General features: G+C 70.9%; 55 protein-coding genes, 1 pseudogene and 1 riboswitch (2 of these 57 running past the window's edge). Of the genes and pseudogenes, 41 read left to right on the top strand and 15 right to left on the bottom strand.

Translation table 11 applies throughout. The features are described 5' to 3' along the window. Both ffh and ftsH read left to right on the top strand, forming a co-directional pair. Nucleotides 1–1,302: the 3' portion of a signal recognition particle protein gene (gene ffh / locus ACIQU4_RS00505; protein ID WP_403723982.1), read on the top strand. The gene continues 270 nt to the left of window position 1, outside the view; only the last 1,302 of its 1,572 coding nucleotides appear in the window; the start codon falls outside the window, past its left edge; the stop codon is at nt 1,300–1,302. 136 nt (nt 1,303–1,438) lie between these two features. Continuing rightward, on the top strand, nt 1,439–3,364 hold the full coding sequence (ftsH, locus tag ACIQU4_RS00500; RefSeq protein WP_403723979.1) for an ATP-dependent zinc metalloprotease FtsH: 1,926 nt from the start codon (nt 1,439–1,441) through the stop codon (nt 3,362–3,364). A 13-nt stretch (nt 3,365–3,377) separates the two neighbouring features. Here the strand turns inward: ftsH and ACIQU4_RS00495 are convergent, their stop codons facing one another. Next, entirely contained in the window at nt 3,378–4,055 is a 678-nt protein-coding gene (locus ACIQU4_RS00495; protein WP_403723976.1) for a methyltransferase type 11, read from the bottom strand. 131 nt (nt 4,056–4,186) lie between these two features. On the opposite strand from ACIQU4_RS00495, the gene proS reads away from it, so the two are divergent. The 18 genes and pseudogenes from proS to ACIQU4_RS00405 all read left to right on the top strand — a co-directional run bounded on the left by proS (nt 4,187) and on the right by ACIQU4_RS00405 (nt 18,768). Next, nucleotides 4,187–5,599, top strand: coding sequence for a proline--tRNA ligase (gene proS / locus ACIQU4_RS00490; protein WP_403723973.1), 1,413 nt, complete (start codon nt 4,187–4,189; stop codon nt 5,597–5,599). Nucleotides 5,600–5,810: 211 nt separating this feature from the next. Then, nucleotides 5,811–6,410 (top strand): hypothetical protein, encoded by a 600-nt coding sequence (locus ACIQU4_RS00485; RefSeq protein WP_403723971.1) that lies wholly within the window; start codon nt 5,811–5,813, stop codon nt 6,408–6,410. A 179-nt stretch (nt 6,411–6,589) separates the two neighbouring features. After that, a complete protein-coding gene (gene rpsP / locus ACIQU4_RS00480) occupies nt 6,590–7,030 on the top strand; it encodes a 30S ribosomal protein S16 (protein ID WP_030162461.1) in 441 nt (146 codons plus the stop codon). 2 nt (nt 7,031–7,032) lie between these two features. Next, nucleotides 7,033–7,272: an RNA-binding protein gene (locus tag ACIQU4_RS00475; RefSeq protein WP_030011889.1), complete on the top strand. Its 240-nt coding sequence runs from the start codon at nt 7,033–7,035 to the stop codon at nt 7,270–7,272. Between the two features lie 93 nt (nt 7,273–7,365). Beyond that, nucleotides 7,366–7,929, top strand: coding sequence for a ribosome maturation factor RimM (gene rimM, locus ACIQU4_RS00470; protein WP_403723968.1), 564 nt, complete (start codon nt 7,366–7,368; stop codon nt 7,927–7,929). Continuing rightward, on the top strand, nt 7,929–8,750 hold the full coding sequence (trmD, locus tag ACIQU4_RS00465) for a tRNA (guanosine(37)-N1)-methyltransferase TrmD (RefSeq protein ID WP_385589285.1): 822 nt from the start codon (nt 7,929–7,931) through the stop codon (nt 8,748–8,750). Before rimM ends, trmD begins: the two co-directional genes overlap by 1 nt. Nucleotides 8,751–8,883: 133 nt before the next feature. Beyond that, a complete protein-coding gene (rplS, locus tag ACIQU4_RS00460) occupies nt 8,884–9,234 on the top strand; it encodes a 50S ribosomal protein L19 (RefSeq protein WP_008737520.1) in 351 nt (116 codons plus the stop codon). Nucleotides 9,235–9,278: 44 nt separating this feature from the next. Then, the gene (gene lepB / locus ACIQU4_RS00455; protein ID WP_403723966.1) at nt 9,279–10,094 is read left to right on the top strand and encodes a signal peptidase I; all 816 of its coding nucleotides are present in this window, start codon (nt 9,279–9,281) and stop codon (nt 10,092–10,094) included. Then, nucleotides 10,087–11,094 (top strand): annotated as a pseudogene (lepB, locus tag ACIQU4_RS00450) (signal peptidase I); the annotation flags it as partial. The gene lepB (ACIQU4_RS00455) and the pseudogene lepB (ACIQU4_RS00450), both read left to right, overlap by 8 nt. Then, a complete protein-coding gene (lepB, locus tag ACIQU4_RS00445; RefSeq protein ID WP_398906436.1) occupies nt 11,066–11,959 on the top strand; it encodes a signal peptidase I in 894 nt (297 codons plus the stop codon). The pseudogene lepB (ACIQU4_RS00450) and the gene lepB (ACIQU4_RS00445), both read left to right, overlap by 29 nt. A 44-nt stretch (nt 11,960–12,003) precedes the next feature. Further along, on the top strand, nt 12,004–12,825 hold the full coding sequence (gene lepB, locus ACIQU4_RS00440; protein ID WP_403723963.1) for a signal peptidase I: 822 nt from the start codon (nt 12,004–12,006) through the stop codon (nt 12,823–12,825). Then, complete coding sequence (locus tag ACIQU4_RS00435) at nt 12,815–13,321, top strand: NUDIX hydrolase (protein ID WP_403723962.1); 507 nt, start codon at nt 12,815–12,817, stop codon at nt 13,319–13,321. Before lepB (ACIQU4_RS00440) ends, ACIQU4_RS00435 begins: the two co-directional genes overlap by 11 nt. A gap of 55 nt (nt 13,322–13,376) precedes the next feature. Continuing rightward, complete coding sequence (locus ACIQU4_RS00430; protein ID WP_006139554.1) at nt 13,377–13,685, top strand: DUF2469 domain-containing protein; 309 nt, start codon at nt 13,377–13,379, stop codon at nt 13,683–13,685. Nucleotides 13,686–13,847: 162 nt separating this feature from the next. Next, entirely contained in the window at nt 13,848–14,219 is a 372-nt protein-coding gene (locus ACIQU4_RS00425) for a YraN family protein (protein WP_403723959.1), read from the top strand. Continuing rightward, entirely contained in the window at nt 14,219–15,862 is a 1,644-nt protein-coding gene (locus ACIQU4_RS00420; protein ID WP_403723957.1) for a YifB family Mg chelatase-like AAA ATPase, read from the top strand. Before ACIQU4_RS00425 ends, ACIQU4_RS00420 begins: the two co-directional genes overlap by 1 nt. After that, complete coding sequence (dprA, locus tag ACIQU4_RS00415) at nt 15,859–17,112, top strand: DNA-processing protein DprA (RefSeq protein WP_403723955.1); 1,254 nt, start codon at nt 15,859–15,861, stop codon at nt 17,110–17,112. Before ACIQU4_RS00420 ends, dprA begins: the two co-directional genes overlap by 4 nt. A gap of 209 nt (nt 17,113–17,321) precedes the next feature. Beyond that, nucleotides 17,322–18,158, top strand: a complete 837-nt coding sequence (gene whiG, locus ACIQU4_RS00410; RefSeq protein WP_365956817.1) for an RNA polymerase sigma factor WhiG — start codon at nt 17,322–17,324, stop codon at nt 18,156–18,158. 52 nt (nt 18,159–18,210) lie between these two features. Further along, nucleotides 18,211–18,768, top strand: a complete 558-nt coding sequence (locus tag ACIQU4_RS00405) for a TetR/AcrR family transcriptional regulator (RefSeq protein ID WP_385589361.1) — start codon at nt 18,211–18,213, stop codon at nt 18,766–18,768. On the opposite strand, the gene ACIQU4_RS00400 is transcribed toward ACIQU4_RS00405, so the two are convergent. Continuing rightward, entirely contained in the window at nt 18,759–19,214 is a 456-nt protein-coding gene (locus tag ACIQU4_RS00400) for a M23 family metallopeptidase (RefSeq protein WP_403723952.1), read from the bottom strand. The two genes, ACIQU4_RS00405 and ACIQU4_RS00400, sit on opposite strands and share 10 nt — an antisense overlap. Before the next feature lie 251 nt (nt 19,215–19,465). On the opposite strand from ACIQU4_RS00400, the gene rpsB reads away from it, so the two are divergent. From rpsB to ACIQU4_RS00355, 9 genes are all read left to right on the top strand, one after another. Next, complete coding sequence (gene rpsB / locus ACIQU4_RS00395) at nt 19,466–20,407, top strand: 30S ribosomal protein S2 (protein WP_403723949.1); 942 nt, start codon at nt 19,466–19,468, stop codon at nt 20,405–20,407. A gap of 135 nt (nt 20,408–20,542) precedes the next feature. After that, nucleotides 20,543–21,379 carry a translation elongation factor Ts gene (gene tsf / locus ACIQU4_RS00390; protein ID WP_385589305.1) on the top strand — a complete coding sequence of 279 codons (837 nt, stop codon included), beginning with the start codon at nt 20,543–20,545 and terminating at the stop codon, nt 21,377–21,379. 163 nt (nt 21,380–21,542) lie between these two features. Next, complete coding sequence (pyrH, locus tag ACIQU4_RS00385; RefSeq protein WP_403723946.1) at nt 21,543–22,322, top strand: UMP kinase; 780 nt, start codon at nt 21,543–21,545, stop codon at nt 22,320–22,322. Nucleotides 22,323–22,407: 85 nt separating this feature from the next. After that, the gene (gene frr, locus ACIQU4_RS00380; RefSeq protein WP_403723943.1) at nt 22,408–22,965 is read left to right on the top strand and encodes a ribosome recycling factor; all 558 of its coding nucleotides are present in this window, start codon (nt 22,408–22,410) and stop codon (nt 22,963–22,965) included. Further along, nucleotides 22,965–24,041, top strand: coding sequence for a phosphatidate cytidylyltransferase (locus tag ACIQU4_RS00375; protein ID WP_403723940.1), 1,077 nt, complete (start codon nt 22,965–22,967; stop codon nt 24,039–24,041). The genes frr and ACIQU4_RS00375 overlap by 1 nt, the downstream gene beginning before the upstream one ends. 160 nt (nt 24,042–24,201) lie before the next feature. After that, complete coding sequence (gene rlmN, locus ACIQU4_RS00370) at nt 24,202–25,314, top strand: 23S rRNA (adenine(2503)-C(2))-methyltransferase RlmN (protein ID WP_403723938.1); 1,113 nt, start codon at nt 24,202–24,204, stop codon at nt 25,312–25,314. A 26-nt stretch (nt 25,315–25,340) separates the two neighbouring features. Further along, nucleotides 25,341–25,447, top strand: a riboswitch (TPP riboswitch). Between the two features lie 88 nt (nt 25,448–25,535). Continuing rightward, nucleotides 25,536–26,639, top strand: coding sequence for a thiamine ABC transporter substrate binding subunit (locus ACIQU4_RS00365; RefSeq protein ID WP_403723935.1), 1,104 nt, complete (start codon nt 25,536–25,538; stop codon nt 26,637–26,639). 59 nt (nt 26,640–26,698) lie between these two features. After that, a complete protein-coding gene (locus tag ACIQU4_RS00360; protein WP_403723933.1) occupies nt 26,699–28,315 on the top strand; it encodes an ABC transporter permease in 1,617 nt (538 codons plus the stop codon). Next, on the top strand, nt 28,315–29,337 hold the full coding sequence (locus ACIQU4_RS00355; RefSeq protein ID WP_403723930.1) for an ABC transporter ATP-binding protein: 1,023 nt from the start codon (nt 28,315–28,317) through the stop codon (nt 29,335–29,337). Before ACIQU4_RS00360 ends, ACIQU4_RS00355 begins: the two co-directional genes overlap by 1 nt. A gap of 28 nt (nt 29,338–29,365) precedes the next feature. Here ACIQU4_RS00355 and ACIQU4_RS00350 read toward each other — a convergent pair whose 3' ends face one another. The 6 genes from ACIQU4_RS00350 to ACIQU4_RS00325 form a co-directional block, all read right to left on the bottom strand. After that, the gene (locus tag ACIQU4_RS00350; protein ID WP_403723928.1) at nt 29,366–30,277 is read right to left on the bottom strand and encodes a hypothetical protein; all 912 of its coding nucleotides are present in this window, start codon (nt 30,275–30,277) and stop codon (nt 29,366–29,368) included. Nucleotides 30,278–30,381: 104 nt separating this feature from the next. Further along, entirely contained in the window at nt 30,382–31,482 is a 1,101-nt protein-coding gene (locus ACIQU4_RS00345) for an LOG family protein (protein ID WP_403723925.1), read from the bottom strand. Between the two features lie 26 nt (nt 31,483–31,508). Continuing rightward, nucleotides 31,509–32,582 (bottom strand): hypothetical protein, encoded by a 1,074-nt coding sequence (locus tag ACIQU4_RS00340; RefSeq protein ID WP_403723922.1) that lies wholly within the window; start codon nt 32,580–32,582, stop codon nt 31,509–31,511. Beyond that, complete coding sequence (locus ACIQU4_RS00335; RefSeq protein ID WP_403723920.1) at nt 32,564–33,361, bottom strand: ABC transporter ATP-binding protein; 798 nt, start codon at nt 33,359–33,361, stop codon at nt 32,564–32,566. The genes ACIQU4_RS00340 and ACIQU4_RS00335 overlap by 19 nt, the downstream gene beginning before the upstream one ends. Nucleotides 33,362–33,543: 182 nt before the next feature. Then, nucleotides 33,544–34,905, bottom strand: a complete 1,362-nt coding sequence (locus tag ACIQU4_RS00330; RefSeq protein WP_403723917.1) for an aspartate aminotransferase family protein — start codon at nt 34,903–34,905, stop codon at nt 33,544–33,546. Nucleotides 34,906–34,908: 3 nt separating this feature from the next. After that, nucleotides 34,909–35,412 carry an Lrp/AsnC family transcriptional regulator gene (locus ACIQU4_RS00325; protein WP_030298396.1) on the bottom strand — a complete coding sequence of 168 codons (504 nt, stop codon included), beginning with the start codon at nt 35,410–35,412 and terminating at the stop codon, nt 34,909–34,911. Nucleotides 35,413–35,581: 169 nt separating this feature from the next. Here ACIQU4_RS00325 and ACIQU4_RS00320 point away from each other — a divergent pair, with 169 nt between their 5' ends. From ACIQU4_RS00320 to ACIQU4_RS00310, 3 genes are all read left to right on the top strand, one after another. Next, the gene (locus ACIQU4_RS00320; protein ID WP_403723915.1) at nt 35,582–37,021 is read left to right on the top strand and encodes a gamma-aminobutyraldehyde dehydrogenase; all 1,440 of its coding nucleotides are present in this window, start codon (nt 35,582–35,584) and stop codon (nt 37,019–37,021) included. A gap of 104 nt (nt 37,022–37,125) precedes the next feature. Continuing rightward, a complete protein-coding gene (locus ACIQU4_RS00315; RefSeq protein WP_403723912.1) occupies nt 37,126–38,304 on the top strand; it encodes a PotD/PotF family extracellular solute-binding protein in 1,179 nt (392 codons plus the stop codon). A 99-nt stretch (nt 38,305–38,403) separates the two neighbouring features. Further along, nucleotides 38,404–38,868 (top strand): hypothetical protein, encoded by a 465-nt coding sequence (locus ACIQU4_RS00310; protein WP_403723910.1) that lies wholly within the window; start codon nt 38,404–38,406, stop codon nt 38,866–38,868. 3 nt (nt 38,869–38,871) lie between these two features. Here ACIQU4_RS00310 and ACIQU4_RS00305 read toward each other — a convergent pair whose 3' ends face one another. The 5 genes from ACIQU4_RS00305 to ACIQU4_RS00285 all read right to left on the bottom strand — a co-directional run bounded on the left by ACIQU4_RS00305 (nt 38,872) and on the right by ACIQU4_RS00285 (nt 43,904). Then, a complete protein-coding gene (locus ACIQU4_RS00305; protein ID WP_403723908.1) occupies nt 38,872–40,089 on the bottom strand; it encodes a serine hydrolase domain-containing protein in 1,218 nt (405 codons plus the stop codon). Nucleotides 40,090–40,234: 145 nt separating this feature from the next. After that, a complete protein-coding gene (locus tag ACIQU4_RS00300) occupies nt 40,235–40,963 on the bottom strand; it encodes a response regulator (RefSeq protein WP_403723905.1) in 729 nt (242 codons plus the stop codon). Next, the gene (locus tag ACIQU4_RS00295; protein WP_403725879.1) at nt 40,960–42,159 is read right to left on the bottom strand and encodes a sensor histidine kinase; all 1,200 of its coding nucleotides are present in this window, start codon (nt 42,157–42,159) and stop codon (nt 40,960–40,962) included. Before ACIQU4_RS00295 ends, ACIQU4_RS00300 begins: the two co-directional genes overlap by 4 nt. Further along, nucleotides 42,159–42,866 (bottom strand): glycerophosphodiester phosphodiesterase, encoded by a 708-nt coding sequence (locus ACIQU4_RS00290; protein WP_403723904.1) that lies wholly within the window; start codon nt 42,864–42,866, stop codon nt 42,159–42,161. The genes ACIQU4_RS00295 and ACIQU4_RS00290 overlap by 1 nt, the downstream gene beginning before the upstream one ends. A 12-nt stretch (nt 42,867–42,878) precedes the next feature. Further along, nucleotides 42,879–43,904, bottom strand: coding sequence for an adenosine deaminase (locus tag ACIQU4_RS00285; RefSeq protein ID WP_403723901.1), 1,026 nt, complete (start codon nt 43,902–43,904; stop codon nt 42,879–42,881). 109 nt (nt 43,905–44,013) lie between these two features. On the opposite strand from ACIQU4_RS00285, the gene ACIQU4_RS00280 reads away from it, so the two are divergent. Beyond that, entirely contained in the window at nt 44,014–44,691 is a 678-nt protein-coding gene (locus ACIQU4_RS00280) for a DUF4190 domain-containing protein (RefSeq protein ID WP_403723899.1), read from the top strand. A 79-nt stretch (nt 44,692–44,770) separates the two neighbouring features. Here the strand turns inward: ACIQU4_RS00280 and ACIQU4_RS00275 are convergent, their stop codons facing one another. Together ACIQU4_RS00275 and ACIQU4_RS00270 are read right to left on the bottom strand one after the other, a co-directional pair. Beyond that, a complete protein-coding gene (locus ACIQU4_RS00275; protein WP_403723896.1) occupies nt 44,771–46,357 on the bottom strand; it encodes a TROVE domain-containing protein in 1,587 nt (528 codons plus the stop codon). A gap of 493 nt (nt 46,358–46,850) precedes the next feature. Next, on the bottom strand, nt 46,851–47,405 hold the full coding sequence (locus ACIQU4_RS00270; RefSeq protein ID WP_403723895.1) for an NADAR family protein: 555 nt from the start codon (nt 47,403–47,405) through the stop codon (nt 46,851–46,853). 182 nt (nt 47,406–47,587) lie between these two features. On the opposite strand from ACIQU4_RS00270, the gene ACIQU4_RS00265 reads away from it, so the two are divergent. From ACIQU4_RS00265 to ACIQU4_RS00230, 8 genes are all read left to right on the top strand, one after another. After that, complete coding sequence (locus tag ACIQU4_RS00265) at nt 47,588–49,105, top strand: gamma-aminobutyraldehyde dehydrogenase (RefSeq protein WP_403723892.1); 1,518 nt, start codon at nt 47,588–47,590, stop codon at nt 49,103–49,105. A gap of 72 nt (nt 49,106–49,177) precedes the next feature. After that, on the top strand, nt 49,178–50,428 hold the full coding sequence (locus ACIQU4_RS00260) for a spermidine/putrescine ABC transporter substrate-binding protein (RefSeq protein ID WP_403723890.1): 1,251 nt from the start codon (nt 49,178–49,180) through the stop codon (nt 50,426–50,428). Between the two features lie 76 nt (nt 50,429–50,504). Then, nucleotides 50,505–51,656 (top strand): ABC transporter ATP-binding protein, encoded by a 1,152-nt coding sequence (locus tag ACIQU4_RS00255; protein WP_403723887.1) that lies wholly within the window; start codon nt 50,505–50,507, stop codon nt 51,654–51,656. Further along, nucleotides 51,653–52,582 carry an ABC transporter permease gene (locus ACIQU4_RS00250; protein WP_403723884.1) on the top strand — a complete coding sequence of 310 codons (930 nt, stop codon included), beginning with the start codon at nt 51,653–51,655 and terminating at the stop codon, nt 52,580–52,582. The genes ACIQU4_RS00255 and ACIQU4_RS00250 overlap by 4 nt, the downstream gene beginning before the upstream one ends. Beyond that, on the top strand, nt 52,582–53,376 hold the full coding sequence (locus ACIQU4_RS00245) for an ABC transporter permease (RefSeq protein WP_403723881.1): 795 nt from the start codon (nt 52,582–52,584) through the stop codon (nt 53,374–53,376). The genes ACIQU4_RS00250 and ACIQU4_RS00245 overlap by 1 nt, the downstream gene beginning before the upstream one ends. 32 nt (nt 53,377–53,408) lie before the next feature. Further along, nucleotides 53,409–54,827, top strand: a complete 1,419-nt coding sequence (locus ACIQU4_RS00240; RefSeq protein WP_403723879.1) for an NAD(P)/FAD-dependent oxidoreductase — start codon at nt 53,409–53,411, stop codon at nt 54,825–54,827. A 182-nt stretch (nt 54,828–55,009) separates the two neighbouring features. Beyond that, on the top strand, nt 55,010–55,498 hold the full coding sequence (locus ACIQU4_RS00235; protein ID WP_403723876.1) for a hypothetical protein: 489 nt from the start codon (nt 55,010–55,012) through the stop codon (nt 55,496–55,498). 97 nt (nt 55,499–55,595) lie between these two features. Further along, a protein-coding gene (locus tag ACIQU4_RS00230; protein WP_403723873.1) for a chitinase crosses the window boundary here: on the top strand, nt 55,596–56,181 show its start. 1,217 nt of this gene lie beyond the right edge of the window; only the first 586 of its 1,803 coding nucleotides appear in the window; its start codon is at nt 55,596–55,598; the stop codon falls past the right edge of the window.

Raw genomic sequence — 56,181 nt, 5'->3', positions numbered from 1 at the left:
CGGCGGCTGCGCTTCGCCAAGACCGCGCCCACCGTGATCATGCTCGCCGGCCTCCAGGGTGCCGGTAAGACCACCCTCGCCGGAAAGCTCGGCCTCTGGCTCAAGGGCCAGGGCCACTCCCCGCTGCTCGTCGCCTGCGACCTCCAGCGCCCCAACGCCGTCAACCAGCTCAGCGTCGTCGCCGAGCGCGCCGGCGTCGCGGTCTACGCGCCCGCCCCCGGCAACGGCATCGGCGACCCGGTGCAGGTGGCCAAGGACTCCATCGAGTACGCCCGCACCAAGCAGTACGACATCGTCATCGTCGACACCGCCGGCCGCCTCGGCATCGACTCCGAGCTGATGCAGCAGGCCGCGGACATCCGCGACGCCGTCAGCCCCGACGAGATCCTCTTCGTCGTCGACGCCATGATCGGCCAGGACGCGGTCAACACCGCCGAGGCCTTCCGCGACGGCGTCGGCTTCGACGGCGTCGTGCTCTCCAAGCTCGACGGCGACGCCCGCGGCGGTGCCGCGCTCTCCATCGCGCACGTCACCGGCAAGCAGATCATGTTCGCCTCGAACGGCGAGAAGCTCGACGAGTTCGACGCGTTCCACCCCGACCGCATGGCGGGCCGGATCCTCGACATGGGTGACATGCTCACCCTCATCGAGCAGGCCGAGAAGACCTTCAGCCAGGCCGAAGCCGAGAAGATGGCGGCCAAGCTGGCCAAGGGCCCCAAGGAGTTCACGCTCGACGACTTCCTGGCCCAGATGGAGCAGGTCCGGAAGATGGGCTCCATCTCCAAGCTGCTCGGCATGCTCCCCGGCATGGGGCAGATCAAGGACCAGATCAACAACATCGACGAGCGCGACGTCGACCGCATGGCCGCGATCATCAAGTCGATGACCCCGGCCGAGCGCCAGGACCCGCACCTCATCAACGGCTCGCGCCGCGCCCGTATCGCCAAGGGCTCCGGTGCCGAGGTCAGTGCCGTCAAGAACCTCGTCGAGCGCTTCTTCGAGGCCCGCAAGATGATGTCCCGCATGGCGCAGGGCGGCGGGATGCCGGGGATGCCGGGCATCCCCGGGATGGGCGGCGGCCCCGGCCGGCAGAAGAAGCAGATCAAGCAGGCCAAGGGCAAGCGCAAGAGCGGCAACCCGATGAAGCGCAAGGAGGACGAGGCGGCGGCAGCCGCCCGCCGCGAGCAGGGCCCGCAGAGCGCCCCGCCCGCGACCGGCAGCCCGTTCGGCCTTCCCGCCGGCGGCGGCCAGTCCGGCCAGGACTTCGACCTTCCGGACGAGTTCAAGAAGTTCATGAAGTAAGCCGCAGCCGTACGACGGCGTACGGAAAGGGCCCTGGCGGGATCATCCCGCCAGGGCCTTCCTCGTAGGTCCTGCGGGCGCAATGGTGCGTTATATCCCTTATGGTCGGCCACGAGGACGGCAGTAAGGAGGCCACGTGCCCAGCCCCACCCCCGTACCGCCTCGCGAACGCGCCGATACGCCCTGGCGCTCCGAGGGCGCGCCGACGCCGCCGCCCAAGAGGAAGATGCCCGGGGGCTGGCGCGGACTGGTCCTCGCCGCACTGGTCGTCTTCCTGCTCGCCAACGTGGCCCTGTCGTACTTCAACCAGGGCGACGAGCCGACCGTCTCGTACACGGAGTTCAGCAAGCAGGTCGCCGAAGGCAACGTCTCGAAGATCTACTCCAAGGGCGACGCCATCCAGGGCGAGCTGAAGAACAAGCAGCCGCTGCCCGACGGCGACAAGGGCGACTACACGAAGTTCGTCACCCAGCGCCCGGCCTTCGCCGACGACGACCTGTGGGCGAACCTCAGCAAGCACAACGTCGTCGTCACGGCCTCCCCGGTCGTCGTGCAGCGCAGCTTCCTGGCCAATCTGCTGATCTCGCTCGCCCCGATGCTCCTGCTGGTCCTCCTGTGGGTGTTCATCGCCCGCCGCATGGGCTCGGCCATGGGCGGCGTCGGCGGGCTGGGCCGCAAACAGCCGCCCAAGCCCGTCGAGCTGGAGGGCGGCAAGCGCACCACCTTCGCCGACGTGGCCGGCATCGACGAGGTCAAGGGCGAGCTCAACGACGTCGTGGACTTCCTCAAGAACCCCCAGCAGTACCGGGCCCTGGGCGCCAGGATGCCCGGCGGGGTGCTGCTCGCCGGACCGCCCGGCACGGGCAAGACGCTGCTGGCGCGGGCGGTCGCGGGCGAGGCCGGGGTGCCGTTCTTCTCCGCCTCCGCCTCCGAGTTCATCGAGATGATCGTCGGCGTGGGCGCCTCCCGGGTCCGCGAACTCTTCTCCGAGGCGCGGAAGGTGGCCCCCTCGATCGTCTTCATCGACGAGATCGACACCATCGGCCGGGCCCGCGGCGGCGGGGCCGCCATGGGCGGCCACGACGAGCGCGAACAGACCCTGAACCAGATCCTGACCGAGATGGACGGCTTCTCCGGCTCGGAGGGCGTCGTGGTCCTCGCCGCCACCAACCGGCCCGACGTCCTCGATCCGGCGCTCACCCGCCCCGGCCGCTTCGACCGCACGGTGTCGGTCTCCCCGCCCGACCGGGCCGGCCGTGAGGCCATCCTGCGGATCCACACCCGGGACATCCCGCTGGCCGCCGACGCGGACCTCGACCAGGTGGCCCGCACCACTCCCGGCATGACCGGCGCGGACCTCGCCAACCTGGCCAACGAGGCCGCCCTCCTCGCGGTGAAGCGCAAGCAGAGCCAGGTCACCCAGGCCGACTTCATGGACGCCCTGGAGAAGGTCCAGCTGGGCGCCGCCCGGTCGCTGATCATGCCGGAGGAGGAGCGCCGCCGCACGGCCTACCACGAGAGCGGCCACGCCCTGCTGGGCATGCTCCAGCCGGGCGCCGACCCGGTCCGCAAGATCACGATCGTGCCGCGCGGCCGGGCGCTCGGCGTCACCCTCTCCACCCCCGACGCGGACCGCTACTCGTACACGGAGGAGTACCTGCGCGGCCGCATCATCGGCGCGCTGGGAGGCATGGCGGCCGAGCACGTCGTGTTCGACGTCATCACCACGGGCGCGGAGAACGATCTGGAACAGGTCACCAACCTCGCCCGCGGCATGGTCGGCCGCTGGGGCATGAGCGAGCGCGTCGGCCGCCTCACCGCGATCCCGGCGGACGCGCAGAGTCCGTACGGGCTGCTGGCGGCACCCGCCACCCTCGACGCGGTGGACCACGAGATGCGGCGGATCGTCGACGAGTGCTACCTGGAGGCCTGCCGGCTGCTGCGCGAACACCGGCCGAAACTCGACGCGCTGACCGAGGCCCTGCTGGCGAACGAGACCCTGGACGAGCCGGCCGCCTACGAGGCCGCGGGCATCCCCCGCCTCTCGAAGGAGGCGAAGTAGCGGGGGACGCCCCCTACGGCACGCGGGCGATCACGTAGCGGAAGATGTTCGGCAGCCACACGGCGCCGTCCGGCCGCTCGTACGGGTGAAGCGCCTCGGTGAGCTCCTTCTCGACCTGCGCCGGATCGGACGAGGACTCGTACAGCCCCGTCGACAGCAGCCCCCGTACCGCGCTGTCCACGTCCGCGTACCCGAACGGGCAGAACACCCGACCCGATCCGTCGGGCGTGAGCCCGGCCCCTGCCACCGCCGCGTCCAGGTCCCGCGGCGCGGGACCGCCGCCCAGGACCGCGGGCACCGTGCACCGCTCCGCCGGGCCCCAGTCGGCCAGCACCACCGCCCCGCCCCGCCTGACGGCCGGCAGGGCCGTGTCCAGGGCCGCCGCGGACGGCGAGAAGGCCAGCAGTACGTCGTACGGGCGCGCGCCCTCCGGCGGGGCCGGGACCACCTCCAGCAGCCGCTCGCGCGCCAGCGCCCGCCGCGCCGGGTCCGCCTCCACCCCCGTGGCGGCGGCTCCCCGCCCCGCGGCCAGCAGCAGGGCCAGCCCCGACCCGCAGTCCAGGCCGAGCAGCCGGTCGCCCGGCCCGACCTCCAGCCGGTCGTAGACCGCTTCGTACAGCGGTACCAGCATCCGTTCCTGGATCTCCGCCCAGTCCCGGGCGACGAGCGTCGCCGTCGGCGTCGGTGTCATCGAAAGAGCGCTCCTGATTCCTTGTCGCCCCCTTGCCCCCGTTGCCAGAGAACTCCCCATTCGCCCCCGCGTCCAGAGGAGTGCGCCACCCGATTCACGCTCGACGCGCCCGGCGCCGTACCATTCGCGCCATGGCAAAGGCACCCGTTCTCACCCCCCAGGCGGAGGATTTCCCCCGCTGGTACCAGGATCTGATCAACAAGGCCGAGCTGGCCGACAACGGTCCGGTACGCGGCACCATGGTCATCCGACCGTACGGCTACGGGCTGTGGGAGCGGATGCAGCAGGAGATGGACGCGCGCATCAAGGACGCGGGCGCCCAGAACGCGTACTTCCCGCTGTTCATCCCGCAGTCGTACCTGACGCGCGAAGCCGAGCACGTCGAGGGCTTCGCCCCCGAGCTCGCGGTCGTCACGCACGGCGGTGGCAAGGAGCTGGACGAGCCGGTCGTGGTCCGGCCCACCTCCGAGACGATCATCAACGACTACTTCTCGAAGTGGGTCCAGAGTTACCGCGACCTGCCCCTTCTGATCAACCAGTGGGCGAACGTGGTCCGCTGGGAGATGCGCCCGCGCGTCTTCCTCCGTACGAGTGAGTTCCTCTGGCAGGAGGGCCACACCGCCCACGCCACGTACGAGGAAGCCCGCGACTACGCCGCCCGCATCCACACGGACGTGTACGGCGACTTCATGACGAACGTGCTCGGCATCGACGTCGTGCTCGGCCGCAAGACCGCCAAGGAGCGCTTCGCCGGCGCCATCAACACCCTCACCCTCGAGGGCATGATGGGCGACGGCAAGGCCCTGCAGCTGGGCACGAGCCACGAGCTCGGCACCAACTTCGCCAAGGCCTTCAACACGCAGTACCTGTCGAAGGAAGGCAAGCAGGAGCTCGTCTGGCAGACCTCGTGGGGCGTCTCGACCCGCATGGTCGGCGGTCTGATCATGTCCCACGGCGACGACAACGGCCTCCGCGTCCCGCCGCGCCTCGCGCACATCCAGGTCGTCGTCATGGCGATCAAGGGCGACGAGGCCGTCACGAAGGTCCGCGAGCTCGGCGCTCAGCTGAAGGCCGCCGGCATCCGCGTGCACGTCGACGACCGCGTCGACACCCCCTTCGGCCGCCGCGCCGTCGACTGGGAGCTCAAGGGCGTACCGGTCCGCGTGGAGATCGGCCCCCGCGACCTGGAGGCCGGCACCGCGATGCTGGCCCGCCGGATCCCGGGCGGCAAGGAGCCGGTGCAGATCGACGCGCTCGCCGACCTGCTGCCCAAGGTGCTCGAAGAGGACCAGGCGCAGCTGCTGCGCGAGTCCCGCGAGCGCCGCCTGGCCCGCACCTGCGACGTCTCCACCATCGAGGAGGCCGCCGAGGCCGCCATCGCCGGCGGCTGGGCGCGGATCCCGTGGGCCGACCTCGGCCCCGAGGGCGAGGCCAAGCTGGGTGAGCAGGCCGTCTCCGTACGCTGCCTGATCGCCGCCGACGGGTCGGTTCCGGAGGCGGACGACGCCCCCGGTACGCTCGCGATCGTCGCGCGCTCGTACTGATCGCCCCTCTACGACCAGGGGTCGGCCCCGGCGCACGGCACGAGCCGCGCGCCGGGGCCGGTCCTTTTGGTCGACGTTACGTACCGACTCATCCTGGGATCGGCGCACCCGTCCTCGTCGGGACGCATGAGACTGAACTGACTGGTACGTGCAAAAAATTTGGAATGGCCCGGAATCGGAACACCGGGGCACCCCGGCTCGTTGTCACGACGTGAGCACGACACCACCTGTTCTCGCCGCAGAGCTGGCGCAGGCGTGGGCCGACATTCAGCGGTACCACTCCGAGCTGCCTGACCTTGCCGCGCCCGAGTCCCTGATCGGAGAGTCCTCGTCCGCCTGCGGCGCCGAGCTCTCCTTCGAGCGACTGCTGCACGAGGCAGTCCACGGCATCGCAGCCGCCCGCGGAGTGCGCGACACCTCGCGGGCAGGCCGCTACCACAACCGCAGATTCCTCGCGATCGCCGAGGAGATGGGGCTGGACCACTCCGACGAGCCGCACGCCAGCAGCGGCTTCTCGCTGGTCTCGCTCAATCCCGAGGCGAAGAAGCGCTACCGCCCCACCATGGAGCGCCTGCAGCGCGCGCTGAAGGCGCACACGGTCGCGACGGCCGCCGACACCAAGCGCAGTTTCCGCGGGCCGGCCGCCCGGCACGGCTCCTCGGGTGGCGGTGTCCGCGTCAAGGCGGTCTGCGACTGCGGGCGCAATGTGCGGGTGGTCCCCTCCGTGCTGGCCCAGGCGCCGATCGTGTGCGGCGGCTGTATGAAGCCGTTCCGCATCCCCGAGGTCGCCGTCTCCGCCGCCGCCTCCTGAGCCCGGCCGACTCCCCGCGAGAAGCGCCGCAGGCATGTGGCACAATGGCTAGCTGTACTCGACAGTCGCATAGGACCCCTCTCTCCTCCGGCTGACGCGTCCATCGGGCACCCGAGTACCGCAACCCCACGTGGCATCTCATGTGCCCAACCACGTCAAGTTCAGGAGACACCACTCCAGTGGCAGTCAAGATCAAGCTCAAGCGCCTCGGCAAGATTCGCCAGCCGCACTACCGCATCGTCGTCGCCGACGCCCGCACCCGCCGGGACGGTCGCGCGATCGAAGAGATCGGTATCTACCACCCGACGTACAACCCGTCGCGCATCGAGGTCAACGCCGAGCGTGCGCAGTACTGGCTGTCGGTCGGCGCCCAGCCCACCGAGGCTGTGCTCGCCATCCTGAAGCTCACCGGTGACTGGCAGGCGCACAAGGGCCTCCCGGCCCCCGCGCCGCTGCTGCAGCCGGAGACGAAGGAGAGCAAGCGTCGCTCCTTCGACGAGTTCGCCAAGGCCCTCGAGGGCATCGGCGAGACCAAGGGCGAGGCCATCACGCAGAAGGCGAAGAAGGCCGACAAGAAGGCGGACGAGGCTGAGGCCGCCGCCGAGTCGACCGAGGCCTGATCATGCTCGAGGAGGCTCTTGAGCACCTCGTAAAGGGCATTGTGGACAACCCCGACGAAGTGCAGGTCGCCTCGCGCAACCTGCGTCGCGGGCAGGTGCTCGAGGTCCGGGTTCACCCGGACGACCTCGGGAAGGTGATCGGCCGCAACGGCCGCACCGCGCGTGCCCTGCGTACCGTCGTGGGCGCCATCGGCGGCCGGGGGATCCGCGTCGACCTCGTCGACGTGGACCAGGTCCGCTGAGACTTGGTTCATCGAGAACGTGAATCACCGGCACGGGCCGGGGAGGGCATTCGTGCCCGCCCCGGCCCGTCGTCGTCTGAACAGGAGAAATAGGTGGAGCTGGTAGTCGCGCGGATCGGCCGCGCCCACGGGATCAAGGGTGAGGTCAGCGTCGAGGTGCGGACCGACGAGCCGGAGCTGCGGCTCTCGCCCGGTGCCGTGCTGCGGACCGAACCGGCGTCGGCGGGTCCGCTGACCATCGAGACGGGCCGTGTGCACAGCGGGAGGCTGATGCTCCGCTTCGCCGGCGTCAAGGACCGCACCGGCGCCGAGGCGCTGCGCAACATCCTGCTGATCGCCGACGTCGACCCCTCGGAGCTCCCCGAGGAGGAAGACGAGTACTACGACCACCAGCTGATGGACCTGGACGTGGTGCTCGAGGACGGTACCGAGATCGGCCGGATCACCGAGATCTCCCACCTGCCCTCGCAGGACCTCTTCATCGTCGAGCGCCCCGACGGCACCGAGGTGATGATCCCGTTCGTCGAGGAGATCGTCGCCGAGATCGACCTGGAGGAGCAGCGCTGCGTCATCACCCCGCCGCCCGGGCTGATCGACGACCGCGCCGAGATCGTCTCCACGCGTGACGACGGGGCCGAGGCCGGGGAAGAAGCCTGATGCGTCTCGACGTCGTCACGATCTTCCCCGAGTACCTGGAGCCGCTGAACGTCTCCCTCGTCGGCAAGGCGCGGGCCCGCGGGCAGCTCGACGTACACGTCCACGACCTGCGGGACTGGACGTACGACCGGCACAACACGGTCGACGACACCCCGTACGGCGGCGGCCCCGGCATGGTCATGAAGACCGAGCCGTGGGGCGAGGCCCTCGACGCGGCCCTCGCCGACGGGTACGAGTCCGGCGCGCGCGGGCCGGTCATGGTCGTCCCCACGCCCAGCGGCCGCCCGTTCACCCAGGAACTGGCCGTCGAGCTCTCCGAGCGGCCCTGGCTGATCTTCACGCCGGCCCGGTACGAGGGCATCGACCGCCGGGTCATGGACGAGTACGCCACGCGCATGCCGGTCTACGAGGTCTCCATCGGCGACTACGTGCTGGCGGGCGGCGAGGCCGCCGTCCTCGTCGTCACCGAGGCCGTGGCCCGGCTGCTGCCCGGTGTGCTCGGCAACGCCGAATCGCACCGCGACGACTCCTTCGCACCCGGCGAGATGGCGAACCTGCTGGAGGGGCCGGTCTACACGAAGCCCCCGGAGTGGCGCGGCCGGGGCATCCCGGACGTGCTGCTCAGCGGCCACCACGGGAAGATCGCCCGCTGGCGCCGGGACGAGGCCTTCCGCCGGACCGCGCGGCACCGCCCGGATCTGATCGAGCGCTGCGAGGCCTCGGCCTTCGACAAGAAGGACCGCGAGATCCTGAGCATCCTGGGCTGGCGGCCCGCCGCCGACGGCCGATTTTGGCGTAGGCCGGAGGCCGTGGAAGAATAGGCGGCTGCTGTGTGCTCGCGTGCGCCCCTGCCACAGGGGGACAGTCGTTCGCCGAGTGACGCGGCTCCCGAATTCTCTCCGGAAACCCGCACCGGCGGCCTGTGGCGTCGTGCGAAGAAAGCAGACGAAGAACATGTCTCACCTGCTCGATGGCGTCAACGCCGCCTCGATCCGCTCCGACGTCCCGGCCTTCCGCCCGGGTGACACGATCAACGTGCACGTCCGCGTCATCGAGGGCAACCGCTCCCGTATCCAGCAGTTCAAGGGTGTTGTCATCCGTCGCCAGGGCTCTGGCGTCTCCGAGACCTTCACCGTTCGCAAGGTCTCCTTCAGCGTCGGCGTCGAGCGCACCTTCCCGGTGAACTCCCCGATCTTCGAGAAGATCGAGCTCGTCACCCGCGGTGACGTGCGTCGCGCCAAGCTGTACTTCCTCCGTGAGCTCCGCGGCAAGGCCGCGAAGATCAAGGAGAAGCGCGACCGCTGATCTCCTCTCCGGGTTCCGGGGGCGGCCGGATAGGCTCGCCCTCGATGGACACCGAAGCAGAGCTCACACAGCGCGGCCACTCCTCCCCCGAATCGGGGGAGGGGCGGCCGCGTTCTGCGTTGTGGGGACGGAGTGCGCTGCCCACGTGGCGGGCCTTCCTGACCGTGCGGGGGGCCGCGCTGCTCGGCGTGCTCTGCACGGGATTCCTGCTGCTGGTCAGCAACTTCGTCGTACAGCCCTTCCAGATCCCGAGCCGGTCGATGGAGCCGACGCTCCAGGTCGGGGACCGGGTGCTGGTGAACAAGCTGGCGTACCGTTTCGGCGACCGGCCGAAGCGCGGGGACGTGGTGGTCTTCGACGGTACGGGCTCCTTCGTACGGGAGCGGGCCGAGGGCAATCCGATCGGCGAGGCCCTGCACGGCGCGGCCTCCGCGCTCGGGATCGGCGAGCCGTCCGAGACCGACTTCGTGAAGCGGGTCGTGGGCGTCGGCGGTGACGACGTGGTGTGCTGCGACGCCGGAGGGCGGATCAAGGTGAACGGGGTCCCGGTGGAGGAGTCGTACCTGTACCCCGGCGACGCGCCCTCGAAGGTGCCCTTCCGGATCGTCGTACCCCTTGGGACCCTGTGGGTCATGGGTGATCATCGTTCCCAGTCCCGGGACTCCCGGGACCACCTGGGGGAACCGGGCGGGGGGATGGTGCCGGTGGAGAAGGTGATCGGGCGGGCCGACTGGATCGGCTGGCCGGTTTCGCGGTGGGGGTCGACTCCTGCGGCTCCCACGGTGAGCGCGTCCACGGCGACAACCTCCAGGGCGACCGCGTCCACGGCGACCGCGTCTTCCGGCGGCGGCCATGGGTAGCCGGGGGCGGTCGAGAGGTGGCCGGGTCCCCGAGCCGGAGCCGGACCCGGAGCCCGAGCCGGTCCCCCCGGCGGCCGAGAGCGGCGGCCGGGCCGAGCGGCGCCGGCTGGCCCGCCGGGTCAAGCGGCGCAGGCGTACCCGCCGGGTGGGCGAGGTGCCGCTGCTGATCATCGTGGCGCTGTGCATCGCGCTGGTCCTCAAGACCTTCCTCGTGCAGGCCTTCTTCATCCCGTCCGGATCCATGGAGCAGACGATCCGGATCGGCGACCGGGTGCTGGTCGACAAGCTGACCCCGTGGTTCGGCTCCAAGGTCGAGCGCGGCGACGTCGTGGTGTTCAAGGACCCCGGCGGCTGGCTCAAGGGCGAGGCCGCGCGCCCGCCCGAGGACCCGGTCGGCGTCAAGCAGATCAAGGAGACGCTGACCTTCATCGGCCTGCTGCCCTCCGCCGACGAACAGGACCTGATCAAGCGGGTCATCGGCGTCGGCGGCGACACCGTCGTGTGCTGCGACGCCAAGGGCCGCGTCACCGTCAACGGAACGGCTCTCGACGAGCCGTACGTGAGCCCCGGCAACGCCCCCTCCGAAATCCGGTTCGAGGTGCAGGTGCCCCGCGGGCGGCTCTTCGTGATGGGCGACCACCGGGCGAATTCGGCAGATTCCCGCTTCCACCTCGACGAGGCCTTCGACGGGACCATCGACGAGAAGGGCGTAGTGGGGCAGGCCGTCGTCATCGCCTGGCCGTTCGACCACTGGCGCAAGCTCGAACAGCCCGTGACCTTCCGTTCGGTCCCCGATCCGGCCCCGAGCGGGCGACGCGGCCGCCGACGGCGCCGACGCGGCCCGCCGTTCGCATAGTGTGTCCTCGGTCTCCCGCGCCTTAGGGAACTCCCGCTCGTTAAGGGAGGGGAGGGCCCGTATCCGATTCGGCGCGGGCGGCGATCTGCGAGGTTGAGGAGTGGATGTGGGGGATGTGGCGGTAGGCGCGCGATCCGGACGCGATGAAGGCGAGGAGCGGCCGGACGATGCCGAGCGCGAGGCCGAGGACGGTGGTGCCGAGGCGAAGCCGCACCGCTCGTTCTGGAAGGAGCTCCCGCTCCTCGTCGGCATCGCCCTGCTGCTCGCCCTGCTGATCAAGACCTTCCTGGTGCAGGCGTTCTCGATCCCGTCCGACTCGATGCAGAACACCCTGCAGCGAGGCGACCGGGTGCTCGTGGACAAGCTGACGCCGTGGTTCGGCTCGGAGCCCGAGCGCGGTGAGGTCGTGGTCTTCCACGACCCCGCGAGCTGGCTGGCCGGGGAGCCCACCCCGGAGCCCAACTTCGCGCAGCAGATCCTCAGCAAGATCGGCCTGATGCCGTCCGCGGACGAGAAGGACCTGATCAAGCGGACCATCGCCATCGGCGGTGACACGGTCGAGTGCAAGAAGGGCGGACCGGTCGTCGTCAACGGCAAGGAGCTCGACGAGCCGTACATCTACCCGGGCAACACCCCGTGCGACGACGCCCCGTTCGGTCCGATCACGGTGCCCAAGGGCAAGATCTGGGTGATGGGCGACCACCGGCAGAACTCGCAGGACTCCCGCTACCACATGCAGGACTCCACGCAGGGCTTCGTGCCCGTCGACAAGGTCGTCGGGCGTGCCGTGGTCGTGGCCTGGCCGATCACCCGGTGGGCGACCCTGCCCATCCCGGACACCTTCGACCAGCCGGGCATCGGGAACCAGACCAAGGCGACCGCGATGGGCCTCGGGGCCGCCGGGCTGGCGCCCGTCGGGCTCGGACCGGCCGCGCTGGGCCTGGCCGGAGCGGTTCCGGTCGTCATGTGGCGCCGGCGGAGGCTGACCAGCGGGACTACCGGCAGGTAGGGTGCCGCCCAGGTCGTCGATCCCGGAAGTGTGGGGGCGCTGCAATGGGCGAAACGCTGAAAACGCAGACAAGCGGTACCGAGGGCATACGCGGTACCGGAGCAACACGCGGTGGCAAGGACGGCCGCGGCGGTCTCGGCAACGTGCTGTCGGGAGTCGCCGTGGCCGTCGGCTTTGTCCTCTTCCTGGGCGCCTTCGCCTGGGGGGCCTTCACCTACCGGCCGTACACGGTGCCGACCGACTCGATGATGCCGACGGTGAACCCCGGGGACCGCGTGATCGCGCAGCGCATCGACGGCGGTCAGGTGCGGCGCGGCGACGTGGTCGTGTTCACCGACCACGCGTGGAGCGACTCGCCCATGGTCAAGCGCGTCGTCGCCATCGGCGGCGACACCGTGAAGTGCTGCGGGGCGGGCGGCCGCCTCACCGTGAACGGCAAGGAGCTCGACGAGCCGTACCTCGAACACGCCCTGCCCGAGGGGGCGCCCGCGAACAGCGCCGCCGTGCCGGCCTCCGACACTCCCTTCGAGGTCACGGTGCCCGAGGGCAACCTCTTCCTGCTGGGCGACCAGCGCGCCGCCTCGCTCGACTCCCGCTCCCACCTCCAGGAGGCCGGCCAGGGCACCGTGCCCCGGTCCGCGGTCCAGGCCCGGGTCGACGCCCTCGCCTGGCCCACGGTGAAGATGCTGGAGCGGCCCGCCACGTACGCCTCCCTTCCGGGAGGGATCTCGCGGCCGGGGCCGCTGCGCATCCAGGTGGCCGCGGTGGTCGCCGGAGCCGCCCTGGTGCTGCTGGGGGCCGCGTACGGGCCCCTCGTACGGTTCCTGCGGCGCGGACGGCGGCGGGAGCCGGGCGATGCCCGCTGACGAGGCCGCCGCGGACGGCCCGCGCAAGGTGTCCCGGGTGATCCTGCTGGACCCCGCCGACCGGATCCTGCTGCTCCACGGTTTCGAACCGGACAATCCCGCGGACCACTGGTGGTTCACCCCGGGCGGCGGACTCGAGGGCGACGAGACCCGGGAGCAGGCCGCGCTGCGGGAGCTCGCCGAGGAGACGGGGATCACGGAGGTGGATCTGGGGCCGGTGCTGTGGCAGCGGTACTGCTCGTTCCCGTTCGACGGGCGGCGCTGGGAGCAGGACGAGTGGTACTACCTGGCCCGGACCGCGCGGACGCGGACCGAGCTGAGCGGGCTCACCGAGCTGGAGCGACGCAGCGTCAGCGGTGCCAGGTGGTGGACCTCCGAGGAACTTCTCTCGGCCCATGAGACGGTGTACCCGACCAGACTCGCCGAGCTGCTCCGTACGCTGCTCGACGACGGTCCCCCGGGTGCGCCGGTGGTCCTGGCCCCGGAAATCGTTTAGGGGCGCACGGGCCTGGCGCACAATAGGGGGACGCACGGCTGAAGGGGAACATGCCATGAGCGCCGAGGACCTCGAGAAGTACGAGACCGAGATGGAGCTGAAGCTCTATCGCGAGTACCGCGACGTCGTCGGGCTGTTCAAGTACGTGATCGAGACCGAACGTCGTTTCTACCTCACGAACGACTACGAGATGCAGGTGCACTCGGTCCAGGGGGAGGTGTTCTTCGAGGTCACGATGGCCGACGCCTGGGTGTGGGACATGTACCGGCCGGCCCGCTTCGTGAAGCAGGTGCGGGTGCTGACCTTCAAGGACGTGAACATCGAGGAGCTCAACAAGAGCGATCTCGAACTGCCCGGCAGCTGACGCCCGGCCCTTCGCCGCCTGCGCGCGTTCCCGCGCCCACCGTCCCGGCCCTCCCGGTTTCACCCTCAGGGGTGAGGGGGTTGTCCACAATGCCCTCACTGTCCACCAAGATCCACAGGGTGGGCGGGACCGCGGGATCGTCGGGGGCGGAGGTGGTGCCCGATGAACGCGAAGGGCGTGGCACGGCAGGCGTTGGGGCGGTACGGCGAGGAGCTCGCGGCGCGGCGGCTGACCGAGGCCGGCATGACGGTGATCGCGCGGAACTGGCGGTGCCGCAGCGGGGAGATCGACATCGTCGCGCGGGACGGGGACGCCCTCGTCGTGTGCGAGGTCAAGACGCGCCGGGCGGGGGATTTCGAACACCCCATGGCCGCCGTCCGCCCCGGCAAGGCCGAGCGACTGCGCCGGCTCGCCGGGCGCTGGCTCGCCGACCACGGCGGGCCGCCCCCGGGCGGGGTCCGGATCGACCTCGTGGGAGTCCTGCTGCCGCGGCGCGGTGCGGCCGTGGTGGAGCACGTCCGGGGGGTGGCGTGATGGGTTTCGCACGAGCCTGCTCGGTGGCCCTGGTGGGTGTCGACGGCGTGGTGGTGGAGGTCCAGGCCGATCTGGAGCCCGGACTCGCCGCTTTCACCCTGGTGGGGCTGCCCGACAAGACCCTGACCGAGAGCCGGGACCGGGTGCGGGCCGCCGTCGTGAACTCGGGCGCGACCTGGCCGCAGAAGAAGCTCACGGTCGGGCTCAGCCCGGCTTCCGTACCGAAATCGGGCGCGGGATTCGACCTGGCCGTCGCGGCCGCCGTGCTGGGCGCCGCCGAGGTGGTCGACCCGGCCGCCATCGCCGATCTGGTGCTCATCGGGGAGCTGGGGCTGGACGGCCGGGTGCGGCCGGTGCGGGGCATCCTGCCTGCGGTCCTCGCCGCGGCCGACGCCGGGTACCGGAACGTGGTGGTGCCGCAGCAGTGCGCCGCCGAGGCCATGCTCGTCCCGGACGTCAGCGTGCTCGGCGTGCGCAGCCTGCGCCAGCTGATCGCGGTCCTCACCGACGGGGAGGTCCCCGAGGAGGAACCACCGGATCCGCTGGGGCGGCCCGATCCGATGCTGGCCGGGCTGGTGGTCCCGGGCGCGGGCATCGGCACGGGGATCTCCCGAGGCGGGGGCCGGTCCGGGGAGGCGGGGGAGGTCCCGGACTTCCCCGACCTCTCCGATGTCGCCGGGCAGCACGGCGCCCGCCGGGCCCTGGAGGTGGCCGCCTCCGGGGGCCACCACCTCTTCCTCAGCGGACCGCCGGGAGCCGGCAAGACGATGCTGGCCGAGCGGATCCCCTGGATCCTCCCGCCGCTCTGCCGGCAGGACTCCCTGGAGGTCACGGCCGTGCACTCGGTCGCCGGGGTCCTGCCGCCGGGCGAACCGCTGGTGGCCCGGCCCCCGTACTGCGCGCCGCACCATTCGGCGACCATGCAGTCCCTGGTCGGCGGTGGGGCGGGGGTGCCGCGGCCCGGGGCGGTCTCCCTGGCCCACCGGGGCGTGCTGTTCCTCGACGAGGCCGCCGAGTTCAGCACCAAGGCGCTCGACGCGCTGCGCCAGCCCCTGGAATCGGGGTACGTGGTGATCGCCCGGGCCGCGGGGGTGGTGCGGCTGCCGGCCCGGTTCCTGATGGTCCTCGCGGCGAACCCCTGCCCGTGCGGGCGCCACACCCGGCTCGGGGCCGGCTGCGAATGCCCGGCCTCGGTGATCCGGCGCTACCAGGCCAGGCTGTCGGGGCCGCTGCTGGACCGGGTGGACCTGCGGGTGGAGGTCGAGCCGGTCACCCGTTCCGACCTGCTGGGGCGCGGGGGCCGCGGGGAGTCCACGGCGGTCGTCGCCGACCGGGTGCGGGAGGCCAGGGACCGCACCGCGGCCCGGCTCGCCGACACCCCGTGGCGGCTCAACGCCGAGGTGCCCGGGCACGAGCTGCGCACCCGCTGGCAGGCGGCCCCCGGGGCGCTGGCCCAGGCCGAGCGTGACCTGGAGCGCGGGCTGCTCACCGCCCGCGGGCTGGACCGGGTGCTGCGGGTCGCCTGGACCGTGGCCGACCTGCGCGGCAGGGACCGCCCCGAGGCCCTGGACGTGGCCGTCGCCCTCGAACTGCGCACCGGCATCGCCCGCGGGGCGGCCCTGGCCATGGGGGCGCAGTCATGAGCGTCCCGGAGGGGCCGGAGCAGGCGTACGGGACCGGACCGGCGAGCGATTCCGAGCCGGTCGAAGGGTCCTGGACGGAGGCCGAGCCCGACCCGGAGTTGCTGGCGCGGGCCGCGCTGACGCGGGTGTTGGAGCCCGGGGACGAGCACGGCGGGCGGTGGCTGCGCGAGCACGGCGCCGTCGGGCTGATACGGCTGCTGACGGGCCCGGACACCGCCGCGGCGACCCTCGCCGGGGTGGGGGAGCAGCGGCTCGCCGGCTACCGCGGACGGGCCGCGCTCGCCGACCCCCGGCGGGACCTGGCGGCCGCCGCGCGCAGCGGCGGCCGGTTCATCTGCCCCGGCTCCCCGCAGTGGCCGACCCAGCTGGACGACCTCGGCGACGCCCGGCCCATCGGGCTCTGGCTGCGGGGCAGGCCGGACCTGCGGACCTGGGCGCTGCGCTCCGTCGCCGTGGTCGGGGCCCGGGCCTGCACCCCGTACGGCGCGCACATGGCCCAGACCCTGGCGGGCGGACTCGCCGAGCGGGGCTGGGTGGTGGTCTCGGGAGCGGCGTACGGGGTCGACGGCGCGGCCCATAGAGGGGCCCTCGCCTCGGGCGGCGCCACCGCCGCGGTGCTCGCCTGCGGCGTGGACATCGCCTACCCGCGCGGCCACGCCGAGTTGCTCGGCCGGATCGCCGCGCAGGGGATCGTGGTGGGGGAGCTGCCGCCCGGAAGCCACCCGACCCCGAGCCGGTTCGTGCTGCGCAACCGGGTCATCGCCGCACTGACCCGGGGCACCGTGGTGGTCGAGGCGGCCCACCGCAGCGGCTCCCTGGTCACGGCCCGGCGGGCCCAGCGGCTCGGGCGGTTCACCATGGGCGTCCCCGGCCCGGCCACCAGCGGGCTCTCGGGCGGGGTGCACGAACTGCTGCGCGGCGAGGCCGTGCTCGTCACGGACGCCGCAGAAGTGGTCGAGCTCGTCGGCGGCATGGGCGAACTGGCCCCCGAGCGGCGCGGCCCGGTGCTCGCCCGGGACCTGCTGGACCGGGACACCGCCCGCGTGCTCGAAGCCATGCCGGCCGGCCGCCTCGCGCACGCGGACCAAGTGGCCCTCGCCGCCGGCACCGGAACCGATGAAGTCATCGGCAGACTGTACGAACTTCACTCTCTGGGGTTCGTCGAACGGCAGGGCGAGGGCTGGCAGTTGACCACACAATCACCTGAAGGAGGCACACAAACCGGCGGCACCCGGCGAGGCGGTCATTGACCTGGGGTGTTCCGGTGAAAGAGTGAAGCCGATGAGAGACGCGGTCTCCCCGGTGGCAGCCGCCGGGACCGAGCGCCAGGCGCCGGTCCCGGGTCGCCCGCGCGAGTCAGGACGCCCCGGTGCCCATGCGCGATCCCGTACTCTTCGCGCACCGCGACACTTCCGTCACGCTACGCTCCCAAGGAATCCGGCTCCGGCAAAGGCGAAGCATGCCCCAGCACACCTCAGGGTCTGACCGCGCTGCGGTGCCCCCCGCTGCCCGCGGCAGCGTGCGGACCACCGCGCCCTCGTCCCTCGAGGTGCTGTGGCGCTCGTACAAGGAGAGCGGTGACGAGCGGCTGCGGGAGCAGCTGATCCTGCACTACTCGCCCCTGGTGAAGTACGTGGCAGGCCGGGTCAGCGTGGGCCTGCCGCCCAATGTGGAACAGGCCGACTTCGTCTCCTCCGGGGTCTTCGGGCTGATCGACGCCATCGAGAAGTTCGACATCGACCGGTCCATCAAGTTCGAGACGTACGCGATCACCCGCATCCGGGGCGCGATGATCGACGAGCTGCGCGCCCTGGACTGGATCCCGCGCTCGGTCCGGCAGAAGGCGAGGGCCGTGGAGCGGGCCTACGCCACCCTCGAAGCCCAGCTGCGCCGTACCCCGACCGAGCACGAGGTCGCCGGCGAGATGGGCATCGCCGTGGAGGAACTCCACGCCGTGTTCAGTCAGTTGTCGCTGGCCAACGTGGTCGCCCTGGAGGAGCTGCTGCACGTCGGCGGCGAGGGCGGCGACCGCCTCTCGCTGATGGACACCCTGGAGGACACCGCCGCCGACAACCCGGTGGAGGTGGCCGAGGACCGCGAGCTGCGCAGGCTCCTGGCCAGGGCGATCAACACCCTGCCGGAGCGCGAGAAGACCGTGGTCACGCTGTACTACTACGAGGGCCTCACGCTGGCCGAGATCGGCAACGTACTGGGCGTCACCGAGAGCCGGGTCAGCCAGATCCACACCAAGTCGGTGCTCCAGCTGCGGGCCAAGCTGGCGGATGTCGGCCGGTGAGCTTGCGGCACCTCCGTAGAGTGGACGCGTGCCCAGGATTCGAGCGGCCTCCGTGGCCGAGCACCGGTCGATGCAGCGCGGCGCCCTGCTGGACGCCGCGCGCTCCCTGTTGTCCGAAGGCGGGACGGAAGCGCTGACCTTCCCCGCCCTGGCGGAGCGCACCGGCCTCGCCCGGTCCTCCGTGTACGAGTACTTCCGCTCCCGCGCGGCCGTGGTCGAAGAGCTGTGTGCGGTGGACTTCCCCGTATGGGCCGCCGAGATCGAGGCGGCGATGGAGCAGGCCGAGTCGCCCGAGGCCAAGGTCGAGGCCTACGTACGGAGCCAGCTGGGGCTGGTCGGGGACCGGCGGCACCGGGCGGTGGTCGCGATCTCGGCCAGTGAGCTGGATGCGGGGGCGCGGGAGAAGATCCGGGCCGCGCACGGGGGGCTCGTGGCGATGATCGTGGAGGCGCTGGGTGCCCTCGGGCACGAGCAGCCCCGGCTCGCGGCGATGCTGCTGCAGGGGGTCGTCGATGCGGCCGTGCGGCGCATCGAGCTGGGCGCCGCGGAGGATCCCGGTGTGGTCACCGAAGCCGCCGTGGCCATGGCCCTGCGGGGCGTTCAGGGCTGATTCGGCAGCAGTCTGGCCGTGGGGCGCGGCAGGAGGGTCAGGGGGTTCAGGTACGCCGTGCCGGAGAGCAGGCCCCAGTGGAGGCAGGGTCCGCCGCAGTGCGTGCCCTCAGTGAGGACCGCCACCACCTGGCCCGTCGAGACCTCCTCGCCCTCCGCGACCAGCGGCCGGACCGGTTCGTACGTGGTGCGCAGGCCGCCCGGGAGGGTCAGGGACAGGACCCCGCGCCCGGCCACCGGGCCCGCGAAATGCACCCGCCCCGGGCCCACCGCCATGATCCGCGCTCCCACCGGGGCGGCCAGGTCGACCCCGCGGTGCCCGGCCGCGTACGGGGTCGGGGGCGGATCCCACCAGCGGGCCACCACCAGCGGCGGCGGGAGCGGCCGGGCCCCGGGAACGAGCGCCTGGGCCAGGGTCAGCAGCAGCGTGAGCAGCAGTGTCGTCATGCCGTCCAGGTTGCCGCCCGGTCGCGCAGCGTGAGCGGGCCTGTGGACAAGCGGCCGGGTGTGGACAACGGCGTCACCCGGCATACCGCCCGGTCCCGTACACTTCTTACGGCGATCCGGGTCACCGGGTCGACTTCGCACGCCCCAGCACCAGCCGCTCAGGCCAGGTGGAAGCGTCTCTCGGTCCCCTTCGTCGGGGGCAGGACGCGGTGGGGCGTCAGGAACCAAACCGAGAAACCAAGGAGATGGCCATGGCCGTCGTAACGATGCGGGAGCTGCTGGAAAGCGGCGTCCACTTCGGTCACCAGACCCGCCGCTGGAACCCGAAGATGAAGCGCTTCATCTTCACGGAGCGCAACGGCATCTACATCATCGACCTGCTGCAGTCGCTGTCGTACATCGACCGCGCCTACGAGTTCGTGAAGGAGACCGTCGCCCACGGCGGTTCCATCATGTTCGTCGGTACCAAGAAGCAGGCCCAGGAGGCCATCGCCGAGCAGGCGACGCGCGTTGGTATGCCGTACGTCAACCAGCGGTGGCTGGGTGGCATGCTCACCAACTTCTCCACCGTCTACAAGCGCCTTCAGCGTCTGAAGGAGCTTGAGGCGATCGACTTCGAGGACGTCGCCGCCTCGGGTCTCACCAAGAAGGAGCTCCTGGTCCTCTCCCGCGAGAAGATCAAGCTGGAGAAGACCCTCGGTGGTATCCGCGAGATGTCGAAGGTTCCCAGCGCCGTCTGGATCGTCGACACCAAGAAGGAGCACATCGCCGTCGGTGAGGCGCGCAAGCTCCACATCCCGGTCGTCGCGATCCTCGACACCAACTGCGACCCCGACGAGGTCGACTACAAGATCCCGGGCAACGACGACGCGATCCGCTCCGTCACCCTGCTCACCCGCGTGATCGCCGACGCCGTCGCCGAGGGCCTCATCGCCCGCTCCGGCGCTGCTACCGGTGACTCGAAGCCGGGCGAGAAGGCCGCCGCCGAGCCGCTCGCCGAGTGGGAGCGCGACCTGCTCGAGGGCGAGAAGAAGGCCGACGACGCTGAGGCCGCCCCGGCCGAGGCCGCTGTCGAGGCCCCTGCCGCCGAGGCCCCCGCCGCTGAGGCCCCGGCCGCTGAGGCCCCTGCCGCCGAGGCCCCCGCGGCCGAGGCCGTCGTCGAGGCTCCGGCCGCCGACGCCGAGCAGGCCTGACCCTCTGAGAGAGCCCGGCGTTCATCCGCCGGGCACTCGCAGCACGGACGATGACGGCGGGGGAGCCGCGCCTGGGGCGCGCCTCCTCCGCCGTTCACCCGTAGATCTACGACTTCGAGAGAGAATCACAGACTCATGGCGAACTACACCGCCGCTGACGTCAAGAAGCTCCGCGAGCTCACCGGCGCCGGCATGCTGGACTGCAAGAACGCGCTGGTCGACTCCGACGGTGACGTCGACAAGGCCGTCGAGGCGCTCCGTATCAAGGGTCAGAAGGGCGTCGCCAAGCGCGAGGGCCGTTCTGCCGAGAACGGTGCCGTCGTGTCCCTCATCGCCGACGACAACACCTCCGGTGTCATCGTCGAGCTGAAGTGCGAGACGGACTTCGTCGCGAAGGGCGAGAAGTTCCTCGCCGTCGCCAACGAGCTGGCCGCGCACGTCGCCGCCACCTCCCCGGCCGACATCGAGACGCTCCTCGCGTCCGAGATCGCCCCCGGCAAGACCGTCACGGCCTTCGTGGACGAGGCGAACGCCAACCTCGGCGAGAAGATCGTCCTGGACCGCTTCGCGCAGTTCACCGGCGGTTACGTCTCGGCGTACATGCACCGCACCATGCCCGACCTGCCGTTCCAGATCGGTGTCCTGGTCGAGCTCGACAAGCCCAACGCCGAGGTCGCCCGCGGTGTCGCGCAGCACATCGCCGCGTTCGCGCCGAAGTGGCTGTCCGCCGAGGACGTCCCGGCCGAGGTCGTCGAGTCCGAGCGCCGCGTCGCCGAAGAGGTCACCCGCGCGGAGGGCAAGCCCGAGGCCGCCCTGCCGAAGATCGTCGAGGGTCGTGTCAACGGCTTCTTCCGCGACAACACGCTCCTTGGCCAGGCGTACGCCCTGGACGCCAAGAAGTCCGTCCAGAAGGTTCTGGACGAGGCCGGTGTCACCCTGGTGCGTTTCTCGCGCATCAAGGTCGGCATCTGAGTCCGTCCTTACAACGACGGACACCGGACCCCGGTAGGGTCTGAAGCAGTCGTCCGCGTGCGCGCGGAACGACCGCAGATCTGACGAGGAGGCCATTGCCGTAGAGGGAACCGCGAGGACCCACCGGCAATGGCCTTCTTCGTATGTGCACGAGGAGATCTCCATGAATCAGGGCGTGGACCCCCACACCGCTTCCGACCACAAGAGCGACCACGACAAGAAGGGCCGCCGCTTCATGCTGAAGCTGTCGGGCGAAGCCTTCTCCGGTGGTGGAGGACTGGGCGTCGACCCCGACGTCGTCCATGCCATCGCGCGCGAAATCGCCGCGGTGGTCCGTGACGGCGCGGAGATCGCCGTCGTCATCGGCGGCGGAAACTTCTTCCGCGGCGCCGAACTCCAGCAGCGCGGCATGGACCGTGCGCGGTCCGACTACATGGGCATGCTCGGCACCGTCATGAACTGCCTCGCCCTCCAGGACTTCCTGGAGAAGGAAGGCATCGACTCCCGTGTGCAGACCGCCATCACCATGGGCCAGGTCGCGGAGCCGTACATCCCGCTGCGCGCCGTGCGGCACCTGGAGAAGGGCCGCGTCGTGATCTTCGGCGCCGGCATGGGCATGCCGTACTTCTCCACCGACACCACAGCCGCCCAGCGGGCCCTGGAGATCGACGCCGAGGCCCTGCTCATGGGCAAGAACGGTGTCGACGGGGTCTACGACTCCGACCCGAAGAAGAACCCCGACGCGGTGAAGTTCGACGCGCTGGAGTACAGCGAGGTGCTGTCCCGCGACCTGAAGGTCGCCGACGCCACCGCCATCACGCTGTGCCGCGACAACAAGCTGCCGATCCTGGTCTTCGAGCTGCTCGCCGAGGGCAATATCGCCCGCGCCGTCAAGGGTGAGAAGATCGGCACGCTCGTGAGCGACCAGGGCACCCGGGCCTGAGCGTTTCGACGCCGGGCCCGGCCCCGCCGGGCCGAGCCCGCCCCGCCCGCCTGAACCATCCATATCTGACATGCAGGAGCACGTGGTGATCGAAGAAATCCTCCTCGAGGCCGAGGAGAAGATGGAGAAGGCCGTCGTCGTCGCCAAGGAAGACTTCGCGGCGATCCGCACCGGTCGTGCGCACCCGGCGATGTTCAACAAGATCGTGGCGGACTACTACGGCGCCGTCACGCCCATCAACCAGCTCGCGTCCTTCTCGGTGCCCGAGCCGCGCATGGCGATCGTGACCCCGTTCGACAAGAGCGCCCTGCGCAACATCGAGCAGGCCATCCGCGACTCCGACCTGGGCGTCAACCCCAGCAACGACGGCAATATCATCCGGGTGACCTTCCCCGAGCTGACGCAGGACCGCCGCAAGGAGTACATCAAGGTCGCGCGCACCAAGGCCGAGGACTCCAAGGTCTCGATCCGCGCCGTCCGCCGCAAGGCGAAGGACTCCCTCGACAAGCTCGTCAAGGACAAGGAGTCCGGCGAGGACGAGGTGCGCCGCGCGGAGAAGGAGCTCGACGACACCACCGCGAAGTACGTCGCGCAGGTCGACGAGCTGCTCAAGCACAAGGAAGCCGAGCTCCTCGAAGTCTGATGAACGACTCTCCCTGGGCCACGGAGCCGGTTCCGGCGGGTCCCGCATACGATGCGCTGGTGGGCCCGCACACTCGGCCCATGCCCATCGTGCCCGATGCCGCCGGCCGTGACTTCGACGACCGGGAAGCACGCGATCGGGGGGCCGCCGCCGAAGGCAGCCCCCCGTTCCGCGCCGAGACGCCGCCGCAGGAGCCCATGCCCAGCCCCCCGCCCCCGCCCTCGCAGGCACCGCAGGACGCCACGCCCCCGCCGCCGAAGAAGCGGGCGGGGCGAGACCTGCGTGCCGCCATAGGGGTCGGTGTCGGCCTCGGTGCGGTGATCTTCGCTTCGCTGTTCATCGTCAAGGCGGTCTTCCTCGGCGTCATCGTCGTCGCGGTCGTCGTGGGCCTGTGGGAGCTCACCTCCCGGCTCCAGGAGAAGAAGGGCATCAAGGCCCCGCTCGTCCCGCTCGCGGTCGGCGGCGCCGCCATGGTCATCGCCGGGTACGTCCGGGGGGCCGAGGGCGCCTGGGTGGCCATGGCCCTGACCGCGCTGGCGGTCCTGGTCTGGCGGATGACCGAACCGCCCGAGGACTACCTCAAGGACGTCACGGCGGGCGTCTTCGCGGCGTTCTACGTGCCCTTCCTGGCCACCTTCGTCGCGATGCTCCTCACCGCCGACGACGGGCCGGAGCGCGTGGTCACGTTCCTGCTGCTGACCGTGGTCAGCGACACCGGGGCGTACGCGGTGGGCTGGCGCTTCGGCAAGACCAAGCTGGCGCCGCGCATCAGCCCCGGCAAGACCCGCGAGGGGCTGTTCGGCGCGGTGGCCTTCGCGATGGCGGCCGGCGCGCTCTGCATGGAGTTCCTGATCGACGGGGGCGTCTGGTGGCAGGGCCTGCTGCTCGGTCTCGCGGTCGCGGTCAGCGCCACGCTGGGCGACCTCGGTGAGTCGATGATCAAGCGGGACCTGGGCATCAAGGACATGGGCACGCTCCTCCCGGGCCACGGCGGCATCATGGACCGGCTCGACTCCCTGCTGCCGACCGCCCCGGTGGTGTGGCTGCTGCTCGCCGCCTTCGTCGGCACCGGCTGAAACCGGGTCCCGCGGCTTCCGACCGGCGGGCGGTTCACCAGGGCAGCCCCGCTGAGCTGGTACGACGTACGTACGAAGGCTTCGGGTGGGTCCGGGCGGTTACTCTTGAAGGGCGCGCTGCTTCTGCGGCGCGCCTTTCGTCTTACGAGGAGTACCAGCCATGGCCCGCCCTGTCCCGGGAGAGCTCACCTTCGTCGCCCCTCGCGGGGCCAAGAAGCCGCCCCGGCATCTCGCCGACCTCACGCCCGAGGAGCGTCGCGAGGCGGTCGCCGCGATCGGCGAGAAGCCCTTCCGGGCCAAGCAGCTCTCGCAGCACTACTTCGCCCGGTACGCGCACGACCCGGCCGAGTGGACCGACATCCCGGCGGGCTCGCGGGAGAAGCTCCAGCAGGAGCTGCTGCCCGACCTGATGAACGTCATCCGGCACATCTCGTGCGACGACGACACCACGCGCAAGACCCTGTGGAAGCTGCACGACGGCACGCTCGTCGAGTCCGTGCTGATGCGCTACCCCGACCGGGTCACCATGTGCATCTCCTCGCAGGCCGGCTGCGGCATGAACTGCCCGTTCTGCGCCACCGGCCAGGCGGGCCTGGACCGCAACCTGTCCACCGCCGAGATCGTCCACCAGATCGTCGACGGCATGCGCGCGCTGCGCGACGGCGAGGTCCCCGGCGGCCCTGCCCGGCTGTCCAACATCGTCTTCATGGGCATGGGCGAGCCGCTGGCCAACTACAAGCGGGTCGTCGGCGCCATCCGCCGCCTCACCGACCCCGAGCCCGACGGCCTGGGCCTGTCGCAGCGCGGCATCACCGTCTCCACCGTCGGCCTCGTCCCGGCGATGCTGCGCTTCGCCGACGAGGGCTTCAAGTGCCGCCTCGCGGTCTCGCTGCACGCGCCGGACGACGAGCTGCGCGACACCCTCGTCCCCGTGAACACCCGCTGGAAGGTCCGCGAGGTCCTCGACGCGGCCTGGGAGTACGCCGAGAAGTCCGGCCGCCGGATCTCCATCGAGTACGCCCTGATCCGCGACATCAACGACCAGGCCTGGCGCGGCGACCTCCTCGGCCGGCTGCTCAAGGGCAAGCGCGTCCACGTCAACCTGATCCCGCTGAACCCGACGCCGGGCTCGAAGTGGACCGCCTCGCGTCCCGAGGACGAGAAGGCCTTCGTGGAGGCCATCGCCCGCCACGGCGTGCCGGTGACCGTACGGGACACCCGCGGCCAGGAGATCGACGGCGCCTGCGGTCAGCTCGCCGCGAGCGAGCGGTAGGCTGACCGGCATACATCTGCATATTCATATTCCGACAGGGGAGCGCCACAGCGCTGAGAGTGCGGCAACACGCCGCAGACCCTCTGAACCTTGCCCAGGTCATTCTGGGTAGGAAGTTCGGTCACCACCTCAAGCTGTTGCGCCCTGCCCGGGCGCTCCGCTCCACGAGAGCGCCCGGGCAGGGCCGCGTCTTCTCCTGGTCAACCCAGGAGGAATGTTCCGTGAGCACCACCAGGAAGATCGCGGGTGCGGCGCTGGCCGCAGCCCTCGGTGTCAGCACGCTCGCCGCGTGCGGCGGCGGCAAGGCCAAGGACGAGTCCGCGGCCGGGGCGAGCGAGGCGCCGAAGTCCAAGACGGTCACGCTCGTCTCGCACGACTCCTTCAACGTGACCGACACGGTCCTCAAGGAGTTCGAGCAGCAGAGCGGCTACACCGTCAAGGTCCTGAAGTCCGGGGACGCGGGCGCCGCCCTCAACCAGGAGATCCTCACCAAGGGCTCCCCGCGCGGTGACGTCTTCTTCGGTGTGGACAACACGCTCCTCTCGCGCGCCCTCGACAACGGGATCTTCACGCCGTACGAGGTCAAGGGCCTGGCCGACGTGAAGCCCGAATACGTGCTCGACAAGGAGCACCGGGTCACCCCGATCGACTCCGGCGACATCTGCGTCAACTACGACAAGGCGTACTTCGCCGACAAGAAGCTCGCCCCGCCGCAGACGCTGGACGACCTGGTCAAGCCCGAGTACAAGAACCTGCTGGTCACCGAGAACGCGGCGACCTCCTCGCCGGGCCTCGGCTTCCTGCTCGCCTCCGTCGGCAAGTATGGGGACGAGGGCTGGAAGGACTACTGGAGCAAGCTCAAGGCCAACGGCGTCGAGGTCGTCGACGGCTGGGAGCAGGCCTACAACGAGCGCTTCTCCGGCTCCGCGGGCGGCAAGAAGGCCAAGGGCGACCGGCCGCTGGTCGTCTCGTACGCCTCCAGCCCGCCGGTCGAGGTCCTGTACGGGGAGCCGCAGCCGGCCGAGGCCCCCACGGGCGTGGCCACCGGCACCTGCTTCCGACAGGTCGAGTTCGCGGGCCTGCTCAAGGGCGCGAAGAACGAGGAGGGCGGCAAGGCGCTCCTCGACTTCCTGGTGAGCAAGAAGTTCCAGGAGGACATGCCGCTCCAGATGTTCGTGAACCCGGTGGTCAAGGACGCGAAGCTGCCGGAGCTGTTCACGAAGCACGGCGTGGTCATCGAGAAGCCGGAAAACGTGGCTCCCGAGACCATCGCCAAGAACCGTGAGCAGTGGGTCAAGGCATGGTCCTCGCTCGTCGTGAAGTAGGACGCGAGAGCACTCCCGTGAAGGAGAGCGCGCGCGGTACGGCTGTCAGGCTCCTGCTGATGGCCGTACCCCTCGCCTTCTTCGGGCTGTTCTTCGCCTACCCCGTGGCCGCGATCGTCGGCCGCGGGATCAAGACCGACGAGGGCTGGCAGTTCGGCCGGATCGGCGAGGTGCTGACCCGGCCCGACATCGCCGACGTGCTCTGGTTCACCACCTGGCAGGCGCTCGCGTCCACGGCGCTCACGCTCCTGATCGCACTCCCCGGCGCGTACGTCTTCGCGCGCTTCGAGTTCCCCGGCAAACAGCTGCTGCGGGCGGTGGTCACGGTCCCGTTCGTGCTGCCGACGGTGGTGGTCGGCACCGCCTTCCTGGCGCTGGTCGGGCGCGGCGGACTGCTCGACCAGCTGTGGGGCGTCCGGCTGGACACCACGGTGTGGGCGATCCTGCTCGCGCACGTCTTCTTCAACTACGCCGTCGTCGTACGGACGGTCGGCGGGCTCTGGGCGCAGCTGGACCCGCGCCAGGAGGAGGCCGCCCGGGTGCTGGGCGGCGGGCGGTTCGCCGCCTGGCGGCGGGTGACGCTGCCCGCGCTCGGGCCGGCGGTGGCCGCGGCCTCGCTGATGGTGTTCCTGTTCACGTTCACCTCCTTCGGCGTCGTGCAGATCCTCGGTGGGCCTTCGTACGCCACCCTGGAGGTGGAGGTCTACCGGCAGACCGCGCAGCTGCTGGACCTGCCGACGGCCGCCGTCCTCACGATGGTCCAGTTCGTGGCGGTCGGCCTGATCCTCGGCATCCACGCCTGGACCGTGCGCCGGCGGGAGACCGCCCTGCGGCTGGTCGATCCGGCGCGGACCGCGCACCGGCCGAGCGGGCCGGGGCAGCGCGCCCTGCTGGGCGGGGTGCTGCTGACGGTGGCGCTGCTGATCGTGGCCCCGCTGGCGGTGCTGGTGGAGCGCTCCCTCGATGTGCCCGGCGGGTACGGGTTCGGCTTCTACCGGGCGCTCCAGGACGTGGGCGCGGGCGGCGGAACGTTTCTGGTGCCCCCGCTGGAGGCCATCTGGAACTCCCTCCAGTACGCGCTCGCCGCCACCGCCATCGCCCTGGTGATCGGGGGGCTCGCGGCCGCGGCACTGACCCGGCGCGCGGGCCGGTTCGTGCGCGGGTTCGATGCGCTGCTGATGCTTCCGCTGGGGGTCTCGGCGGTGACGGTCGGCTTCGGGTTCCTGATCACCCTGGACGAGCCGCCGCTGGATCTGCGGACCTCGTGGATCCTGGTGCCGCTCGCGCAGGCGCTGGTGGGCGTGCCGTTCGTCGTACGGACCATGCTGCCGGTGCTGCGCGCCGTGGACGGGCGGCTGCGCGAGGCCGCTGCCGTGCTCGGGGCATCGCCGCTGCGGGCCTGGCGCGAGGTGGACCTGCCGCTGGTGCGGCGGGCGCTGCTGATCGCTGCCGGATTCGCCTTCGCCGTCTCGCTGGGTGAGTTCGGCGCGACCGTCTTCATCGCCCGGCCCGACCGTCCGACGCTGCCGGTGGCCGTGGCGCGGCTGCTGGGGCGGGCCGGTGAGCTGAACTACGGGCAGGCGATGGCCCTGAGCACGATTCTGATGCTGGTGTGCGCGGTGTCCCTGCTGGTGCTGGAGCGGCTGCGCCCCGACAAGACCTCGGGAGAGTTCTGATGACGTTGCTCGAACTGGCCGGGGTGTCGGTCCGCTTCGGCGAGCGCGCCGTCGTCGACGCGGTCGACCTGAAGGTCGCCGAGCACGAGATCGTGTGCGTGCTCGGGCCCAGCGGAAGCGGCAAGTCCACGCTGCTGCGGGTGGTGGCCGGGCTGCAGCCGGTCTCGGCGGGACGGGTCCTGCTGGGCGGGGCGGACCAGGCGCGGGTGCCGGTGCACCGGCGCGGGGTCGGCCTGATGTTCCAGGACCACCAGCTGTTCCCGCACCGGGACGTGGGCGGGAACGTCGCGTTCGGGCTGCGCATGCGGGGCTCTGCCCGGGGGGCGTACGAGGCCCAGGTCGCGGAGTTGCTGGAGCTGGTCGGGCTCCCCGGGGCCCAGGGCCGCTCGGTGGCCTCGCTGTCGGGCGGTGAGCAGCAGCGGGTCGCCCTGGCCCGGGCGCTGGCCCCTTCGCCGCGGCTGCTGATGCTGGACGAGCCGCTGGGGCAGCTGGACCGGGGGCTGCGCGAGCGGCTCGTGGTGGAGCTGCGGGGGCTGTTCTCCCGGCTCGGGACCACGGTGCTGGCCGTCACGCACGACCAGGGGGAGGCCTTCGCCCTGGCCGACCGGGTGGTGGTGATGCGGGACGGGCGGATCGCGCAGGCCGGGACCCCGCTGGAGGTGTGGCAGCGGCCGGCTTCGGAGTTCGTGGCGCGGTTCCTCGGCTTCGAGAACGTGATCCCGGCGACGGTGGTGGGCGGGGCCGCGGCCACGGCGTGGGGGAAGGTGCAGGTGCCGGCCGGGTCGCCGGAGGGGGAGCGGTGGATCCTGATCCGGCCGGCCGGGGTGGTGCTGGCGGCTGCCGGGCTGCGCTGTGAGGTGGTGTCGCGGACGTTCCGGGGGACGCATGTCGCGCTGCTGCTGAGGCCGGAGGCGGGGCCGGTGCTGGAGGCGGAGTGCGGGCTGGCCGGGGCGCCGGCCGTGGGGGACCGGGTCGCCGTGTCCTTCGCCCCGGCCGAGGTGGTCGTCCTCCCGGCGGGGTAGACCCGGGCCCCGCCCGCAGCCCGGCGCCTCACACGCCGGCGGGGCTGCGTTCTTCCGGGGCCTGCGCAGGGGACTCGGCGCCGTCGTGGTTGCCGTACCAGGCGACCGCCACCGCGCCCGTGACGGCCAGGACGAAGCCGAGGACCGCCAGCCAGGCCAGGCCCGGGCGGGAGGCATCGCCCAGCCACAGGACGCCGATCGCGCCCGGCAGGACGGTCTCGCCGACCACCAGCGCCGCCGTCGCGCCGTTCACCGAGCCGATCTGGAGGGCGACCGTGTGCAGGTACATGCCGCCGACGCCGGCCAGCAGGATGGCGTAGAGCGCCGGGTCGGCGAGCAGCGTGCCCAGGTCGAACGGTTCGATGCCGTCGAGGATCCGGACGCCGACGCCCAGCGCGCCGAAGGCCAGGCCCGACAGCAGACCCGCCAGGATCGCCGCCCGGGAGCCCAGGAGGCGGACGGCCACCGTCCCGCCCGCGATGATCAGCAGGGTCACCCCGAACAGCCACCAGTGCGTGGACATCGGGGCGTGGTGACCGCCCTCGTGGCCCGCCGCCGTCGCCAGCAGCACCAGCGCCGCGCAGACGACGCCGATCGAGGTCCATTCCTTCCGGGTCAGCCGGATGCCCAGCATCTTCACGCTGAGCACGGCCGTGATCACCAGGTTGGCGCTGATCACCGTCTGGGACAGGAACAGCGGCAGCAGCCGGGCGGCCAGCGCGCCCAGCCCGAAGCCCACGAAGTCCAGGATGGTGCCGACGATGAACTCCCACGTCATCGCCGCCTTCGCGGTGGACGAGAGGTTCGGGCCGCCGTGCGCGGTCACCCCCGCGGCGGCCGGGGACATCCGGGCCGCCCTGCGCGAGCCCACGGCTTGCAGGACGGAGCCCGTGCCGTAGCAGATGGACGCCGCGATCGCGGTCAGCAGGCCTATGAGCACCGAGGGCTCCGTTCACGTCTGGCGGGTTTTGCGTGTTGATTACCTATGGCAGACGTGCGATCGGGCCGGGAAGTTGCCTCGGGCCGTCCCTCATTTCGTCGCGTTCATTTCGTCGTGCTCATCGCCGCGAGTACGGCGGGCACTTCGTCCACCGAGTCGACCAGCGCGATCCGCGACTCCATCGCGCGGCCGCGCGCCAGCGCCTGGAGCAGCGGCCACGCCGGCAGGTGCTCGGTCCAGTGCGTACGTCCGACCAGCACCATCGGCGTCGGCTGGCCCCGCGACTCGTAGTAGTTCGGCGTCGCGTTGTCGAATATCTCCTGGAGGGTGCCCGCGGCGCCCGGCAGGAAGACCACGCCCGCGTTCGACCGGGCGAGCAGCCCGTCCTCGCGGGTGGCGTTCGCGAAGTACTTGGCGATGTGGCCGGCGAAGGCGTTCGGCGGCTCGTGCCCGTAGAACCAGGTCGGGATGCCCACCGAGTCGCCGCCGCCGGGCCAGCGCTCCCGTACGGCGAAGGCCGCCCGCGCCCAGTCGGAGACCGAGGGGACGAAGGACGGGGCCTTGGCCAGGATCTCCAGGGCCTCCGCCAGGGCCTCGTCGGGGGCCGGCGCCAGGTAGGCGCCGAGGTTGGCCGCCTCCATCGCGCCGGGGCCGCCGCCGGTGGCCACCGTCAGTCCGGATCGGGCCAGCTTCCGGCCGAGCTCCGCCGCGCCCTGGTAGTCGAGGCCGCCGCGGGCCATCGCGTGGCCGCCCATGACGCCCACCACGCGGGCGCCGGCGAGGTGTTCGTCGAGTGCGTCGGAGATCGCGTCGTCGTGTACGGACCGCAGCATCGAGGAGAAGACGTCGCCGTCCGCCTTGGTCTCCTGGAACCAGGCGTACGACTGGGCGTCCGGGGTGGTCTCGTAGCCGGCGGACAGCCCCGCGAGCAGCTCGTCGGCGGTGTACAGCAGGCCGCGGTACGGGTTGAAGGGCAGGTCCGGGACGGGCGGGAAGACCAGCGCGCCGTCCGCGCGCACCTTCGCCGAGGCGTCGGGCTCCATCGCGCAGCCGAGGAAGACGGCCGCGGAGGTGTCGGCGGACAGCAGGGCGAACGTGCGCTCCAACAGGTTGACCGACTGGACCCGGTAGCCGCTGAGCGAGCCGCGGGCCACGACCTGGTCGAATTCGGCGAGCGTCTCGATCTCGATGTCTGCGTCGACCATTCGGCCCACCCTAAGGGCTGCCCCTGTCAGCGGGTCAATGCCAGCGACGTCAGCTGTGCCACACCCCATACGACCGGTCCGCACACGGCCACCAGCGCGGTGGCGCGCAGCGTCGCGGCCGTACGCAGGACCGCGCCCGGAGTGCCCAGGTCGCGCAGGGCCGTCCGGGTGGCCGAGCGGTCCTGGCGGACCTCGACGGCCCGGGTGAGCAGGGTCGCGGCCGCGCACAGCACCACCAGGGCGCAGGCCGGTCCGGTGAGCGGGCCCAGCGGGACGCCGAAGCCGCCCCGCTCGCGCAGGGCCGCGGCGGTGAGGGCGCCCGCGCCGACCGCGCACAGCACCCCGAGGGGCCGGCCCAGCCGGGGCGCCTCCTCCTGGAGGGCCCGCCCGGCCAGCAGCCGCATGGCGCCCGGGCGGACCGCCTGGACCAGGGCCCCGCAGGCGTAGGCGAGTCCGGGGCCGGCGAGGGAGAGCCCGACGGCGGTGAGCGCCCAGCCCGTCGGCATCCCGGCTCCGCCGGGGCCCCCGTAAGCCTCGACCGCCAGTCCGCAGGCGGTGAGGGCGATGCCCCAGGGCAGGGCGGTCTGCGGGGCCAACGGCGGGTGCGGGCGCAGGGCGAGGGCCGTGGCGGCGCAGGCGGCCAGCGGGATCAGGGCCAGCAGGGTGAGGGCGGCCGCCACGGGCAGCGGCCGGTCGGCGTGCAGAAGTGCGGCCCCGGCTCCGTCGAAGGGCAGGCCGGTGAGCTCGCCCCGCAGGTGCAGGAAGGCGGCCAGGGCCAGGGCGCTGCCCAGGGTGCACGCGATCGCGGTGGACACCACCGCGACGAGGAGGAGCCGTAGGGGGCTCAGCCCGACGGAGTCCAGTCCTTCACGGGGCCGGGTCGCGGGGTCGGTCCGGGCGACGGCGACCGCGAACTGCACGGTGACGGCGAGCGGGACCAGGGCCCACAGCAGGCGCGGGAACGATCCGGCAGGCCGGGCGGTGGCCCCGGCGAGCACGTACAGCAGGAGGAATCCGGTACCGCCGCCGGCGGCGGCGACCAGCAGCCGGCGCAGCTGGACGAGCGGGCGGGAGCCGCGGGCTAGGCGGAGAGCGAGCACGCGGCCTGCCCCTCCGGGGTCTCGTCGGGCGGACCGCCGACACCGCCGACACCGCCCACGCCGAGGGCACCGCTGACGGCGGCCGCGGTTCCGGCGGGCCGCCCGTCGAGCAGTTCGACCCGGCGGTCGGCGACGGCCGCGCTCTCCTCGTCATGGGTGGCCAGCACCACGGTGATCCCGTGCGAGCGGGCCGCGGTGGTGAGCGTACGGAGCAGCAGGGCGCGCTCGGCGCGGTGCAGCGGGGCGGTGGGCTCGTCGGCGAAGACGACCTCGGGCTCCTTGACCAGGGCCCGGGCGAGGGCGACCCGCTGGGACTCGGCGCGGGTCAGTGCGCCGGGGCGCTTGCGGGCGAGGGCGCCGATGTCGAGCCGGTCCAGCCATTCGCAGGCGGCGGCCTTGGCGGTGCGGTGGGAGGCGCCGGAGACCAGCAGCGGCAGGGCCGCGTTCTCCCACACCTTGAGCTCGGGCAGCAGCAGGGGGTCGGGGCCGATCCAGCCGAACCGGTCGCGGCGCAGCCGTTCGCGGGCCAGGGCGCCCATGGTGTGGACGGGCACGCTGTTGAACCAGATCTCGCCCTGCTCGGGCACCAGATGTCCCGACAGGCAGCGCAGCAGGGTGGTCTTCCCGCTGCCGCGCGGGCCGGTCAGGGCCAGGATCTCGCCCTGGCGGACGCCCACCGAGACCCCGATGATGCCGGGTGAACCGCTGTGGGAGTAGTGAACGGACCGTGCCCAGAGGACGTCATTGTCCGGTGGGGCGTTGTCCGGTGGAGCCACCATGGCGTACACCTCCGTCCGGGGGAACGAAGCGGAACCGGTTCAGTAACTGGCGCCGCACTGAGATGTAAAGAGATGAACGTCTTGGATGGTGACAGCACACGGCCCGGACCCCCGCGTTCTCACTCGAACGGGGGATCCGGGCCGTGCGGTTCGGACTGTTTACTGCTGGTCGGTCCCGAGCTTTACAGCTTGGTCCACGCCTCGGTGAGCACCGAGCGCAGGATGCCTTCGATCTCGTCGAAGGTGCCCTGGTCCGCGATCAGCGGCGGGGCCAGCTGGATGACCGGGTCGCCACGGTCGTCGGCGCGGCAGTACAGGCCGTTCTCGAAGAGCGCCTTGGAGAGGAAGCCGTAGAGCACGCGCTCGGTCTCCTCGTCCGTGAAGGACTCCTTGGTGACCTTGTCCTTGACGAGCTCGATGCCGTAGAAGAAGCCGTTGCCGCGTACGTCGCCGACGATGGGCAGGTCGTGCAGCTTCTTCAGCGTCGAGAAGAAGGCGTCCTCGTTGTCCAGCACGTGCTGGTTGAGGCCTTCCTTGTCGAAGATGTCGAGGTTGGCGAGCGCCACCGCGGAGGACACCGGGTGGCCGCCGAAGGTGTAGCCGTGCAGGAAGGTGTTGTCGCCCTTGTAGAACGGCTCGGCGATGCGGTCCGAGACGATGCAGGCACCGATCGGGGAGTAGCCCGAGGTCATGCCCTTGGCGCAGGTGATCATGTCGGGCACGTAGTCGAACTTGTCACAGGCGAACATCGTGCCGAGGCGGCCGAAGGCGCAGATCGTCTCGTCGGAGACGAGGAGCACGTCGTACTCGTCGCAGATCTCGCGGACCCGCTGGAAGTACCCGGGCGGCGGCGGGAAGCAGCCGCCTGCGTTCTGCACCGGCTCCAGGAAGACGGCGGCGACGGTGTCGGCGCCCTCGAACAGGATCTCCTGCTCGATCTGGTCGGCGCACCAGCGGCCGAAGGCCTCGGGGTCGTCGCCGTAGATCGGGGCGCGGTAGATGTTGGTGTTCGGCACCTTGTGCGCGCCGGGCACGAGCGGCTCGAAGGGGGCCTTCAGAGCCGGCAGGCCGGTGATGGACAGGGCGCCCTGCGGGGTGCCGTGGTAGGCGACCGCACGCGAGATGACCTTGTACTTGGTGTGCTTGCCCCGCAGCTTGAAGTACTGCTTCGCCAGCTTCCACGCGGTCTCGACGGCCTCGCCGCCACCGGTGGTGAAGAAGACCTTGTTCAGGTCGCCCGGGGCGTAGTCGGCGAGGCGCTCGGCGAGCTCCACGGCCTTGGGGTGCGCGTACGACCAGATGGGGAAGAACGCGAGTTCCTGCGCCTGCTTGTAGGCGACCTCGGCCAGTTCCTTGCGGCCGTGACCGGCGTTGACCACGAACAGTCCGGCGAGACCGTCCAGGTAGCGCTTGCCCTTGTCGTCGAAGATGTAGGTGCCCTCACCCCGCACGATGGTGGGGACGGGGGAGTTCTCGTACGACGACATGCGGGTGAAGTGCATCCACAGGTGGTCGTACGCGGTCTTGGAGAGGTCCTGGCTCACGGGCTATCGAGTTCCCCACATGTAGGTCTGCTTCTTCAGCTTCAGATAAACGAAGCTTTCGGTTGATCGCACGCCGGGGAGCGCGCGGATCTTCTTGTTGATCGTCTCCAGCAGGTGGTCGTCGTCCTCGCAGACGATCTCCACCATCAGGTCGAACGAGCCCGCGGTCATGACCACGTACTCGCACTCGGCCATCTGGGTCAGTGCGTCGGCCACCGGGTCGAGGTCTCCCTCGACGTTGATGCCGACCATGGCCTGGCGTCGCAGGCCCACGGTGAGCGGGTCGGTGACGGCGACGATCTGCATGACGCCCTGGTCGAGCAGCTTCTGCACGCGCTGGCGCACAGCTGCCTCCGACAGGCCGACGGCCTTGCCGATCGCTGCGTAGGGACGGCGACCGTCCTCCTGCAGTTGCTCGATGATCGCCAGGGACACAGCATCGACCGAAGGGGACGGTTGTCTGTTCCTGGAATCTGCGCTTCGACTGACCACGACCTCACTGTGCACGAGGAGTCGTCTGTTCCGCAAGACGGAATCGATGAAATCCGTTGTTTGAGGTCTGCGATCTCACTGATTTCGTAGTTCGTGGCGTCTGGCCCTGCCGAAAGCGTCCGCCGAGGGGCTAGGATTGGGATTCGTCTCAATCGTTGGACATGTGATCAGGAGTGTGGCTGGAGTGACCACCGAACTGCGTCGTCTGCGCAACTACATCGGCGGAGAGTTCAAGGACGCCGCCGACGGACGGACCACCGAGGTGGTCAACCCCGCCACGGGCGAGGTGTACGCCACCGCCCCGCTCTCCGGCCAGGCCGATGTCGACGCCGCCATGGCCGCCGCCGCGGCCGCCTTCCCGGGCTGGCGCGACACCACCCCGTCGGAGCGCCAGAAGGCACTGCTCAAGATCGCGGACGCCTTCGAGGCGCGCGCGGACGAGCTCGTGGCCGCCGAGTCGGAGAACACCGGCAAGCCGCTGGGTCTCACGGCCAGCGAGGAGCTGCCGCCGATGGTGGACCAGATCCGCTTCTTCGCGGGTGCGGCTCGCCTCCTGGAAGGCCGCTCGGCCGGCGAGTACATGGACGGGATGACCTCGATCGTCCGCCGTGAGCCGGTCGGCGTATGCGCCCAGGTCGCGCCGTGGAACTACCCGATGATGATGGCCGTGTGGAAGTTCGCCCCGGCCATCGCCGCGGGCAACACCGTGGTGCTCAAGCCCTCGGACACCACCCCGGCCTCGACCGTCCTGATGGCCGAGATCATCGACTCGGTCCTGCCCAAGGGCGTCTTCAACGTCATCTGCGGTGACCGCGAGACCGGCAAGGCCATGGTCGAGCACTCCACCCCGGCGATGGCCTCCATCACCGGCTCGGTGCGCGCCGGCATGCAGGTCGCCGAGAGCGCCGCGAAGGACGTCAAGCGCGTCCACCTGGAGCTCGGCGGCAAGGCCCCGGTCGTCGTCTTCGAGGACGCCGACATCGCCAAGGCCGTCGAGGACATCGCGGTCGCCGGCTACTTCAACGCCGGCCAGGACTGCACCGCCGCGACCCGTGTGCTCGTGCACGAGTCCATCCACGACGAGTTCGTGACCGCCCTCGCCAAGGCCGCCGCCGACACCAAGACCGGCGCCCCGGACGACGAGGACGTGCTCTACGGCCCGCTGAACAACCCGAACCAGCTCAAGCAGGTCGCGGGCTTCATCGAGCGCCTCCCGGCGCACGCCAAGGTCGAGGCCGGCGGCCACCGGGTCGGCGACAAGGGCTACTTCTACGCCCCGACCGTGGTCTCGGGCCTCAAGCAGGACGACGAGATCATCCAGAACGAGGTCTTCGGCCCCGTCATCACCGTCCAGTCCTTCACGGACGAGGCCCAGGCCCTGGCGTACGCGAACGGCGTCGAGTTCGCCCTCGCCTCCTCCGTGTGGACCAAGGACCACGGCCGTGCGATGCGCATGTCCAAGTACCTCGACTTCGGCTGCGTGTGGATCAACACCCACATCCCGCTCGTCGCCGAGATGCCCCACGGCGGCTTCAAGAAGTCCGGCTACGGCAAGGACCTCTCCGCCTACGGCTTCGAGGACTACACCCGCATCAAGCACGTGATGACCTCGCTCGACGGCTGATCCGTCTCCGCGGGGATCGCATCGATCACCGAAGGGGCTTGAGAGGGCGGGCAGTAGACATTGTGTCTATTGCCCGCCCTCCTCCGTTCCCCGAGGCTTTGCCCATGCCTGAACTCGCCTTCTCCCGCCGCGCGGCGCTGCGCGGCCTCGGTGCCGCCGGCCTGTTCGCGGCCCTGACCGGCTGCGGTGTGCCCGCCGCGTTCGTCCCCGAGGGCCGGCGGGGAGGCCCGGACCGCTCCGACCGGGACAAGCGGGTGGCCTTCTCGAACTGGCCGCTGTACATCGACACCGACGACGAGGACGAGGAGCGCCGGCCCACGCTGGACGCCTTCTCGGAGAAGACCGGCATCGAGGTCCGGTACACCGAGGAGATCAACGACAACGACGAGTTCTTCGGCAAGGTCAGTCCGGCCCTGATGAACCACCAGGAGACCGGCCACGACCTGGTGGTGGTCAGCGACTGGATGGCCGCCCGCTTCGTCCACCTGGGCTGGGCCCAGAAGATGGACCGTACGGCACAGCCCAACGTGGCCGCCCACCTGGACCCGCAGCTGCGGTCCCCCGCCTTCGACGAGGGCCGCCTGCACACCGTCCCGTGGCAGTCGGGGATCACCGGCATCGCCTACAACCGCAAGGCGCTGGGCCGGGAGATCAAGTCCGTCCAGGACCTGTGGCACCCGGACCTGGCCGGCAAGGTCACCCTCTTCTCCGGCCTGGACGAGTCCTTCGCCCTGCTGATGCAGGGCAACGGCGTGGACGTCACCCGGTGGACCGAGTCCGACTTCCACCGGATGTGCGACCAGGTGGAGAGCATGGTGAAGAAGAAGCACATCCGCCGCTTCACCGGCAACGACTACACGTCCGATCTGAGCAAGGGCGACGTCCTGGCCTGCCAGGCGTACTCCGGCGACGCCATCCAGCTCCAGGCCGACAACCCCGACATCGAGTTCGTGGTCCCGGAGGAGGGCGCCGAGCTCTGGGCGGAGAGCCTGCTCGTCCCCAACCTGGCCCGGCACAAGGCCAACGCCGAGGCCCTGGTCGACCACTACTACGCCCCGGAGGTGGCCGCCGAGCTCGCCGCCGCCGTCAACTACGTCTGCCCTGTCCCGGCCGCCCGCGAGGTCCTGGCCGCCTCCGAGGACAAGGAGACCGCCGAACTCGCCGAGAACCCGCTGATCTTCCCCGACGAGGAGATGCGCAAGCGGCTCGTCGTGGCCCGGGACATCTCCTCGGCCGAGCGCCGCTCCCTCGCCCAGCGCTGGAACGCCATCGTCGGTCTCTGAGCGCCGGACGGCGCGGGGATGATCACAGTCCTGCCACAGAACTGAACGCGTTCAGGGAATTGGCTGAACGTGTTCAGAAATCGGCGTACGCTTCCTTCCATGAGCGAGAGAAGCGCCCTTCAGCGGCGGATCCGTGCCTGGCTGGTCCTGTTCATCGTCTGCCTCGTGCTCAGCGGCCTCACCGCCTTCCCCCTGGTCACCGAACTCCACTGGGCCAACTCCCTGGTGTCCCACGAGTGGCTGCGGCGAGTGGGGGACGGGCTGGACCGGGCCGACGCGGACTACCCGTTCCTGCTCTACGGCACCGACTGGCTCGCCTTCGCCCACCTGGTGATCGCGGTCTTCTTCTACGGAGTCCACCGCGACCCCGTCCGCAACATATGGATCGTCGAGGCCGGCATGATCGCCTGCGCCGGCGTGATCCCCCTGGCCCTGATCTGCGGCCCGATCCGCGGTATCCCCTTCGGGTGGAGCCTCATCGACATGTCGTTCGGCGTCTTCGGGGTCATACCCCTGATGGTGCTCCGCCGCATGATCAAACGACTCGAGGCCCTGCCCGCCTGACCGCTACCTGGTGAAGGCCGCCATGACGATCCCGTAGGCCACCTTGTTCATGTCCTGCCCCTTCGCGTCGGTGGAGTTGACCGAGTAGACGAGGGTGCGCGAGAGGTCGCGCGCCCCGCCGATCACGGTGCTGTAGCCGTACCGGGAGCCCGTCTTGCCGTAGACCGCCGTGCCGTCGGGCAGGACGAACCGCTTCATCCCCGCTGTCTGCACGGCGTCCTCGCCGGACTCGAAGTCCTTGACCGCGGGCACCGTGAACATCTCCTCCAGCTGCGCCTTCGGCACCACCCGGCCCGCGAACAGGGCCTGAGTGAACTTCTCCAGGTCCGCCGTGGTCGATATCAGGTCCCCGGCAGCCCAGTTGGACGAGGAGTTCCAGTCGGTCACGTCCACCAGCGTGCTCCCGCCGCCGGGCTTCTCCACGGCTTGGTAGCCGTGGTGGTGCGGGCCCGCCATTCGGTTCTCCCCACGCGCCGGAACCGACGTGTGGCGCAGGCCGAGCGGCCTCAGGATCCGTTCGGACAGGGCCTGTTCGTACGTCGTTCCCGTCAGCTTCTCGATCAGCACGCCCAGCACCGTGTAATCGATGTTGAGGTAGTGCTGCTTCTCGCCCGGCCTGAACTCGGGGCCCTTCGCCACCGCTTCGGCGATCAACGCGTGCGGATCGACCACGTCGAACCGGTGGGCGTACTGCTCCTCGAAGGAATCCCCGGGCCCGTCGGCCGGCCGGATGCCGCTCGTGTGGTTCAGCAACTGCCGGACGCTTACGGGCTCGAAGCCCTTCGGACCGGACGGCAGCAGCCCCGGCAGGTACTGCTGCACCGGCTTGTCCAGATCGACCTTGCCCTCGGCGGCCAGCTGGAGCACCACCGCCGCCGTGAAGGTCTTCGTCACCGAACCCGCCCGGAACCGGGCATCATCGAACGCCTTGCGTCCGGTACGGACATCGGCCACGCCGGAACTGCCCACCCAGCGGCCGCTCGTACCGCCCACCCGCACCAGAGCGGCCGTCGCGTCCTTGTCGTCAGGGCCGACGCCGGCGATCGCCCTGCTCAGCGCCGCCGCGTCGGGCGCGGCCGTGTAGAGCGGTGGCGCCATGGCGCCCGTCGGCGCCGGCACGGTCACCGCTGCGGACATCGGAGCGGCATGGGCGACGGCCGGGCCGGCCGCGATGCCCAGGACCAAGGCGCCGGTGACCAGTGTGCGCGTACGTACCTTCATGGCGGAATCCCCCTTGAACCATCCGGGCCCCAGCGGCCCCGATGACTCAATGCTGCAGGTCACAGGGGTGTCCGCGGATCACCACCAAGAGGGGTCTTCAGCAGTACGACAACTCACCCGCGCGAGGGATCCGACCGTCGCCCTCTCACTCCCCGGAGGGAGATACCCGAGAGCCGGCCCCGCCCCCGGGCCCCGTCCCGGCCGCGATCAGACCCGTCTCGTACGCGCAGATCACCGCCTGGATCCGGTCCCGCAGCCCCAGCTTCGCCAGCACATGGCCCACATGCGACTTCACCGTGTGCTCGCTCACCACCAGCGCGGCCGCGATCTCCGCGTTCGACAGCCCCCGCCCCAGGTGCAGCAGTGTCTCCCGCTCCCGCGCCGTCAGCACCTCCAGCCGCTGCACGGGCAGCGCCCCCGCCGCCGGCAGCGCCCCCGCCGCCGGCCGCGCCGTCGCCGCCGTGTACTCCTCGATCAGCCGCCGCGCCACCGACGGCGCGAGCAGCGAGTCGCCCGCCGCCACCACCCGTACGGCATGCACCAGATCGTCCCGCCGCACGTCCTTCAGCAGGAACCCGCTCGCCCCCGCGTGCAGCGCCTCGTAGACGTACGCGTCCGAGTCGAAGGTCGTCAGCATCACCGTCCGGCACGAGGTCCCGGCCGAGATCGTCCGGCACGCCTCGATCCCGTCGAGCACCGGCATCCGGACGTCCAGCAGCGCCACGTCCGGCCGCAGTTCCCGTACTGCCGCCGCCGCCGCCGCGCCATCCCCGACCTCCCCGACGACCTCGATGTCCTCCTGCGCGTCCAGGATCATCGCGAAGCCGCTGCGCACCAGCTCCTGGTCGTCCGCCACCACCACACGGATCGTCAACGCCCCACCTCCAGCGGCGAGGTTACTAGCACCATGCGGACCGAGAACCCCAGGCCACCGGGGCCCGGACCGAACTCCGCCGTACCGCCGTGCGCCGCCGCCCGCTCCCGGATCCCGATCAGCCCGTGTCCCCCGGACGGCCCGCCGAGGGGAGCCTGCGCCACCGTTCCCGGGCCCCGCCCGTCGTCCGTCACCGTCACCGTGAGCGCCCGGGGCCCGTACGCCAGCCGGACCGACACCTGCGACGCCCCGGCGTGCTTCACCACGTTCGTCAGCGCCTCCTGCACCACCCGGTGCACCGTCGCCTCCAGCGGCGCCGGCAACGCTCGCACCGCGCCCGTGCGCTCGTACGAGACCTGCGGCCCGCTGCCCCGGACCCGCTCCAGCAGCCCCGGCAGCTCCTCGATCCCGGGCTGCGGCGACCGCGGAGCCGCCTCCCGTGCTGCCGGGTCCGTCCGCAGTACGCCCAGCATGGTCCGCAGCTGCGCCATCGCGTCCCGCCCCGTCTCGGCGATCGCGTCGAACGCGGCCTCCGCCCGCTCGGGCGCCCTGCGCACCGCCACCGGACCGGCCTCCGCCTGCACGATCATGATGCTGACCGCGTGCGAGAGGATGTCGTGCATCTCCCGCGCTATCCGTGCCCGTTCGCGTGCCGCAGCCTGCTCCGCCTCGATCCGGTTCGTCCGCTCCAGCTCCGCGGCACGCGCCTCGATGGCGGCCGTGTATGCCTGCCGGGTGTACTGGAGCCGCCCCAGGACGTAGGCCGCCGCGAAGACGAACAGCGCGAACAGCAGCTCCTTGGCCGTCCCGGTGTTGAGCGCCACGGAGACCAGGATCAGCCCGGTCAGGGTCACGCCCATCGCGATCCGCACCCGGGCCGGGCACAGCAGCGCCATCGTGTACACGCCGATCAGCGAGGCGTACGGCAGCGGCTGCCCCGGGCCGTCCAGCGCCAGGGTGTAGAGCGAGCCGGCCGCGACCATCCCGAAGATCGCCGCCACGGGCGCCCGCCGCCGCCACACCAGCGGTACGTTGCCCAGCGTCGTCAGCAGATACGCGGGCCAGGTGGCCGGCGAATCCAGCGGATCGCGGGGCACGACGAACGGAATCGTCGTCGCCACCTGGACCAGCAGCGCCAGACCCAGGTCCTGCCACCGCGGATCCGCCCGCCGGACCCGCTCCCCCCAGGTGCGTATCACCGGCCGGGCAGCCCGAGCTCGGCCCGTACGCGGGACAGGGCGTCCAGGCGGTTGGTGGTGACGGAGTCCACGCCGGCCGCGATCAGCCTGCGCATCGACCACGTGGTGTCCGCGGTCCAGGCCGAGACCCGCAGGCCCTCCCGGTGGAGGGCGTCCGTCAGCTCCCGGTCCACCAGCCCGAAGCGGTAGTTGAGCCAGGACGGCGCCACCGCGTCGATCAGCACCCGGCGGGGCGGCGACAGCGTGGTCCAGGTCAGCGCGATCTCGGCGCCCGGATCGGCCGCGCGTACGGCCAGCATCGTGTCCGGGCCCGCGCAGTAGTACGTACGGTCGCGCGCCCCGCACTCCCGGACCTGGCCGACGACCGTCCGTACGGCCTCGGCCGTCGCCCCGGGCAGGTCGATCATCACCCGGCCCGCGCCGGCCGCCATCAGGGCCTCGCGCAGCGTCGGGATCCGGCCCTCCGTCAGCTCCTTCAACTGCGGGGCCGTGACGGCGTCGAGCCGCACGTCATGGCCCCACAGCCGCTGGAGCGTCTCGTCGTGGAGGAGGACCGGCACCCCGTCGCGGGTCAGCCGTACGTCGATCTCCACCGCGTCCGCCCCGCGTGCGAAGGCGGAGCGGATCGAGGGCAGGGTGTTCTCGCGGACACGGTAGGGATCGCCGCGGTGGCCTACGGCCGTCAGGGTGTGCATGGCACCCATTCTGAGGGGGCGTCAGCGCGCCAGCCAGGCGGAGGTGTACGTGTCGATCTCCGCGCTCAGCTTCGCCTTGCCGGCCTCGTCCAGGAAGGAGGCCTCGACGGCGTTCTTCGCCAGCTGCGCGAGCCCGCGCTCGTCGAGGTCGAGGAGCCGGGCGGCGACCGCGTACTCGTTGTTGAGGTCGGATCCGAACATCGGCGGGTCGTCGCTGTTGATGGTGACGAGCACGCCCGCCTGCACCATCTCCTTGACGGGGTGCCGGTCCAGGTCGGTCACGGCGCGCGTGGCGATGTTGGAGGTCGGGCAGACCTCCAGCGCGATCCGGTGCTCGGCGAGGTAGGCGAGCAGCTCCGGGTCCTGGGTGGCGCTGGTGCCGTGGCCGATGCGCTCGGCGCCCAGCTCGCGGATGGAGTCCCAGATCGTCTCCGGGCCGGTGGTCTCGCCGGCGTGCGGCACGCTGTGCAGGCCGGCCGCGCGGGCGGCGTCGAAGTACGGCTTGAACTGCGGGCGCGGCACGCCGATTTCGGGGCCGCCGAGGCCGAAGGAGACCAGGCCCTCGGGGCGCAGGTCGACGGCGAGGCGCGCGGTCTCGGCGGCGGCCTCCAGGCCGGCCTCGCCGGGGATGTCGAAGCACCAGCGCAGGATGACGCCGAGCTCGGTCTCGGCGGCCTTGCGGGCGTCCTCGATGGCCTCCATGAAGGCCTTCTCGTCGATGCCGCGGCGGGTGGAGGAGTACGGGGTGATGGTGAGCTCGGCGTAGCGGATGTTCTGCCGGGCCATGTCGCGGGCGACTTCGTAGGTCAGGGTGCGTACGTCGTCGGGGGTGCGGACCAGATCCACGACGGAGAGGTAGACCTCGATGAAGTGCGCGAAGTCGGTGAAGGTGAAGTAGTCGGCGAGCGCCTCGGGGTCGGTGGGGACCTTGGAGTCGGGGTGTCGGGAGGCGAGTTCGGCCACGATGCGCGGGGAGGCCGAGCCGACGTGGTGGACGTGGAGTTCCGCCTTGGGCAGCCCAGCGATGAAGGGGTTCAGGTCGGGCATGAGGGAGCCTCCGGGAGGAGCGGGTGCGGACAGATCGGGCTTCATCGTAGGCAGCTCCGGGACTGTCGGTGACAGCACATAGCATGGGCGTACGAGAGGGGGGCGCCGCATGACCGATCAGAGCCCCGAGCCGAAGGATCCGTGGGCGCCGCCGGAGCGGCCGGCGGTGGAGCTCGGGAAACCGCAGGCCGCACCGGGGGTGTCCCCTCCGCCGTCCGTGCACGACCAGCAGACGATCGCGGGGATGCCGGGGGGCGACGTCCCGCCGGCGCAGATACCCGGCCCGACGCCGCAGCCCGCGTACGGGTACCCGGCCCAGCCGGACCCGGGGGGCTACGCGTACCCCGGACCGCCGCCCGCGCAGCCGGCGTACGGCCATCCCGGCTACCCGGGCCATCCCGGCTACCAGGGCCAGCCGGGGTACCCCGGCTATCCGGGCTACCCCGGATACCCCGGCTATCCGCAGAAGAGCAACGGCTTCGGGATCACCGCCCTCGTGCTCGGCATCATCGGCATCGTCACCTGCTACCTGGGCCTGCTGTTCGGCGTCCCGGCGGTCATCTTCGGCGTCCTGGGCCGCGGCAAGGCCCAGCGCGGCGAGGCCGACAACGGCCCGATGGCGCTGGCCGGCATCATCCTGGGCGCGGTCGGCATCCTGCTCAGCCTGCTGATGATCGGGCTCGTCATCGCCGGCGTCCTGCTCGGTGACCCAGGGCGCGGGAACGACTTCGACTACGACAACGGTGGTTCGTCGCCCTCGCACACGCAGATACGCGAACACGTCTGAGCGGTGGGCACGGCCTTGGGGGGTTAGGGGGTGTCTTGTGGGTCAGGCCGGGCTCGCGGCGTGATCCACAAGACACCCCCTACGCCACCCACGGCCAGTCGGCGTCCCGGCCGCCCTCGATCAGGGAGACCATCCGGAAGGCCGCGTCGCCGAGTCCGCCGAAGGTGTGCCGGTTGGCGGACCCGGAGGGCGCGTGGCCCGTCCGGTACCCGGCGAGGTTCCAGGTGTACACCGGGACCTCGTTCGGGACGAGGGCCGTCGGGTCGCCGCCGTAGTGGTACGTCGCCTGCTCGTCGGTGACGATCAGGACCCGGTCGTGCCCCTTGTAGTACCTGCGCACGGCCTCGGAGGTGTCGGTGCCGCCGAGGTCCTCGAACCGCTCCAGCACCTTCAGCACGGACTCGCCCCGGCCGTACGGGACCTGCTTGCTGTGCGTCCCGAACTGCACCAGGTCCGCGTCCTCGGCGCGCAGCGCCAGCGCCGCGCCGAAGACGGCCGCCGCGTCCGCCCGGTTGAGCCGCGAGCGGTCCGACAGGGGTGCCCACATCGACCCCGAGCGGTCCACGAGGACCAGCGTCCGGCCCGGCAGGGCCGGTACGTTGGCCAGCGAGTGGCCGAGCGCCTGCTCCAGCGGGTACGCCCAGCGCAGCGAGGGCGCGTGCTGGTAGGCGGCCAGGTAGCGGAACGGGAACTGCCGGGACCGGGCGACGGCCTCCGGGTCGCTGACCTTCGCCGCGACCTGCGCGGCCACCGCGTCCGAGACACCGGCCTGGTCGAAGTTGCGCAGGTTGCGCAGCAGCGCCATCGCGCCCATGGACGGGATGACCGCCTCCCAGGCGGCCGCGTCCATCGGCCCCTGGAGCCAGCCGGCCAGCGCCTCCCAGGTCATGCCCGCGGCGGCGAGCCGCTCGGCCCCGTCGGGCGCGGTGACCACGGCCCGGCGTTCCTCCACCGGCAGTTCCATGAGCTCCCGGTGTGCGAGCAGGGTGCGGTTGCCGGCCGGCACCTGCGCCGTCTGCGGGTGGTGGCGCCGGTCGAGGGCGTACCGGAACAGCTCGCCCTGCCAGGCCTTCGCGGGATCGGGGGAGGCGTGCACGAGGTTGAGCACGTCGCCGAATCGGTATCCCTTGGAGTCGGTGTCGTACTTCAGCAGCGAGGTACCGGAGTAGAGCCTGCGCACGGCATCGGCGATACCGCGCTTGACGGGCTTGGGGACGCTGCGCCCGTACGTCGCCGTCCAGTAGGCCAGCAGTTCACCGGGCTCGTCCGCGCGCCGCAGTACGCAGTCCACGACCTCGCGGTTCGACGGCCCGCCGGTGGCTCCGGCGTCGAGCCGCGCCTTCACGTACTCGGCCGCTCCGACCAGGGAGGCCGTCCGCATGTTCCCGTCGGTGCGCAGCCAGCGGAGCAGGCCGGCGGTCCACGCGGGGTCCTCGACGGCGAGGCGGCGCACGAGGGCGGAGAACCGGTCGTCGCGGGCCTCGCCGCTCTCGTAGAACGTCCGCTGCGTCACGAAGTTGGCGACGGCGAGCAGGAACAGCTCGGAGCGCGCGTCGCGGACGAAGCCGCGGCCGCCCTGGTGGTTGTCGGCGCGAGCGCCCGTGGAGCGCACGGGCGAGGCGGGCCCTGAGGGCGCCTTGGACGCGCGCAGGTTGAAGCGAGCCATGTGAATCCCCCCGAATTCAGTGGTACGTGGGGGAGGCGTGACGTGCGGGACGCCCGAGTTCAGAGGTCGGCGACGGACTGTGTCGACTGCTCTCTCCGGACTGAGCTACCGGCCGCAGCCGGGCGGGATTCGAACCCGCGACCCGTCGATCCGGAAGTAGCCGTCGCCTGCGCACCGGGCATCCCGCACGCGTGCCTCCCGAGATCAAGGTGGCGGCGGCTTGGGATTCTCTGCAAAAGAAGGAGCCGCAGCCCGCGCACCGGGAGGTGCGTGACGTAGGTGTCCAGAGTTCGAGGTCGGCGAAACCACGTGCTGCTCTGCCAACTGAGCTACACCGGCCCGAAAAGCCGGTGGCGGGACTCGAACCCGCGACCTGCCCATTAAGAGTGGAAGTAGGTCTCGCCTGCGCACCTGGACGAGTCCTACGGTAGGCGGCCCGCTCGCCCGCCCGCCACGCATTTAAGATCGCGCCCGCCAGGGGACCCGACCTGGGTCAGACGGCGTCCGTACGCAGCCGGTCGCGGGCCTCCATCAGCGCGAAGCCCAGCAGGTTCAGCCCGCGCCAGCGGGAGGGGTCCAGGGCTCGCTCGTCGTCCGCCGCCAGCCCGATGCCCCAAATGCGGTCCATCGGACTCGCCTCCACCAGCACCCGGTCCCCGGTCGACAGCAGGTACGCGCGCAGCCGGGGGCCGGACGCGAACTTGTGCACGCTGCCCTCCACCACCAGCGCGAACCGCTCCCGCGCCCATGTCTCCTCGTCGAAGCCGCGCACCAGTCGCCCGGCCTTCTTGGCCTCCGCCGGAGTCTTCGCCTCCAGCGCGGCGCGCTCCGCTTCGGCGTCCCCGAACAGCCGGGCCTTGCCGGCCATCATCCAGTGCTCGGCCGTGTCGTACCGGACATCACCCACGGTGAACGGCGACGGCCACCACTGGCTCATACAGCTGGGGCCGAGCGTCCCGTCGGGCCGCGGCCGGTGCCCCCAGAACGGCAGGTACTTCACCCGCTCACCACGGCTGACCTGCTCGATCAATTTGTCGATCTTCTCCATGCACGCGAGTCTGGCAGTCGCCACTGACACTTCGTACGGGATTTGGGTCGTGCCTCGACACATGGTCGACCGATTCCGTCGCGTAATCAAAAGGCAACAACGGAATCACTTGGCGGTGGGGACCACCTCTGCCAGGATCGGCACTCAATTCGAGCTGAAGCTACGGAGAGCGTGAGAGCGTCATGGGTAATCGCTTCCAGGTCAAGGACCGCTTCGCAGACGGCGCGCAGTACATCGACGGGCAGCTGAGGTCCGGTACGTCCGGGCAGTCGCACACCATCGTCAACCCTGCGACGGGCGAGGAGGTGCTCACGTACGAGCTGGCCTCCACCGCCGACGTCGACGAGGCCGTCGCCGCCGCCAAGCGGGCCTTCCCGGCCTGGTCCGCGGCCACCCCTGGCGAGCGCTCGGACGCCCTGCACCGGCTGGCCGCCGTGCTGGCCGAGCAGGCGGAGGACTTCGCGTACGCGGAATCCCTCCAGTGCGGCAAGCCGATCAAGCTGTCCACCGAGTTCGACGTTCCGGGAACCATCGACAACACCGCCTTCTTCGCGGGCGCCGCCCGGCATCTCCAGGGGCAGGCGGCGGCCGAGTACTCAGGGGACCACACCTCCTACGTACGACGCGAGGCCATCGGGGTCGTCGGTTCCATCGCACCCTGGAACTATCCGCTCCAGATGGCCGCCTGGAAGATCCTCCCGGCGATCGCCGCGGGTAACACGATCGTCCTGAAGCCAGCCGAGCTGACCCCGCTGACCTCCCTGATGTTCGCCCAGGCCGCCAAGGACGCGGGTCTGCCCGACGGCGTGGTCAACATCGTCACGGGCGCCGGCCGGGATGCGGGCGAGCACCTGGTCGGGCACCCGGACGTGGTCATGACCTCCTTCACCGGCTCCACCGCCGTCGGCAAGCGGGTCGCCGAGATCGCCACCGCCACCGTCAAGCGCCTCCACCTGGAGCTCGGCGGCAAGGCGCCCTTCCTGGTCTTCGACGACGCCGACCTGGAGGCCGCCGCGCACGGCGCCGTCGCCGCCTCCCTGATCAACACCGGCCAGGACTGCACCGCCGCCACCCGCGCGTACGTCCAGCGCCCCCTGCACGACGCCTTCGTCGCCCGCGTGGCCGAGCTGATGGAGACCGTCCGCCTGGGCGACCCCTTCGACCCGGCCACCGACCTCGGTCCGCTGGTCTCGCACGCCCAGCGCGACCGGGTCGCCGGCTTCGTGGAGCGCGCCCGCGGCTACGCCACCGTCGTCACCGGCGGCGAGGTCCCGGGGGGCGAGCTCGCCGAGGGCGCGTACTACCGGCCCACCCTCGTCTCCGGCGCCGCTCAGGACAGCGAGGTCGTCCAGTCCGAGATCTTCGGCCCGGTCCTCGTCGTCCTGCCCTTCGACACCGACGACGAGGGCATCGAGCTGGCCAACGACACCCCGTACGGACTGGCCGCCTCCGCCTGGAGCCGCGACGTCTACCGGGCCGGCCGCGCCACCCGCGAGATCAAGGCGGGCTGCGTCTGGGTCAACGACCACATTCCGATCATCAGCGAGATGCCTCACGGCGGCTACAAGGCGAGTGGCTTCGGAAAGGACATGAGCGCCTACTCCTTCGAGGAGTACACGCAGGTCAAGCACGTGATGTACGACAACACCGCGGTGGCCGCCAAGGACTGGCACCGCACCATCTTCGGGGACCGCACCTAACCGTCTTCGGCTCTCGCCGAGTGGCAGCCGGCCGCCTGACCAGCGGCGCCACCCCTCCCGAAAGGGCAGCTCATGGAGCAGTTCGAGCCCGACCGCCTCTCGGCGGCGCAACTCGCCGCGATGCGGCGCAGCCTTGACAGTGGGCGCGGCGCCCTCACCCGCCGCTCGCTGTTGCGCGCCTCCGGTGTCGGAGCGCTCACCCTCGGCGGCCTGGCCTCCCTGTCCGCCTGCGGCATCCCGCCGGCCAAGCGTGCGGGCGACACGGCTGTGGCCTCCGACGACCACTCGGCCGAGGAGAAGGAGCTCAACTTCTCCAACTGGACCGAGTACATGGACACCAGCGAGGACGAGAAGTCCCATCCCACGCTGGAGGAGTTCACCAAGCGCACCGGGATATCGGTCAAGTACACCGAGGACATCAACGACAACGTCGAGTTCTTCGGCAAGGTCCGACCGCAGCTCGCGGCCGGCCAGGACACCGGCCGTGACCTGATCGTCGTCACCGACTGGCTCGCCGCCCGCATCATCCGGCTCGGCTGGGCGCAGAAGCTGGACCCCTCCCACCTCCCGCACGCCTACGCCAACCTGATCCCGCAGTTCCGCAACCCGGACTGGGACCCGGGCCGCTCGTACAGCTATCCCTGGACCGGTATCGACACCGTCATCGCCTACAACGTGAAGGCCACCGGCGGCAAGAAGGTCGACTCCGTCACGCAGCTGCTGGACGACCCTTCCCTCAAGGGCCGCGTCGGCTTCCTCACCGAGATGCGCGACAGTGTCGGAATGACCCTGATCGACCAGGGCAAGGACCCGGCGAACTTCACCACCGCCGACTTCGACGCCGCCATCGGCCGGCTCCAGAAGGGCGTCGACACCAAGCAGATCCGCCGCTTCACCGGCAACGACTACACGGCGGACCTCGACAAGGGCGACCTCGCCGCCTGCCTGGCCTGGGCCGGCGACGTCATCCAGCTCCAGGCCGGCAACCCGGACATCCAGTACGCGATCCCGGCGCCCGGTTACATCACCTCCAGCGACAACCTGCTGGTCCCCGCCCATGCCCGGCACAAGGCCAACGCCGAGAAGCTGATCGACTTCTACTACGAGCCGCCGATCGCCGCCCAACTGGCCGCGTTCATCAGCTACGTCTGCCCCGTCGAAGGCGTCAAGGAAGACCTTGCGAAGATCGACCCCGCGCTCGCGGACAACCCCTTGATCATTCCGGACAAGGCGATGGCGGCCAAGGCCCACGCCTTCCGCTCCCTCACCAGTGAGGAAGAGACCGCGTACGAGGAGAAGTTCGCCAAGCTCATCGGAGCCTGACGAACCCCTTCCCCCCCCGTGCCGGCATCCGCGCCCCGCACCCTTCCGACGACACCACCACCGAAGGCCGCGACCCATGACTGACAAGACCGCGGGCGGCGACGTCCGCCTCGCCGGGATCAGCAAGCACTACGGCTCGTTCACCGCCGTGCACCCGCTGGATCTCACCATCCCCCAGGGCTCCTTCTTCGCCCTGCTCGGCGCCTCGGGCTGCGGGAAGACCACCACCCTGCGCATGATCGCCGGTCTGGAGGAGCCCTCCACCGGCACGGTCCACCTCGGCGACCGAGAGGTCACCCAGCTGCCGCCGTACAAGCGCCCGGTCAACACGGTGTTCCAGAGCTACGCGCTCTTCCCGCACCTGAACATCTACGAGAACGTGGCCTTCGGACTGCGCCGCCGGGGCATCAAGTCCGTCAAGAAGCAGGTCGACGACATGCTGGAGCTGGTCGAGCTGGGCCAGTTCGTCCAGCGCAAGCCGCACCAGCTCTCCGGCGGCCAGCAGCAGCGCGTGGCGGTCGCCCGCGCGCTCATCAACCACCCGCAGGTGCTGCTCCTCGACGAGCCCCTCGGCGCCCTCGACCTCAAGCTGCGCCGCCAGATGCAGCTGGAGCTCAAGCGGATACAGACCGAGGTCGGCATCACCTTCGTGCACGTCACGCACGACCAGGAGGAGGCCATGACCATGGCCGACACGGTCGCCGTGATGAACGGCGGCCGCGTCGAGCAGCTGGGCGCCCCCGCCGAGCTGTACGAGAATCCGCGCACCACCTTCGTCGCCAACTTCCTCGGCACCTCCAACCTCATCGAGGCCGAGGTCCTGGAGGCGGGCGGCGCCGACGTGATGGTCAGCTCGGCCGGGACGAAGCTGCGGCTGCCCGCGGCCCGATGTTCGACCACCCCCAAGGCCGGCGGAAAGCTGCTGGTCGGGGTGCGCCCCGAGAAGATATCCCTGGTCCACGCGGACGAGGAGGACACCATCGCGGCCGGCCGCAACCAGGTCCGCGGCCGGATCGCGGACTCCTCCTTCATCGGGGTCTCCACCCAGTTCGTCATCGACAGCCCGGTCTGCCCGGAGCTGGAGGTGTACGTCCAGAACATCGAACGCGACGCCCGCCTGGCCCCGGGAGCCGAGGTCGTCCTGCACTGGAACCCCGAGCACACCTTCGGGCTCGACGCGGCACAAGACATCGACGCGGGCATCGAGACGGTCGAGGAGGGCGCATGACCGCCACCGCCGCGCCGCCACGGGCCGAGGCCTCCACCGAACCCCCGGTCCACAAGCCGTCCCTGCGCAAGCGGCTGATCCCGTACTGGCTGCTGATCCCCGGCATCCTGTGGCTGCTGGTGTTCTTCGTCCTGCCGATGATCTACCAGGCCTCCACCTCGGTGCAGACCGGCTCCCTCGAAGAGGGCTTCAAGGTCACCTGGCACTTCCAGACGTACTGGGACGCCCTCACCGAGTACTACCCGCAGTTCCTGCGTTCCCTGCTCTACGCCGGCACCGCGACCGTGCTGTGCCTGCTGCTCGGGTACCCGCTGGCCTACCTGATCGCCTTCAAGGCGGGACGCTGGCGAAACCTTTTGCTGGTGCTGGTCATCGCCCCGTTCTTCACCAGCTTCCTGATCCGCACCCTGGCCTGGAAGACGATCCTGGCCGACGGCGGCCCCGTGGTGGGGGTCCTCAACTCCCTGCACGTCCTGGACGTCACCAGCTGGCTCGGGATGACCCAGGGCGACCGGGTGCTGGCCACGCCGCTCGCGGTGGTCTGCGGTCTGACGTACAACTTCCTCCCCTTCATGATCCTTCCGCTCTACACCTCGCTGGAGCGCATCGACACCCGCCTCCACGAGGCGGCCGGGGACCTGTACGCCCGCCCCGCCACCACCTTCCGGAAGGTGACCTTCCCGCTCTCCATGCCGGGCGTGGTCTCCGGGACCCTGCTCACCTTCATCCCGGCGAGCGGCGACTACGTCAACGCCGAACTGCTCGGATCCACGGACACCCGGATGATCGGCAACGTCATCCAGTCGCAGTACCTGCGCATCCTCGATTACCCGACGGCCGCCGCGCTGTCCTTCATCCTCATGGCCATCGTGCTGATCATGGTCACCATCTACATCCGCCGAGCGGGGACGGAGGACCTGGTCTGATGCGTTGGCTCCGGCGCAATCTCGTCGTCATCTTCGGCCTCGGCACGCTCGCGTACATGATCCTGCCGAACGTCGTCGTGACGGTCTTCTCCTTCAACAACCCCGCCGGGCGGTTCAACTACGCCTGGCAGGAGTTCTCGCTCGACGCCTGGAAGGACCCCTGCGGGGTCGCCGACCTGTGCGGCTCGCTGTCGCTGTCGCTCCAGATCGCCGTGTGGGCCACCATCGGCGCCACCGTCCTCGGCACGGCCATCGCCTTCGCGCTGGTCCGCTACCGCTTCCGGGCGCGCGGCGCGGTCAACTCGCTGATCTTCCTGCCGATGGCCATGCCCGAGATCGTGATGGCGGCCTCGCTGCTCGCCCTCTTCCTCAACATGGGTATCCAGCTGGGCTTCTGGACGATCCTGATCGCCCACATCATGTTCTGCCTCAGCTTCGTCGTCGCGGCCGTCAAGGCGCGCGTCCTGTCGATGGACCCGCGGCTGGAGGAGGCCGCCCGCGACCTCTACGCGGGCCCGGTGCAGACCTTCGTACGGGTCACGCTGCCGATCGCGGCGCCCGGTATCGCGGCCGGCGCGCTGCTCTCGTTCGCGCTCTCGTTCGACGACTTCATCATCACCAACTTCAACTCGGGCAATACCGTCACCTTCCCCATGTTCGTGTGGGGATCGACCCAGCGCGGTACGCCTGTACAGATCAACGTCATCGGTACGGCGATGTTCGTCATCGCGGTGCTGGTGGTGCTCGTCGGCCAGATGGTCGGCAACCGCCGCAAGAAAACTCAGCACCAGTAACGCCCAAGTAACTCTGTAGGGAGTTGGAAGACATGGCCCCAGTCGCCATGCGAAGTGTTGCTCAATCCCTTTCCGAAGCACTGCCGGTCTCGTACTGGCTGGACGACCCGGGCAAGCCCGCCGCGCAGCCGGCGCTGACCTCCGACGAGGCCTGCGATCTGCTCGTCATCGGTGGCGGGTACAGCGGACTGTGGACCGCGCTGATCGCCAAGGAGCGCGATCCCGCGCGGGACGTCGTCCTGATCGAGTCGAAGGAGGCGGGCTGGGCCGCCTCCGGCCGCAACGGCGGCTTCTGCGCCGCCTCCCTCACGCACGGCCTGGCCAACGGCATGGCCCGCTGGCCGGGCGAGCTCGCCAAGCTGGAGGAGATGGGCGCCCGCAACCTCGACGAGATCGAGGCGGCCATCGCCCGCTACGGCATCGACTGCGACTTCGAGCGCACCGGCGAGATCGACGTGGCCACCGAGCCCCACCAGGTCGAGGAGTTGCGCGAGCTGTACGAGGAGGCCGAGAAGCTGGGCCTCGCGGGCGGCTCGCGCTGGCTGGACCGCGAGGAGCTGCGCGCCGAGGTCGACTCGCCGACGTTCCTCGCAGGCCTGTGGGACACCGACGGCGTCGCCATGCTCAACCCCGCGAAGCTCGCCTGGGGCCTCAAGGAGGCCTGCCTGTCGCTGGGCGTGCGGATCTACGAGAACACCCGCGGGCTGTCCCTGACCTCCTCGGGCGCCGGGATGGCCGTACGCACCCCGTACGGGCGGATCTTCGCCCGGCGGGTGGCGCTCGGCACGAACATCTTCCCCTCGCTGGTCAAGCGGATCCGGCCGTTCACGGTGCCGGTCTACGACTACGCGCTGATGACGGAGCCGCTGACCACCGGCCAGCTGAAGGCCATCGGCTGGCAGAACCGCCAGGGCCTGGGCGACAGCGCCAACCAGTTCCACTACTTCCGCATCACCCCGGAGAACCGCATCCTGTGGGGCGGCTACGACGCCATCTACCCCTACCGCGGCAAGCTGGACTCCGAGTACGACCACCGTCCCGAGACGTACCTGAAGCTCGCGCAGCACTTCTTCACCGCGTTCCCACAGCTGGAGGGCGTCAAGTTCAGCCACGCCTGGGGCGGGGCCATCGACACCTGCTCGCGCTTCTCGGCCTTCTTCGGCACCGCGCACGGTGGCAGGGTCGCCTACGCGGCCGGCTACACCGGGCTCGGGGTCGGCGCCACCCGCTTCGGCGCCGACGTGATGCTCGACCTGCTGGACGGAGCCCGCACCGAGCGGACCGAGCTGGAGATGGTGAAGTCCCGGCCGATGCCGTTCCCGCCCGAGCCCTTCGCCTGGACCGGAATCACGCTCACCAAGTGGTCCCTGGCCCGGGCGGACGCCCGCGGCGGCCGCCGCAACCTGTGGCTGAAGATCATGGACAAGCTCGGCCTCGGCTTCGACAGCTGACCGGCCCCGCCCGGCCGCCCGACCCGCTCCACGCCCCGACCCGCTCCACGCCCCGGCGTGCGCCGCGGTTCATGCCGTGAGCCGCTTCACCACCACGGGGTGGGCAAACCCGCGTCATCACAGAGCCCGGCCCCGCTCTCTCCCGGTGAGGAACCCTCACCGAAGAGAACGGAGGCCGGGCGATGAGCGGCTCGGAGATCAAGACCGCGGTGGAATGGCTCGTATCGGTGGCGCCGGATCCCGACGCCTGCCGGTGGGAGTGGGAGCGCAATCCCCACGGGGTCGCCCTGCTGCCCGCCGGCCGGCAATGGGACGTGCTGATCCTGCCCGCAGGACTGGGGCAGGCCGCCCTCGACGTCCTGACCCCGCTCCTCGACCGGCCCGGCCCGGTGCTCGCCGACTTCGGCGCCACGCGGCGGAGCCGCACATCGACACGTCGGCTGGGCTTTTTCGTGCCCCCGGGTACGGCGTCCCGCTGGATCGGCACCGGCGTACGGGGGGCAGGGCACGGGACCTGGATCGTGGTCCCGTACCCCGGCCGGGCCACGGGCGGGATGCGCTGGCTGGTGGTCCCGGACGGTCGCGGCACGCTCACCGATCCGGTGCTGCTGGAGCTCGCGATGCACGAGGCCGCGGCCCGGGTGGCGGGGGAGGAGGGCCGCAGGCCTTGACAAGGACATTGGTCTGGACCATGTTGGGCGCCGCTGCCGCATCACCGGCGGCCTGGCTCCATCCCCCCATGTTCCGGAGGCAGTTGTGCGCAGACCCATGTCGCTGCTTACCGCGGCCGCCCTCGCGGTGGCCGCCTTCCTCGCCGCGGGCCCGACCGCCGCGGCGGCCGACGCCGACCTCGCCCGCAACGGCGGCTTCGAAGCCGGACTCGACGGCTGGAGCTGCTCGGCCGGCAGCGGAGCCGTCGTCACCACCCCCGTCCACGGCGGGAGTTCCGCCCTCAGGGCCACCCCGGCGGGCCAGGGCAACGCCCGCTGCTCCCAGACCGTCACCGTCAAGCCCGACTCCACGTACGCGCTCGCCGCCTGGGTGCAGGGGGCGTACGTCTACCTCGGCGCGGCCGGGACCGGCACCACCGACGTGTCCACCTGGGCGCAGACCCCGGGTGCCTGGAAGCAGCTGAGCACGACGTTCCGTACGGGCGCGGCCACCACCTCGGTGACCATCTACACGCACGGCTGGTACGGCCAGCCCGCCCACCTCACGGACGACGTCACGCTTGTCGGACCCGACCCGGGCGGCTCCGGACCCGGACAGCCCCAGCCCCCGGCCGCCCCCACCGGCCTGACGGCGTCCGGCGCCACCGCGAGCAGCCTGAACCTCTCCTGGTCGGCCGCCTCCG

Source organism: Streptomyces sp. NPDC090741 (assembly GCF_044769045.1).
Taxonomy (GTDB): domain Bacteria; phylum Actinomycetota; class Actinomycetes; order Streptomycetales; family Streptomycetaceae; genus Streptomyces.
This window is presented reverse-complemented; position numbering and strand designations above follow the sequence as displayed.

Excerpts from the sequence above, each read along its gene's own strand:
- ACIQU4_RS00400 (WP_403723952.1), bottom strand. The coding sequence starts at position 19,214 with ATGACGACACTGCTGCTCACGCTGCTGCTGACCCTGGCCCAGGCGCTC.
- ACIQU4_RS00335 (WP_403723920.1), bottom strand. The coding sequence starts at position 33,361 with ATGGTGGCTCCACCGGACAACGCCCCACCGGACAATGACGTCCTCTGG.
- ACIQU4_RS00240 (WP_403723879.1), top strand. The coding sequence starts at position 53,409 with ATGGCCCCAGTCGCCATGCGAAGTGTTGCTCAATCCCTTTCCGAAGCA.
- rlmN (WP_403723938.1), top strand. The coding sequence starts at position 24,202 with ATGGCCCGCCCTGTCCCGGGAGAGCTCACCTTCGTCGCCCCTCGCGGG.
- ACIQU4_RS00305 (WP_403723908.1), bottom strand. The coding sequence starts at position 40,089 with ATGAAGGTACGTACGCGCACACTGGTCACCGGCGCCTTGGTCCTGGGC.
- whiG (WP_365956817.1), top strand. The coding sequence starts at position 17,322 with ATGCCCCAGCACACCTCAGGGTCTGACCGCGCTGCGGTGCCCCCCGCT.
- ACIQU4_RS00280 (WP_403723899.1), top strand. The coding sequence starts at position 44,014 with ATGACCGATCAGAGCCCCGAGCCGAAGGATCCGTGGGCGCCGCCGGAG.
- ACIQU4_RS00250 (WP_403723884.1), top strand. The coding sequence starts at position 51,653 with ATGACCGCCACCGCCGCGCCGCCACGGGCCGAGGCCTCCACCGAACCC.
- pyrH (WP_403723946.1), top strand. The coding sequence starts at position 21,543 with ATGAATCAGGGCGTGGACCCCCACACCGCTTCCGACCACAAGAGCGAC.
- ACIQU4_RS00420 (WP_403723957.1), top strand. The coding sequence starts at position 14,219 with ATGGGTTTCGCACGAGCCTGCTCGGTGGCCCTGGTGGGTGTCGACGGC.
- ACIQU4_RS00360 (WP_403723933.1), top strand. The coding sequence starts at position 26,699 with ATGGCCGTACCCCTCGCCTTCTTCGGGCTGTTCTTCGCCTACCCCGTG.
- tsf (WP_385589305.1), top strand. The coding sequence starts at position 20,543 with ATGGCGAACTACACCGCCGCTGACGTCAAGAAGCTCCGCGAGCTCACC.
- ACIQU4_RS00475 (WP_030011889.1), top strand. The coding sequence starts at position 7,033 with ATGCTCGAGGAGGCTCTTGAGCACCTCGTAAAGGGCATTGTGGACAAC.
- ACIQU4_RS00275 (WP_403723896.1), bottom strand. The coding sequence starts at position 46,357 with ATGGCTCGCTTCAACCTGCGCGCGTCCAAGGCGCCCTCAGGGCCCGCC.
- ACIQU4_RS00425 (WP_403723959.1), top strand. The coding sequence starts at position 13,848 with ATGAACGCGAAGGGCGTGGCACGGCAGGCGTTGGGGCGGTACGGCGAG.
- ACIQU4_RS00260 (WP_403723890.1), top strand. The coding sequence starts at position 49,178 with ATGGAGCAGTTCGAGCCCGACCGCCTCTCGGCGGCGCAACTCGCCGCG.
- ACIQU4_RS00315 (WP_403723912.1), top strand. The coding sequence starts at position 37,126 with ATGCCTGAACTCGCCTTCTCCCGCCGCGCGGCGCTGCGCGGCCTCGGT.
- ACIQU4_RS00310 (WP_403723910.1), top strand. The coding sequence starts at position 38,404 with ATGAGCGAGAGAAGCGCCCTTCAGCGGCGGATCCGTGCCTGGCTGGTC.
- trmD (WP_385589285.1), top strand. The coding sequence starts at position 7,929 with ATGCGTCTCGACGTCGTCACGATCTTCCCCGAGTACCTGGAGCCGCTG.
- lepB (WP_403723966.1), top strand. The coding sequence starts at position 9,279 with ATGGACACCGAAGCAGAGCTCACACAGCGCGGCCACTCCTCCCCCGAA.
- ACIQU4_RS00375 (WP_403723940.1), top strand. The coding sequence starts at position 22,965 with ATGAACGACTCTCCCTGGGCCACGGAGCCGGTTCCGGCGGGTCCCGCA.
- ACIQU4_RS00265 (WP_403723892.1), top strand. The coding sequence starts at position 47,588 with ATGGGTAATCGCTTCCAGGTCAAGGACCGCTTCGCAGACGGCGCGCAG.
- ACIQU4_RS00435 (WP_403723962.1), top strand. The coding sequence starts at position 12,815 with ATGCCCGCTGACGAGGCCGCCGCGGACGGCCCGCGCAAGGTGTCCCGG.
- ACIQU4_RS00270 (WP_403723895.1), bottom strand. The coding sequence starts at position 47,405 with ATGGAGAAGATCGACAAATTGATCGAGCAGGTCAGCCGTGGTGAGCGG.
- ACIQU4_RS00245 (WP_403723881.1), top strand. The coding sequence starts at position 52,582 with ATGCGTTGGCTCCGGCGCAATCTCGTCGTCATCTTCGGCCTCGGCACG.
- dprA (WP_403723955.1), top strand. The coding sequence starts at position 15,859 with ATGAGCGTCCCGGAGGGGCCGGAGCAGGCGTACGGGACCGGACCGGCG.
- ACIQU4_RS00355 (WP_403723930.1), top strand. The coding sequence starts at position 28,315 with ATGACGTTGCTCGAACTGGCCGGGGTGTCGGTCCGCTTCGGCGAGCGC.
- proS (WP_403723973.1), top strand. The coding sequence starts at position 4,187 with ATGGCAAAGGCACCCGTTCTCACCCCCCAGGCGGAGGATTTCCCCCGC.
- ACIQU4_RS00285 (WP_403723901.1), bottom strand. The coding sequence starts at position 43,904 with ATGCCCGACCTGAACCCCTTCATCGCTGGGCTGCCCAAGGCGGAACTC.
- ACIQU4_RS00430 (WP_006139554.1), top strand. The coding sequence starts at position 13,377 with ATGAGCGCCGAGGACCTCGAGAAGTACGAGACCGAGATGGAGCTGAAG.
- ACIQU4_RS00255 (WP_403723887.1), top strand. The coding sequence starts at position 50,505 with ATGACTGACAAGACCGCGGGCGGCGACGTCCGCCTCGCCGGGATCAGC.
- ACIQU4_RS00495 (WP_403723976.1), bottom strand. The coding sequence starts at position 4,055 with ATGACACCGACGCCGACGGCGACGCTCGTCGCCCGGGACTGGGCGGAG.
- rpsB (WP_403723949.1), top strand. The coding sequence starts at position 19,466 with ATGGCCGTCGTAACGATGCGGGAGCTGCTGGAAAGCGGCGTCCACTTC.
- ACIQU4_RS00235 (WP_403723876.1), top strand. The coding sequence starts at position 55,010 with ATGAGCGGCTCGGAGATCAAGACCGCGGTGGAATGGCTCGTATCGGTG.
- ACIQU4_RS00290 (WP_403723904.1), bottom strand. The coding sequence starts at position 42,866 with ATGGGTGCCATGCACACCCTGACGGCCGTAGGCCACCGCGGCGATCCC.
- rplS (WP_008737520.1), top strand. The coding sequence starts at position 8,884 with ATGTCTCACCTGCTCGATGGCGTCAACGCCGCCTCGATCCGCTCCGAC.
- ACIQU4_RS00345 (WP_403723925.1), bottom strand. The coding sequence starts at position 31,482 with ATGGTCGACGCAGACATCGAGATCGAGACGCTCGCCGAATTCGACCAG.
- lepB (WP_403723963.1), top strand. The coding sequence starts at position 12,004 with ATGGGCGAAACGCTGAAAACGCAGACAAGCGGTACCGAGGGCATACGC.